Source organism: Salaquimonas pukyongi (assembly GCF_001953055.1).
Lineage (GTDB): Bacteria > Pseudomonadota > Alphaproteobacteria > Rhizobiales > Rhizobiaceae > Salaquimonas > Salaquimonas pukyongi.
Genome location: NZ_CP019044.1, coordinates 2780681 through 2836687, shown reverse-complemented (window position 1 = coordinate 2836687; position 56007 = coordinate 2780681). Strand labels below are relative to the sequence as shown.

55 protein-coding genes and 1 pseudogene (2 of these 56 only partly in view) are annotated in these 56007 nt (G+C 59.1%); 23 read left to right on the top strand and 33 right to left on the bottom strand.

The window, feature by feature from the left end:
* The 3 genes in view from BVL55_RS13640 to BVL55_RS13630 are tightly spaced (at most 14 nt apart) and all read right to left on the bottom strand, a layout consistent with a single transcriptional unit that may run on beyond the window.
* On the bottom strand, positions 1-2185 hold the 5' portion of the coding sequence (locus tag BVL55_RS13640; RefSeq protein ID WP_075997364.1) for a sarcosine oxidase subunit alpha. Its footprint begins 809 nt before the window's first position; 2185 of the gene's 2994 nt are visible here — the first part of the coding sequence; the start codon lies at positions 2183-2185; the stop codon falls past the left edge of the window.
* Entirely contained in the window at positions 2182-2553 is a 372-nt protein-coding gene (locus tag BVL55_RS13635; RefSeq protein ID WP_075997363.1) for a sarcosine oxidase subunit delta, read from the bottom strand. The genes BVL55_RS13640 and BVL55_RS13635 overlap by 4 nt, the downstream gene beginning before the upstream one ends.
* A 14-nt stretch (positions 2554-2567) precedes the next feature.
* The gene (locus BVL55_RS13630) at positions 2568-3821 is read right to left on the bottom strand and encodes a sarcosine oxidase subunit beta (RefSeq protein ID WP_075997362.1); all 1254 of its coding nucleotides are present in this window, start codon (positions 3819-3821) and stop codon (positions 2568-2570) included.
* A gap of 349 nt (positions 3822-4170) precedes the next feature.
* Here BVL55_RS13630 and ykgO point away from each other — a divergent pair, with 349 nt between their 5' ends.
* The 3 genes from ykgO (at position 4171) to BVL55_RS13615 (ending at position 5996) form a co-directional block, all read left to right on the top strand.
* The gene (ykgO, locus tag BVL55_RS13625) at positions 4171-4296 is read left to right on the top strand and encodes a type B 50S ribosomal protein L36 (RefSeq protein WP_075998168.1); all 126 of its coding nucleotides are present in this window, start codon (positions 4171-4173) and stop codon (positions 4294-4296) included.
* A 103-nt stretch (positions 4297-4399) separates the two neighbouring features.
* The gene (locus BVL55_RS13620) at positions 4400-4987 is read left to right on the top strand and encodes a tetratricopeptide repeat protein (RefSeq protein ID WP_244530517.1); all 588 of its coding nucleotides are present in this window, start codon (positions 4400-4402) and stop codon (positions 4985-4987) included.
* A 37-nt stretch (positions 4988-5024) separates the two neighbouring features.
* Positions 5025-5996 carry an alpha/beta fold hydrolase gene (locus BVL55_RS13615; RefSeq protein ID WP_075997360.1) on the top strand — a complete coding sequence of 324 codons (972 nt, stop codon included), beginning with the start codon at positions 5025-5027 and terminating at the stop codon, positions 5994-5996.
* Between the two features lie 15 nt (positions 5997-6011).
* Here BVL55_RS13615 and BVL55_RS13610 read toward each other — a convergent pair whose 3' ends face one another.
* The gene (locus BVL55_RS13610; RefSeq protein ID WP_428977262.1) at positions 6012-6452 is read right to left on the bottom strand and encodes a DUF1036 domain-containing protein; all 441 of its coding nucleotides are present in this window, start codon (positions 6450-6452) and stop codon (positions 6012-6014) included.
* 138 nt (positions 6453-6590) lie between these two features.
* The gene (locus tag BVL55_RS13605) at positions 6591-7487 is read right to left on the bottom strand and encodes a DMT family transporter (RefSeq protein ID WP_075997359.1); all 897 of its coding nucleotides are present in this window, start codon (positions 7485-7487) and stop codon (positions 6591-6593) included.
* A gap of 105 nt (positions 7488-7592) precedes the next feature.
* Between BVL55_RS13605 and BVL55_RS13600 the strand changes: the two genes are divergently transcribed.
* The 3 genes from BVL55_RS13600 to BVL55_RS13590 all read left to right on the top strand — a co-directional run bounded on the left by BVL55_RS13600 (position 7593) and on the right by BVL55_RS13590 (position 9062).
* Entirely contained in the window at positions 7593-8378 is a 786-nt protein-coding gene (locus BVL55_RS13600) for an N-formylglutamate amidohydrolase (protein WP_075997358.1), read from the top strand.
* A gap of 32 nt (positions 8379-8410) precedes the next feature.
* Positions 8411-8707: a DUF1244 domain-containing protein gene (locus tag BVL55_RS13595; RefSeq protein WP_075997357.1), complete on the top strand. Its 297-nt coding sequence runs from the start codon at positions 8411-8413 to the stop codon at positions 8705-8707.
* A 76-nt stretch (positions 8708-8783) separates the two neighbouring features.
* Complete coding sequence (locus BVL55_RS13590) at positions 8784-9062, top strand: DUF2312 domain-containing protein (protein ID WP_075997356.1); 279 nt, start codon at positions 8784-8786, stop codon at positions 9060-9062.
* Between the two features lie 7 nt (positions 9063-9069).
* On the opposite strand, the gene BVL55_RS13585 is transcribed toward BVL55_RS13590, so the two are convergent.
* The 3 genes from BVL55_RS13585 to BVL55_RS13575 form a co-directional block, all read right to left on the bottom strand.
* Positions 9070-9636: a hypothetical protein gene (locus BVL55_RS13585; RefSeq protein WP_156892555.1), complete on the bottom strand. Its 567-nt coding sequence runs from the start codon at positions 9634-9636 to the stop codon at positions 9070-9072.
* 173 nt (positions 9637-9809) lie between these two features.
* On the bottom strand, positions 9810-11072 hold the full coding sequence (locus BVL55_RS13580; RefSeq protein WP_075997354.1) for a peptidoglycan L,D-endopeptidase MepK: 1263 nt from the start codon (positions 11070-11072) through the stop codon (positions 9810-9812).
* Between the two features lie 258 nt (positions 11073-11330).
* Complete coding sequence (locus BVL55_RS13575) at positions 11331-12881, bottom strand: sigma-54-dependent transcriptional regulator (protein ID WP_075997353.1); 1551 nt, start codon at positions 12879-12881, stop codon at positions 11331-11333.
* A 205-nt stretch (positions 12882-13086) separates the two neighbouring features.
* Between BVL55_RS13575 and BVL55_RS13570 the strand changes: the two genes are divergently transcribed.
* The 3 genes from BVL55_RS13570 (at position 13087) to BVL55_RS13560 (ending at position 15852) form a co-directional block, all read left to right on the top strand.
* A complete protein-coding gene (locus BVL55_RS13570; protein ID WP_075997352.1) occupies positions 13087-14958 on the top strand; it encodes a M3 family oligoendopeptidase in 1872 nt (623 codons plus the stop codon).
* 58 nt (positions 14959-15016) lie between these two features.
* Positions 15017-15427, top strand: a complete 411-nt coding sequence (locus BVL55_RS13565; protein WP_075997351.1) for an Omp10 family outer membrane lipoprotein — start codon at positions 15017-15019, stop codon at positions 15425-15427.
* 173 nt (positions 15428-15600) lie between these two features.
* Complete coding sequence (locus tag BVL55_RS13560; RefSeq protein WP_075997350.1) at positions 15601-15852, top strand: aa3-type cytochrome c oxidase subunit IV; 252 nt, start codon at positions 15601-15603, stop codon at positions 15850-15852.
* 61 nt (positions 15853-15913) lie between these two features.
* On the opposite strand, the gene hutC is transcribed toward BVL55_RS13560, so the two are convergent.
* Positions 15914-16615, bottom strand: a complete 702-nt coding sequence (hutC, locus tag BVL55_RS13555) for a histidine utilization transcriptional repressor HutC (RefSeq protein ID WP_075997349.1) — start codon at positions 16613-16615, stop codon at positions 15914-15916.
* Positions 16612-17982 (bottom strand): formimidoylglutamate deiminase, encoded by a 1371-nt coding sequence (locus BVL55_RS13550; protein WP_075998166.1) that lies wholly within the window; start codon positions 17980-17982, stop codon positions 16612-16614. Before BVL55_RS13550 ends, hutC begins: the two co-directional genes overlap by 4 nt.
* Before the next feature lie 82 nt (positions 17983-18064).
* Between BVL55_RS13550 and hutI the strand changes: the two are divergent.
* The 7 genes and pseudogenes from hutI to BVL55_RS13515 all read left to right on the top strand — a co-directional run bounded on the left by hutI (position 18065) and on the right by BVL55_RS13515 (position 26528).
* Positions 18065-19257, top strand: a pseudogene (gene hutI / locus BVL55_RS13545) (imidazolonepropionase).
* Positions 19254-20795, top strand: coding sequence for a histidine ammonia-lyase (hutH, locus tag BVL55_RS13540; protein WP_075997348.1), 1542 nt, complete (start codon positions 19254-19256; stop codon positions 20793-20795). Before hutI ends, hutH begins: the two are co-directional and overlap by 4 nt.
* Positions 20792-21604, top strand: a complete 813-nt coding sequence (gene hutG, locus BVL55_RS13535; RefSeq protein WP_075997347.1) for an N-formylglutamate deformylase — start codon at positions 20792-20794, stop codon at positions 21602-21604. Before hutH ends, hutG begins: the two co-directional genes overlap by 4 nt.
* Positions 21605-21612: 8 nt before the next feature.
* Positions 21613-23295 (top strand): urocanate hydratase, encoded by a 1683-nt coding sequence (gene hutU, locus BVL55_RS13530; protein WP_075998165.1) that lies wholly within the window; start codon positions 21613-21615, stop codon positions 23293-23295.
* A gap of 31 nt (positions 23296-23326) precedes the next feature.
* Positions 23327-24418: a TRAP transporter substrate-binding protein gene (locus BVL55_RS13525; RefSeq protein WP_075997346.1), complete on the top strand. Its 1092-nt coding sequence runs from the start codon at positions 23327-23329 to the stop codon at positions 24416-24418.
* Positions 24419-24483: 65 nt separating this feature from the next.
* The gene (locus BVL55_RS13520; protein ID WP_075997345.1) at positions 24484-24981 is read left to right on the top strand and encodes a TRAP transporter small permease subunit; all 498 of its coding nucleotides are present in this window, start codon (positions 24484-24486) and stop codon (positions 24979-24981) included.
* The gene (locus tag BVL55_RS13515) at positions 24978-26528 is read left to right on the top strand and encodes a TRAP transporter large permease (protein ID WP_075997344.1); all 1551 of its coding nucleotides are present in this window, start codon (positions 24978-24980) and stop codon (positions 26526-26528) included. The genes BVL55_RS13520 and BVL55_RS13515 overlap by 4 nt, the downstream gene beginning before the upstream one ends.
* 17 nt (positions 26529-26545) lie before the next feature.
* Here the strand turns inward: BVL55_RS13515 and BVL55_RS13510 are convergent, their stop codons facing one another.
* The 16 genes from BVL55_RS13510 to BVL55_RS13440 form a co-directional block, all read right to left on the bottom strand.
* Positions 26546-27445, bottom strand: coding sequence for an HpcH/HpaI aldolase/citrate lyase family protein (locus BVL55_RS13510; protein ID WP_244530516.1), 900 nt, complete (start codon positions 27443-27445; stop codon positions 26546-26548).
* A gap of 2 nt (positions 27446-27447) precedes the next feature.
* Positions 27448-28413 (bottom strand): peptide ABC transporter ATP-binding protein, encoded by a 966-nt coding sequence (locus tag BVL55_RS13505; protein WP_075997342.1) that lies wholly within the window; start codon positions 28411-28413, stop codon positions 27448-27450.
* Positions 28410-29411, bottom strand: a complete 1002-nt coding sequence (locus BVL55_RS13500; protein ID WP_075997341.1) for an ABC transporter ATP-binding protein — start codon at positions 29409-29411, stop codon at positions 28410-28412. Before BVL55_RS13500 ends, BVL55_RS13505 begins: the two co-directional genes overlap by 4 nt.
* 3 nt (positions 29412-29414) lie before the next feature.
* The gene (locus BVL55_RS13495; protein WP_244530652.1) at positions 29415-30281 is read right to left on the bottom strand and encodes an ABC transporter permease subunit; all 867 of its coding nucleotides are present in this window, start codon (positions 30279-30281) and stop codon (positions 29415-29417) included.
* Positions 30282-30361: 80 nt separating this feature from the next.
* Positions 30362-31366: an ABC transporter permease subunit gene (locus BVL55_RS13490; RefSeq protein ID WP_075997339.1), complete on the bottom strand. Its 1005-nt coding sequence runs from the start codon at positions 31364-31366 to the stop codon at positions 30362-30364.
* 111 nt (positions 31367-31477) lie between these two features.
* Complete coding sequence (locus BVL55_RS13485) at positions 31478-33070, bottom strand: ABC transporter substrate-binding protein (RefSeq protein ID WP_075997338.1); 1593 nt, start codon at positions 33068-33070, stop codon at positions 31478-31480.
* Between the two features lie 213 nt (positions 33071-33283).
* A complete protein-coding gene (locus BVL55_RS13480; protein WP_244530515.1) occupies positions 33284-34618 on the bottom strand; it encodes a multicopper oxidase family protein in 1335 nt (444 codons plus the stop codon).
* 145 nt (positions 34619-34763) lie between these two features.
* Complete coding sequence (locus tag BVL55_RS17235) at positions 34764-34892, bottom strand: hypothetical protein (RefSeq protein WP_280161447.1); 129 nt, start codon at positions 34890-34892, stop codon at positions 34764-34766.
* A 15-nt stretch (positions 34893-34907) separates the two neighbouring features.
* A complete protein-coding gene (locus BVL55_RS13475) occupies positions 34908-36257 on the bottom strand; it encodes a c-type cytochrome (protein ID WP_083649542.1) in 1350 nt (449 codons plus the stop codon).
* Positions 36258-36332: 75 nt separating this feature from the next.
* Positions 36333-37562 carry a formate dehydrogenase subunit gamma gene (locus BVL55_RS13470; protein ID WP_075997336.1) on the bottom strand — a complete coding sequence of 410 codons (1230 nt, stop codon included), beginning with the start codon at positions 37560-37562 and terminating at the stop codon, positions 36333-36335.
* A 126-nt stretch (positions 37563-37688) separates the two neighbouring features.
* Positions 37689-38282, bottom strand: a complete 594-nt coding sequence (gene fdh3B / locus BVL55_RS13465) for a formate dehydrogenase FDH3 subunit beta (protein ID WP_075997335.1) — start codon at positions 38280-38282, stop codon at positions 37689-37691.
* Between the two features lie 12 nt (positions 38283-38294).
* Positions 38295-41189 (bottom strand): formate dehydrogenase subunit alpha, encoded by a 2895-nt coding sequence (locus BVL55_RS13460; protein WP_075997334.1) that lies wholly within the window; start codon positions 41187-41189, stop codon positions 38295-38297.
* A gap of 98 nt (positions 41190-41287) precedes the next feature.
* Positions 41288-41491 carry a twin-arginine translocation pathway signal protein gene (locus BVL55_RS13455; protein ID WP_075997333.1) on the bottom strand — a complete coding sequence of 68 codons (204 nt, stop codon included), beginning with the start codon at positions 41489-41491 and terminating at the stop codon, positions 41288-41290.
* Between the two features lie 59 nt (positions 41492-41550).
* Positions 41551-42159 carry a TorD/DmsD family molecular chaperone gene (locus tag BVL55_RS13450; protein ID WP_075997332.1) on the bottom strand — a complete coding sequence of 203 codons (609 nt, stop codon included), beginning with the start codon at positions 42157-42159 and terminating at the stop codon, positions 41551-41553.
* Between the two features lie 72 nt (positions 42160-42231).
* The gene (locus BVL55_RS13445; protein WP_075997331.1) at positions 42232-42900 is read right to left on the bottom strand and encodes a DUF3306 domain-containing protein; all 669 of its coding nucleotides are present in this window, start codon (positions 42898-42900) and stop codon (positions 42232-42234) included.
* Positions 42897-43469, bottom strand: a complete 573-nt coding sequence (locus BVL55_RS13440) for a DUF3305 domain-containing protein (RefSeq protein WP_205410806.1) — start codon at positions 43467-43469, stop codon at positions 42897-42899. The genes BVL55_RS13445 and BVL55_RS13440 overlap by 4 nt, the downstream gene beginning before the upstream one ends.
* A 174-nt stretch (positions 43470-43643) precedes the next feature.
* Between BVL55_RS13440 and BVL55_RS17125 the strand changes: the two genes are divergently transcribed.
* Positions 43644-44783, top strand: a complete 1140-nt coding sequence (locus BVL55_RS17125) for a 4Fe-4S binding protein (RefSeq protein ID WP_205410805.1) — start codon at positions 43644-43646, stop codon at positions 44781-44783.
* Between the two features lie 5 nt (positions 44784-44788).
* Entirely contained in the window at positions 44789-45607 is an 819-nt protein-coding gene (locus tag BVL55_RS17120; protein WP_205410804.1) for a 4Fe-4S binding protein, read from the top strand.
* A gap of 28 nt (positions 45608-45635) precedes the next feature.
* Here the strand turns inward: BVL55_RS17120 and BVL55_RS13430 are convergent, their stop codons facing one another.
* Positions 45636-46391: a c-type cytochrome gene (locus tag BVL55_RS13430; protein WP_075997330.1), complete on the bottom strand. Its 756-nt coding sequence runs from the start codon at positions 46389-46391 to the stop codon at positions 45636-45638.
* A gap of 92 nt (positions 46392-46483) precedes the next feature.
* Between BVL55_RS13430 and BVL55_RS13425 the strand changes: the two genes are divergently transcribed.
* Genes BVL55_RS13425 through BVL55_RS13405 form a run of 5 tightly spaced genes read left to right on the top strand, consistent with a single transcriptional unit; the run spans position 46484 to position 49834 of the window.
* Positions 46484-46678: a DUF6494 family protein gene (locus BVL55_RS13425; protein ID WP_075997329.1), complete on the top strand. Its 195-nt coding sequence runs from the start codon at positions 46484-46486 to the stop codon at positions 46676-46678.
* Complete coding sequence (locus BVL55_RS13420; RefSeq protein WP_205410803.1) at positions 46653-47765, top strand: Mrp/NBP35 family ATP-binding protein; 1113 nt, start codon at positions 46653-46655, stop codon at positions 47763-47765. The genes BVL55_RS13425 and BVL55_RS13420 overlap by 26 nt, the downstream gene beginning before the upstream one ends.
* On the top strand, positions 47762-48463 hold the full coding sequence (locus BVL55_RS13415) for a biotin/lipoate--protein ligase family protein (RefSeq protein ID WP_075997327.1): 702 nt from the start codon (positions 47762-47764) through the stop codon (positions 48461-48463). The genes BVL55_RS13420 and BVL55_RS13415 overlap by 4 nt, the downstream gene beginning before the upstream one ends.
* 3 nt (positions 48464-48466) lie before the next feature.
* A complete protein-coding gene (locus tag BVL55_RS13410; protein WP_075997326.1) occupies positions 48467-48946 on the top strand; it encodes a DUF6505 family protein in 480 nt (159 codons plus the stop codon).
* A gap of 3 nt (positions 48947-48949) precedes the next feature.
* Positions 48950-49834: a substrate-binding domain-containing protein gene (locus BVL55_RS13405; RefSeq protein ID WP_075997325.1), complete on the top strand. Its 885-nt coding sequence runs from the start codon at positions 48950-48952 to the stop codon at positions 49832-49834.
* Positions 49835-49840: 6 nt separating this feature from the next.
* Here BVL55_RS13405 and BVL55_RS13400 read toward each other — a convergent pair whose 3' ends face one another.
* The 6 genes from BVL55_RS13400 to BVL55_RS13375 form a co-directional block, all read right to left on the bottom strand.
* Complete coding sequence (locus BVL55_RS13400) at positions 49841-50665, bottom strand: ABC transporter substrate-binding protein (protein ID WP_205410802.1); 825 nt, start codon at positions 50663-50665, stop codon at positions 49841-49843.
* A gap of 34 nt (positions 50666-50699) precedes the next feature.
* Entirely contained in the window at positions 50700-51443 is a 744-nt protein-coding gene (locus tag BVL55_RS13395; protein ID WP_244530514.1) for an ATP-binding cassette domain-containing protein, read from the bottom strand.
* Entirely contained in the window at positions 51436-52092 is a 657-nt protein-coding gene (locus BVL55_RS13390) for an ABC transporter permease (RefSeq protein WP_244530513.1), read from the bottom strand. The genes BVL55_RS13395 and BVL55_RS13390 overlap by 8 nt, the downstream gene beginning before the upstream one ends.
* 214 nt (positions 52093-52306) lie before the next feature.
* The gene (locus BVL55_RS13385) at positions 52307-53614 is read right to left on the bottom strand and encodes a lipopolysaccharide biosynthesis protein (RefSeq protein ID WP_075997323.1); all 1308 of its coding nucleotides are present in this window, start codon (positions 53612-53614) and stop codon (positions 52307-52309) included.
* Entirely contained in the window at positions 53599-54786 is a 1188-nt protein-coding gene (locus BVL55_RS13380; RefSeq protein WP_075997322.1) for a lipid II:glycine glycyltransferase FemX, read from the bottom strand. Before BVL55_RS13380 ends, BVL55_RS13385 begins: the two co-directional genes overlap by 16 nt.
* Positions 54783-56007 carry the 3' portion of an ATP-binding protein gene (locus BVL55_RS13375; RefSeq protein ID WP_075997321.1) on the bottom strand. Its footprint extends 32 nt past the window's final position, so the window shows 1225 of its 1257 coding nt (coding positions 33-1257); its start codon lies beyond the right edge, outside the window; its stop codon occupies positions 54783-54785. The genes BVL55_RS13380 and BVL55_RS13375 overlap by 4 nt, the downstream gene beginning before the upstream one ends.

Below are 56007 nucleotides of genomic sequence, written 5' to 3'. Positions count from 1 at the left end.
CGGTGGTCGTCGTCACATGGAAGCGGTCTTCAGCCAGCCGGCCGACAACGCCGTCGTCATAGATGAACCCGTCCTCACGGCACATGATCCCGTAGCGGCACATGCCGACGGCAAGCTTCTGCCAGGGATTGGTGTACATCAGTTCCATGAACTTGACGGCATCGGGGCCAACAACCTCGATTTTGCCAAGGGTTGATGCATCGAAAATGCCGGCGGCTTCACGGGTGGTCTTGCACTCGCGTGCAACGGCGGCATGCATGTCCTCACCGGCGCGGGGGAAATACCAGGCACGTTTCCAGTTGCCGACATCCTCAAACACCGCGCCGTGTTCTTCGGCCCAGCCATGCATTGGCGTACGGCGGGTAACGTCAAACAGATCGCCCTTGGAATGGTTGACGATGGCACCGAAGGTAACCGGCGTATAGGGCGCACGGAAGGTGGTAAGCCCGACGGCAGGAATTTCCTTGCCGAGGGCTTCTGCCGCAATCGCCAGGCCATGCATGTTCGACATCTTGCCCTGGTCGGTTGCCATGCCGGTTGTGGTGTAGCGTTTTACGTGCTCGATCGAATGCATGCCCTCGCGCACGGCAAGGCGGACATCCTTTGCGCAGACATCGTTCTGAAAATCGACAAACGCCATGACGTGATCGTCGGGTCCGGCTCCCTTTGCCGATCCGATCAGATGGCCGCGCATGGGGAAAAAGCCGGCCGTTTTGGGTGGTTTGACTTTTCGTCCGCCAACGGCGGCGGATGCCGCAGCAACGGCTTCAGCCAGCGCTTCGTCAATGTCATCGGTGCCATTGCAGGACCCGATGGAAACACAGTCCTCGACATGAATGTCCGGTATGAAGCGGCCGTTGTCAGCGTCGAATTTCAGCTTGCCGCGCGATTGCGAGAAGAGGTGGACGGAAGGCGTCCAGCCGCCGGAGACGAGCAGACAGTCGATTTCGAACTTTTCCGTCAGCGGATCGGCAATCGGTTCGACGGTCATCGACCGGATGCGCATTTTTCCGCTGGTTTTTGTTACAGCCGATGCAGTGCGCACTGGAATGCCCAGTTCGCGCGCTTTTTCGAGCAGGTCAGGATCGGGGGATGCCCGCATGTCGATGATGGCAGCGACTTTAACGCCGGCATTCTGCAGGTCGAAGGCGGCCTGCCAGGCCGAATCGCATGCGGTGTAGATGCCGACATTATGGCCGACGGCAACGCCATAATGGTTGAGATACATGCGCGCGGCGGATGCCAGCATGATGCCCGGCCGGTCATTGTCGGCGAATACCAGATGACGCTCGATGGCGCCGGTTGCCAGGATCACCTTTTTGGCGCGAACCTGCCAGAGGCGCTCACGCGGCAGGTCGGGATCAGGGCGCGACAGATGGTCGGTGACGCGCTCGGCGAGCGTTACCATGTTCTGGGTATAATAGCCGAACGCCGTGGTGCGGGGCAGCAGGGTGACATTTTCCATGGCCGCAAGGTCGGCAACCGTTGCAGCGACCCAGTCTGCGGCAAGCTTGCCGCCAATGGTTGCTTCGGCTTCGGCATTGAGCCAGCCGCCAAAGGCGGCGTTTTCATCGGCCAGAATGATCTTCTTGCCCGTTTTTGCCGCGGTTTTCGCAGCCAGGAGACCGGCAGCGCCACCACCGACAATCAGCAGGTCGCAATGGGCGAAGCGGTTGGCATAGTGGTCGGGGTCGGCCTCTTCCGGCGCATGGCCAAGGCCCGCCGCTTCCCGGATTACCGGCTCATACAGGCGTTTCCAGGCCTGTTTGGGCCACATGAAGGTCTTGTAGTAGAAACCGGCGGAGAAGAAGGGTGACAGCCAGTTGTTGACGGCGCCCACGTCAAACGTCAGCGAAGGATAGTGATTCTGGGTCTTTACGGTCATGCCGTCAAAGACTTCCTGCACGGTGGCGCGCACATTGGGCTGGCGGCGGGCATTGTCGCGGGCAATGTCCATCAATGCACTGGGCTCTTCAGCCCCCGCGCCGAGAATGCCTCTCGGGCGGTGATACTTGAAGGAGCGCCCGGCAAGGTGAATGCCGTTGGCCAGCATGGCGGATGCGAGCGTATCGCCTTCCATGGCATTGAGCTGCTTGCCGTCCAGCGTGAAGGTAACGGTTTTCGACGGGCTCAGACGGCCCTTGCCGGCAATGCGGTTGGCGCCCGTGTTGACGGAGAAACTCATTTCGCTCCTCCCTTTCCGTCGACCGTCCAAACCGGTTCGTTGGCGGGAGTGCCTTTGGCGGGTGGTTTGACCGCCTCGATCTGGGCCCTGGTCAGCTTCGGCTTGGGTTCGCCCGCCTTGTAGGTCTGAATGAACTTGTCGGACACCGAATGGCGCACGGCGTTGAAGAAGCGGCCGCAGCCATGGATGTGCCGCCAGCGCTCGAAGATGATGCCCTTGCCATTGTCGCGGATGAAAAAGAACCTCTCGAAATCCTCGTCGGAAATCTCTGCCATGTTAGCAGGCCGGGCAATATGGGCTTCACCCGCACCGGCAAATTCCAGTTCGGGGCGCTCTTCCTCGCAATAGGGGCAGTGGATCAGAAGCATCGTATTTCCCCTTTTTAGTGCGCGACGGCGGCGGCTGCCGCCTCGTCGATCAACCGGCCGGTCCTGAAACGCTCCAGGGTAAAGCCCTCATTGATCTTGTGCGGCGCGTCATTGGCGATGGTGTGGGCGAAGACATGGCCCGAACCGGGGGTTGCCTTGAAGCCGCCGGTGCCCCAGCCGCAATTGACGTAAAGCCCCTTGACCGGGGTTTTGGCCAGGATCGGCGAGCGGTCGGGCGTTACGTCGACAATGCCGCCCCAGGAGCGCAGCATCTTCATGCGCGAAAACATCGGGAACATTTCGCAGATGGCGTCCAGCGTGTGGTTGATGATGTGCAGGCCGCCGGTCTGGGAATAAGACGTGTATTGGTCGGTTCCCGCGCCGATCACCAGTTCGCCCTTGTCGGACTGGGAGATGTAGGCATGTACGGTGTTGGACATGACCACACAGGGGAAGCAAGGTTTGACCGGTTCGGAAACGAGTGCCTGCAGGGGATAGGATTCCAGCGGCATGCGGATGCCTGCCATTTGCATCAGCACCGTGGTATGGCCGGCGGCAACGACGCCGACCTTCTTTGCGCCAATGGTGCCGCGGGTCGTCTCAACGCCGGTTACCGCGCCATCGGCGCCGCGATTGATGCCGATCACCTCGCAGTTCTGGATGATGTGGACGCCCATGGCATGAGCCTTGCGCGCATAACCCCAGGCAACCGCATCGTGGCGCGCCGTGCCGCCCTTGCGCTGAAGGGCTGCGCCCATCACCGGATAGCGGGCGGATTTGGAGATGTTGAGCGGCGGGCAGAATTGCTTGGCTTCTTCCGGTGTCAGCCATGAATTGTCGACGCCGTTGAGCCGGTTGGCGTGGATGTGGCGCTTGAAGACCTGCACATCGTGTACGTTGTGGGCCAGCATCATGACCCCGCGCTGGGAGAACATGACGTTGTAGTTTAAATCCTGGGACAGGCCTTCCCACAGTTTGACGGCGTGATTGTAGATGCCGGCAGATTCGTCATAAAGATAGTTGGAGCGGATGATGGTGGTGTTGCGGCCAGTATTGCCGCCGCCGAGCCAGCCCTTTTCCAGCACAGCGATGTTGGTAATGCCGTGTTTCCTGGCAAGATAATAGGCGGTTGCAAGGCCATGGCCGCCAGCACCGACGATAATGACATCGTAGCTTGCTTTCGGTTCGGGGCTTACCCACTGCTTTTCCCACCCCTTGTGGTGGCGAAGGGCTTCGCGGGCAATGGCAAAGGCTGAAAATCGGCGCATGATGCTTGTTTCCTGCGTGGAAGGCGCTTTTTCGCCCGGGTTCTACCGGAAACCGGAGCCTGGCGCAAAGTGGCGCCAATAGGCGCTTTTTTTGTGAAAAGCTTGCGACTTTCTGCGACGGGCGGCATGTTGTTTGCGACAGCCGACAAGCCGATTGCCGCATCAAACTACGCTTGCTGGCTGCCTTGACATTTGAGCCTTTGCGCCTGTATATCCGCGCCAAGGTTGGCGTGCCCCCCGCAAACGGCATCGTAAACGGGTTGTGGCGCGCTTTGTTTTACCAGAAAGAACAGATGTTTTCTGCGGCCGGGACGCCGGCTATCAGACGTATCAGACACGGACCGGACCGATGAAAATCAAGAACTCGCTCAAGTCGCTTAAAGGCCGCCACCGGGCAAACCGCCTGGTTCGCCGCAAAGGCCGCGTTTACATCATCAACAAGCAGAACCCGCGCTTTAAAGCCCGCCAGGGCTGAAGCATGTGGCGTGATCACACGCTTTTGCATTTGACGTGACGCGTATCCGCTCTACCTTGCGGACATGCGCTGTTTGTTTTTTTCCATTCTGCTGACATTTGCCATGGCGGCATCATTCCAGCCGGCCGAGGCGCTGATGCGCGGATATCACCCTGAAGCAGGCGATTTGCCGGCCGTGCCGGCAGCGATGTTTTCGCGCAGTCAGCAGGAACAGGACACGCTTAACGAGCTGTTCGGCATCCTTGCCCGGGAAAGCGATCCCAAGAAAGCCCAGCGCACCAGCCGCCAGATTGTCCAGAAACTGACCGATTCGGGTTCCGATTCGATCAATCTTCTCATGGAACGGGCGCTGGAAGCCATGCGCAAGAATGAACACGGGGTGGCGCTGGACATTCTCGATCAGGTCATCACGCTTGCGCCTGACTACGCAGAAGGCTGGAACCGCCGGGCGACGCTGTATTTTGCCATGAAGGATTTCAGCCGCTCGATCGCTGATGTGGAGCGGGTGCTGGAACTGGAGCCCCGGCATTATGGGGCGTTATCAGGCCTGGCGGCGATGCTGCAATCGCTGGGCCGGGAAAAACGGGCGCTTGAAATCTGGTACAAGGTACTGGAAATCTATCCCGCCAACGAACAGGCGCAATCGGCGGTCATCACCCTTGAGGAAAAACTTGCCGGAAGCCCGACCTGATTTTCTTTTGTCATTCCTATCTTGAAGCCTGGTTGCGATGAAACTGCTGCTGCTTTTGTTCGTTGCCGCAATCGTGGTCCTCTACGGGACCAGCCAGTATCTTGCCCGGCAGGTGGCGGTCCAATATCCCCCCAAAGGCAGGTTTGCCGAAGTTGAAGGGGTTCGCCTGCACTACACCGACTATCCGGCGGGCGAGAATCCTGATTTTCTGCCGGTGGTCTTCATCCATGGCGCCAGCGGCAATCTGCGCGACCAGGAGGGCATCATCCTTGAACGGTTGAAGGGCCGCGGCCGGCTGATTTTTCTCGACAGGCCAGGACACGGTCATTCCAGCCGAGGCAATGCGCGTGATATTCATCTTCCCGGCGGACAGGCGCGAATTCTCTCCGGTTTGTTGTCTTCCATCGGTGTTGAGAAGGCGATTGTGGTCGGACACTCCTTTGGCGGGGCCGTTGCCGCGGCATTTGCCGTAAACCATCCCGGTCAGCTTGCAGGCATTGTCTTTGTCGCGCCCGCTACCCATCCCTGGCCGGGGGGCGGGGTTGCCTGGTACTATCAACTGACGCGAATGCCGGTGATCGGCTGGCTTTTTTCCGAACTTCTGGCCGTGCCGGGCGGGCACCTTCGTTATCACGATGGCGTTGCCGGGGTCTTCGCGCCTCAAAAAATACCAAAAGCCTATGAAGAAAGATCCGGCACGAGGCTGGTGCTGCGGCCCAAGACCTTCCGCAACAATGCGATGGATGTAACAAGCCTTTACGATGCGGTTTCCTCGCTCTCCCGGCGATATGGGGAAATAAATGTACCGGTTTCGATCATCACCGGGAACAGCGATGATGTCGTGCTGGCGGAAGTTCACTCCAAGGGGCTTGAGCGCGACATCAAGGGTGCAAGGCTTGTCTGGCTTCCCGGAGAGGGGCATGCACCGGCCTGGAGCAATCCACAGGCCGTTATCAGCGAAATCGAGCGGGTGAGTGCTGCGGCCAAGGCACGAATGAAAAGCGAATAGATTGCGGTGTGCCGTTTACTGCGGCGTGCTGCTGGACTGGCCGGATTCGGCCAGCCGCACCATCCAGGAATCACGGTTGTCGGTGTCGATCTCGAAGAAGCCTGTCTTCTGATAGCCTCGTTCGAAGCACTCCTCGACCCCTTCAATCCTGAATTCCTGATTGGCGGTGCACATGAAGATATCGCCCCGCCACTGGCCGCCACGATCGGCATCCTCGGCATAGATGTAGTAGTAGCGGGAGTCCAATTCCCCCTCCAGAATGGAGGCACAGGTTTCGCCCGGCACCTGCCACCACCCCTCGGTGAGCCAGCGGCCTTTTTCCGAGTACCCAAGGGCTACTCCGACAAGGCTTTTGGTATCGTTGCAGACGCGAAAATCCGCCCGGGCAGTGCTGCCCGATGCGAAATAGACGCAGGCCAGCAAAACGCCCGCTATTGCCAATGGTCCGGTTTTCAAGTCAATTTCCGCGCTTGCGGCCCCACCAAATCCATCCGTCTCTCCGCTTTTCGCCAAGCTTTCACGCCAAGTCAACGGCTGGCGTGTACACGCCGTGACCTAGCGCCAACTCTTGGCCGCAAGATGGCGCCAACACGATCAGGTCTTTGGCCGCGCAACCCAGATGCCGGTAAGGATCATGGCGGCACCTGCAAACTGCATGGGTGAGAGTGTTTCGCCAAAGACAGCCCAGCCGAAGAAGGCGGCGGCCAGCGCCTCCACGAAAATCACCAGAGAGGAAAACGCTGCAGAGAGCGAACCCAGCGCAATGGCGAGCAGGCCCTGACCGCCGGCATGGCTGAATGTTCCAAGTGCAATGAGCGAAGCAACCCCCTGGGCGGTGTCGGGCAGCATTTTCTGGCCGGAAATGATGGCAGTTCCAAAAAGAATCACCGTGGTGACGATGGTGGAAAGTAGGGTGACTTCCCCACTCTTGTGGTTTCTCCTTGCCACGCGAACGGCAAGAAAATACAGACCGAAAAACAGGGATGTGATAACCCCGTAAAGATCGCCGACAATGCGTTCGGGTGCAAGTTGATAGCTGGAGCCGATCAACAGGGCAGCCCCCATCAGGCAAAGGGCAAGGCCCAGCCAGGTCCGGCGAGGGACCGGCTCGCCAATGAAAGTGCCCGAAAACAGCGCGACCCACACCGGGGCAAGCGTTGCCATCAAGGTGGCGTTTGCCATGGTTGTCTTGTGGATGGCCAGATGCCAGAAAATCAGGTCTCCGGCGAAAAACAGCCCGGTCAGCAGGATTGCCCTGTCCATATCCCATGTCAGCTGCCGTCCGGCACGGCGTGCTTCGAAACAGGCCCAGGCAAAAAGAACTGGCAGGCTCAAAAAGACGCGCCAGAAAGCACTTGAAAACGGGCCGACTTCGCTGAACCGTACGAAAACCGGTGAAACGCCCATGGCGATCGCGCCCATTACAAGCAGCGCGAAGGCGAGCGCAAAGGACAGTTCAGGTTGTTTGTGCAGCACTTTTTCGCCAGACATCGGGTAGTTCCTGCCGCTGCGGCTTGAAATTGGCGGGCAGCTGTGGAATTTCAGCCTCCCTACCGCACGTGTTTCATCCCGAAACACCATGACGGAAATCACCTGATGCCGCAGGAATTCGTACCGTATGAAGTTGTCCCGGGGGAGTATTCCAAAGGGCTGATACTCCTTTGCGACCATGCACGCAATACGATACCCCAGCCGTACGGGACTTTGGGCCTGCCGGCCTGTGAGCTTGAGCGCCACATCGCCTATGATATCGGTGCGGAAACGGTGATGCGGGGACTGGCGGCAAAGCTGGGGGTGCCCGGCGTTCTTGCGACCTATTCAAGGCTTCTGATCGATCCCAACCGCGGTGAAGACGACCCGACGCTGATCCGCCAGATTTATGACGGCACGATCATCCCCGGCAATTATCCGCTTTCTGACGGAGAGCGCAAAAGGCGGCGGGATGCCTTTTATCGCCCTTATCACGAGCAGGTCAGCGGCATGATCGATGACTTTCTTGCTCAGGATATCATCCCCGCGGTTATTGCGATTCATTCCATGACCGACCGCTGGAACGGTCTGGCGCGGCCCTGGCACCTCTCGGTGCTGTGGGACAGCGATCCCAGACTGGCCGGCCCGCTGCTGACGGCATTCAGAGCGCTGCCAGACATCACGGTAGGCGAAAACGAGCCTTATGACGGTGCGCTTGCCGGTGACACCATGCACCGGCATTGCACTTCACGGGGGCTGTCCCATGCTTTGATCGAAATCCGGCAGGATCTTGTAAGAGAGGAAAAGGATGCCATGAGATGGGTGGATACCCTGTCGCCGATCATTGAAAAGGTTAGCGCTCTTCCCCATAACCATGTGATGCTGCATCATGGCAGCCGGACCGGCCGATAGGTGCAAAACCCAACCAAGCGACGGAAACTGACATGGACGAGAAAACCAGAGTTGAACTGGAGGCCGCGGCTTTCCGCCGGCTGAGGGACCATCTTCGCGAACGGACCGATGTGCAGAACATCGATCTGATGAATCTGGCCGGCTTCTGCCGCAACTGCCTTTCAAACTGGTATCAGGAGGCTGCAGCGGACAATGGTGTTGAAATCGACAAATCATCCGCGCGTGAACTGATTTACGGAATGCCTTACGAGGAGTGGAAGGCGCGTCACCAGAGCGAAGCTACCCAAGAGCAGAAAGAAAAGTTCAAAAAGTCCCATCCCGGGCACTGAGCTGACAGACAGGCAAACGCCAGCCGCCGCTGCAAATTTTGGCGGATGCGAAATCTAATTCATTTGGAGAAATGTCATGGCCGACAACATGGTTGCCAAGGAACAATTGCGCACGATCGTCGAGCGAATCGAGCGTCTGGAAGAAGAAAAGAAGGCCATCGCCGACGACATTCGCGATGTCTACGCCGAGGCAAAGGGCAACGGGTTTGACACCAAGGTCCTTCGCCAGGTCATCGGACTTAGAAAGAAGGACAGCACCGAACGCCAGGAACAGGAAGCCATCCGCGACCTGTATATGGGCGCGCTGGGCATGATTCCCGACTTTGAAAGGGCCGGGGAAGAAGCGGCGGAATAATCGGTGTTTACTGCAGGCGGGCGAACTTCATCGCCTTGACGGCCTTGCCGTTGAAGCGGTTCTGGCCGGGGCCGAATGCCTGAAGATTGAACTGCTGAACAATCACGGCGTTGGGAACCTGACGGATCAGGTTACGGCCATAGGCGGGCGCCTGAACGTCAGCCAGGTCATTGATCGTGGTGGTTGCCGAAAGCGCCCATTTGCCGATTACGTTTGAGTTTTCTTGTGGTGCGGACAGGCTGTCGAGGGAAACAGGTCTCTGCTGCAGGTCAGGCGAGGGCGCCACTTCAGGCGCTTCTTCGGCTTTGCCTGCATCCAGTGCTGCGGTCATCATGACAGCATCGTTGGCTTCGGCGGCCGGTTCTGCGGCTCGCGGGCGTGGTGCCGGCTCGGGAACCGGCAGGGCAGCCGCCAGAATTCCTTCTTCAGCGGCACCTTCCGGCTGAGCGTTGCTTTCAGCAGCGTCAGAGACTGCAGGATTGCGCCCGGGAATGGCGACCGCACCGGTGCTCTCGACGCCGGGTTCGATCGGCAGCGCCGCCAGTTCGATGGTTTCCGGCTGTGTTTCTTGCACTGGCGGTTCTGCTGCCTGAGGGGTTTCAACGGGTTCGCTCTGCGCCAGCACCACAGGCTGCGGATCGGCCTCGGGAAGCGGCTGCCGCTCAACAATGGCAGGCGCTGGCGGTGCTACAGGTTCCGCCGGTTCCGGCGTATTTCCGACGGAAGTGGCCGGTACAGGTCTGTCGTTTATTGCAGAAAGCGCCGGGGACTGGGTGGTTTGCGGACGCACGACTTTGCGCAGCGCCTCAATTTCAGCTGGTGAAAGCGGCTGGGCACTTTGTTCTGCCGCCGGAGATTCGGCAGGCGGCAACATGGCCAGTTCAGCCGTTGCGACTGATGGAGATGCTTGGGGATTGCAGCCGTCATGGCTATGACAGGATTGACCTCAGGCCGTTTTTCGGGAACCGGAGCGCCTGCTTCGGCAAAGACGGTTGCTGTCTCCGCTTCCTGCTCGGGAGATGGCGTTTCAGCTTCGGCCGGTTCTTCAAGCGGTGTCTGTTCAGCTTGTGGCAACGGGGTTTGCGCTACGACCGGCGTGCCGGTTGAAATCGCACTCTGGCGGGGGGCGACAACCGGAACCGGAATGGCAGATGGCAGTGCAGCAAATTGCGGCTGTTCGGGCTCGGTTGGCGCCGGTGCGGGTGGTTGAGGCTGCGCGGCGGGCTTGGTGGTCGTCACCGGACGCGGTGCCGGTGCTGCCACGTCCTTGTCATCGGCCTCATCTTCGCGTGTTGCCCTGGCAAGGCGCTGGAAGAAGTTAAGCTCCTTGACCGTGGGCTTTGATTGGGGGACCAGCTTGCCCTTGGCTGCGCGGCGCTTGTATTCGGCGACAGCCTGCTTGTAGCGGGCAAGCGGTTTGCCATCGGAGGGCACATGCATGGTCTTGCCATCAGGGAAGACGCGGGCAAGCTGTGAGCGGCTCATGCGCGGCCAGTGGCGTACATTGCCGGTATCCATGTGGACGAAGGGGGAGCCGGATTTGGGGTAATAACCCACGCCGCCAACCTGCATTTTCAGGCCGATTTCGCGAAGCTTGGAGAGCTTTACGCCGGGAATGAAGAAATCCAGCGCCCGGCCTCTGGTATGCTGACTGTTCTTGGCAACGCCCCGTCCGCGTTTGCGCAACAATTCGTTGGAAGCGGGTGCACGGTAACCGGAGATGACGTGAATGTGCTTTCTGGAGCCCGTCTTGCGGTAGACTTCCCAGATCAGGTCAAGAAGATTGGGGTCCATCTTGGTCGGTTCGTTGCGCCGCCAGTCGCGCAGGAACCAGTTGATCTTCTTCAGTCCGGCCTTGTCGAACCTGCCGTTGCGCTTGAAAACGATTTCGGCTTTCTCACCGGTATGCAGATAATACAGTTTGAGCGCCTTGGTTTGCGCGGCGGCAAGCGAGGGCAGGGCAAGCAATATCAGCAAAGCGGCCAATGCGGCTTTGGTGGCCTGAGCCAACGATACCGTTTTTCGCCGGAAGCGGCGCAAGATATCCTGATCAAGATTTGAGGATGACGACCCCACCGAAAGCCCTGTCAAATTCGTTTACCGTGAGGACTGTTTAAGCCCTACGTCTATCTAAACAAAGATGGTTAACAACTCATAATGTCGCATGTGCTGCCCCGTCCGAAACGGAAAATTATACAACAAGTTGTGACAAAATAAGGCAGGGTGGCGGCAAGGCCGCCAATGGTTAGCAGTCCGTTAAGACCGTTCTCAGGCGGCTTCGTCGCTGATGCCCAGCTCTTTCAGCTTGCGGTAAAGCGTCGAGCGGCCAATGCCAAGCCGCCGTGCCACTTCCGACATGCGGCCATTGTAGATTTCGATGGCAAAATGGATGGCATCGGCTTCCAGGTCGGCCAGTGATCTGCATTCGCCATCCGGCCCGATAAGCGATGCCATGCCGTAATTTCCGGCAGCTGCCGGTCCGGTAACTGCCGCAGGTACTGCCGTATCCGGGGCTGCAGCGGTGGCATGATCGCCAGGTGTTTGTATTGCCGGTGTGTGGGATGCATCAAACTGCGGCAAGGCTGCTGCGGCGCCGTCTTGTTCGGCTGCCGATGCCGCCGGCAGTTTGAAGTCGGGCATCTGGGTGCGAATCTGGGGAAACTCGGCCAGGGAAAGTGTTTCCGTGTCGCACAAGATGATGGCGCGGAAGATCGCGTTTTCCAGCTCCCGGATGTTGCCGGGCCAGTCATGGGCTGTCATCGCTGCAAAAACCCCGGGATCAACGGAAGCGACGTTCTGCCGGTTCTGTTCCCGGGCGATCTTCTTGATGAAATGAAAGACCAGCGGCTCGATATCCTCAAGGCGCTCGCGAAGCGGCGGCAGGGTTATCGGCAGCACGGAGAGGCGGTAGTAAAGGTCTTCCCGGAACTTGCCTTCCGAGACTTCCTCAAACAGGTTCCGGTTGGTGGCTGAAATCAGTCTGACATCCACTTTCACCGGTCTTTTTGCGCCGATGGGATCGATTTCGCCCTCCTGGATGGCACGCAGCAGTTTTACCTGAAGGTCGAGGGGCAGTTCGCCGATCTCGTCGAGAAAGAGCGTGCCTCCATTGGCTTCCTCAAATTTGCCGATGTGTTTTTCCGTGGCGCCGGTAAAGGCTCCCTTTTCGTGTCCGAAAAGCAGGCTTTCGACCAGGTTTTCCGGCAGAGCGCCGCAGTTGACGGTCACCAGTTTGCCCGAAGCCCGGTCCGAACTGCCATGCATGGCCCGTGCGATGAGTTCCTTGCCGGTACCCGATTCGCCTTCAATGAGGACCGGAATGTTCGATCCTGCGGCTTTTTTGGCAATGCCAAGAACCGGTTGCATGGCTTCGCTGCGGGTGATGATGTCTTTGAAGGTGAAGGATCCGGAAGGCTTTTTACGGGCGGTTTCGGCAGATTTGGTTAGGCCCTTGTAGCGGATGGCCGCTTCCACCGTTTTTTGCAGTTTTTCAGGGGCGAACGGTTTGACGGCAAAATCGAATGCGCCTTTGCGCATCGCCTGAACGACCACATCGATACCACCCTGTGCGGTTTGCACGATGATCGGGGTCCGGCTGCCGCGGTCGGCCAGTCTTTCCATAACCTCCATGCCGCCAAGCCCGGGCATGACAAGGTCCAGCACAATGGCGGCAAACGCGTCAGGCTCATTGTCAAACAGTTCAAGCGCCTGTTCTCCCGACTCCGCCGCGATTACCGCGTGACCGCCCTTTGCCAGGGCAGATTCCAGCAGACGGCGCTGCACGGGTTCGTCATCAACGATCAGGATCTTGTCGGCCATTGGCAGGCTCCGTTTGCAAGGCCCGTACTTGCGGCAGGTTTACTACCGAAGAATGGACATCTGTCTCATTTATGGACGTTGGTACCAGAGCTGCCTAAATTCCCCATTAAACACAGTGGTTAATCTAGTCTCACCAGGTCTGTTCAATTTTTTACAGCATGCGTTTTTGCTTGAGCGCATTGCTGGCGGCAGTTAAGGCAGAGCCATGAACACGACCTCTTTCAGTATTCTACATTCGCCTGGTGCCGTTCGCGTTAGCGCACCGGATGCACAAGGGGGCGCAGCCGAAAACGGGCTTGGCGACCTGCCCGAATGGCAGCTTGAAGACCTTTATCCGGCAATGGACAGCCCTGCCTTTGCCGAGGACATGGCCCGGGTGAAATCCGACGCGGAGGCATTTCAAAGAGCCCATGCGGGCCAGCTTGAGCGCCTGGCCCGGGAAGCACCGGAAAAACTGGGTGCTGCAATTGGCGAGTATGAAGCGATTGAGGAGCGCATGGGCCGCATCATGTCCTATGCTGCGCTTGTCTATACCGGTGAGACGACCAATCCGAAAAAGGCGAAATTCTATGGCGATGCCCAGGAGCAGATTACCGACGCCAGTACGCCGCTTCTTTTCTTTACGCTGGAGTTTAACCGGATTGGTGATGATATTCTGCAAGCCGCCATCAAGGCAGATGAAACGCTGGCCCATTATCGCCCGTGGATCGATGATCTGCGCAAGGACAAGCCGTATCAGCTCGAGGACAGGGTAGAGGAGCTGTTTCACGAGAAGGCGGTTACCGGCCGCAATGCGTGGAACCGTCTTTTTGACGAGACAATGGCTTCGCTGCGTTTTCAGATTGACGGTGAGCCACTGACCTCTGAACCGGCTTTCAACCTGCTGCAACATGCCGATCGTGCAAAGCGGGAGGCGGCAGCGAAAGAAATTGGCCGTGTGCTGGCTGACAACAGCAGAATTTTCACCCTGATCACCAACACGCTGGCGAAGGACAAGGAAATCTCCGATCGCTGGCGTGGTTTTTCAGATGTTGCGCACTCGCGCCATCTGGCAAACCGGATCGAACCGGAAGTGGTCGATGCGCTGGTTAGCGCGGTGGAGCGTTCCTTCCCCGCGATTTCGCACCGTTATTATGGCATGAAGGCGAGATGGCTTGGGGTCGGCCAGCTTCAGCACTGGGACCGGAATGCACCCCTGCCAGCGGTTGCTGAAGCGGTCTATGACTGGGATTCTGCACGCAAGATCGTGCTTGATGCCTATCACGGCTTTTCGCCTGAAATGGCCGAGATTGCCGGCCGGTTTTTTGACAGGGGCTGGATCGATGCGCCGGTGCGGCCGGGCAAGTCGCCCGGTGCCTTTGCCCATCCAACGGTGCCTTCCGTTCATCCCTATGTGATGCTGAACTATCTCGGCAAGCCGCGCGATGTCATGACGCTTGCCCATGAACTGGGCCATGGCGTGCATCAGGTGCTGGCCGCAGATCAGGGCCTGCTCATGGCGCAGACTCCCCTGACCCTTGCCGAAACGGCCAGCGTGTTCGGTGAGATGCTGACCTTCCGTGCGCTGCTCGCCCGTGCCAAAAACCCGGCCGAACGCAAAGTCATGCTGGCGCGCAAGATTGAGGACATGATCAATACGGTGGTGCGGCAAATCGCGTTTTACCTGTTTGAGCGGAAGGTTCACACGGCGCGTGCCGGCGGTGAAATAACCAGCGAACAACTGGGCGAGATGTGGCTTGAAGTGCAATATGAGAGCCTGGGACCCGTGTTCACCTTTGATGAGGGTTACCGGCACTACTGGAGCTACATTCCGCATTTCGTGCATTCACCCTTTTATGTTTACGCCTATGCGTTTGGCGATTGTCTGGTGAACTCGCTTTACGCAGTATACGAGAATTCCGAGGAAGGCTTTCAGCGGCGATATTTCGACATGCTCAAGGCTGGCGGAACGAGGCACCACAGCGAATTGCTCAAGCCGTTTGGTCTTGATGCCGGCGATCCCGGCTTCTGGGACCGCGGCTTGTCGATGATCACCGGGCTGATCGATGAGCTTGAGACGTTGGAAGCGGCAAGTTAAGCTATCCGGTGTCTGGGTTTCTGACCCTATATCCAGAAAGCGTAACGGGGAGAGTGTGATGCGTTTTTCAAGCCGTTTGAGGAAAGACCTGCCGGCAGCCGGACTGGTGCGGCCTGCAGGAGTGTTTGCGGTGCTTGTGGCCGCAATTGCGATTGCCGGTTGCGATACGCCAGGCAAGAAGGCCAATCCGCTGGCCGGAGGCGGCGGTCTTGCCGGGCAGTGGATCTCATCTGATTCTGTGTTTACCGCCGAGTTTCGGGACGGCAGCTTTGTCTCAACGGCAAACGATACCGGGGAAACCCTTTCCACGGGCAGCTATATTGTTCTTTCCGTCAATGAAGTGCGCCTTAACTGGACAGGCAATCTCAGCCGTCAACAGAATACTGCGACCTGCCAGCGCCCGTCTGTTGATGTTCTCAATTGCACCGACCAGGCTGGCCGGACCTTCAGCCTGCGCAAAACCAGCTAGATGTGGAACCTCAGCAGGTTGACACTGGTGCCCTGCTTTGCCGGGAGAGCACCATCATTGCAGCCCGGACAGCATTACATATTGCGATTTCCGCAGGCTTTGTGTACTTCAAACTCCGGAATTGAGTGCTTGTAATCAAGCATGCACCTGACAACAGGGGTTCGGGGAGCAAAATGGCAAAAGTTGCGAAGAAGACCACCAGCAAACGCAAGACTTCGGTGAAACGGTCCGAGCCGGTATCGGCCATGGATTACTCCGAACACGAGAAGACTTACGATCTGTTTTTGTGGCTTTCCCGGTGGACCGTTGTGGCCTGCGTGGCGCTTTTGCTCGCCATGATGTTCGGCTTTTTCGGCGGGGGCGGCCTGATCGGCGGCACACTGGCGTTTGTCGTCCTGATGATTGCAGCGTTCTTCGTCTTATAACTGGCCTCGCTTCTCACGGTGCGCCTTGGCGGGCCGCGTAAGCGTACCGTTAGCAGTCAATCTAAAGACCGGTGTGGAGGCGATAGCCCGGTGCGCAGGAAAGGCGCACCGTTGTGATGATGCCTTGCTCATTCCATGTGTTGCGCTCGATGATAAACAGGGCATCGCCCTTGCCACAGCCAAGAATTTCGGCCTCCTGGCGGCTTGCTTCGACGGCTGAAAAAGCGATGTCTCCGCCGTGAAACGGCACATTCAGAACCAGCCACTCATTCGGGCTGATTTGAGTGAAATCCGTCTTTGAGGCCTCCTGGACCACCTTCGGGTTTATCCAGCGATCCTCGAATATGTGCGGGCGGGCGTTGGCCAGATGCAATCCCTGCACGTGCAACAGCCTGTCTTTCCCGGAAAGCTGCATTTTGGCCACGATATCGGCCGGCGCTTCCCGCAACTGTTTCGACAACAGGGAATAGCGGTATATCTGGCCCCTGCCTTCGACCTCGTGGCGGATGATGGAGATATCCAGTGTCGCCTTTCTTACCGGATGCAGCGCAACGCGCGTTCCCGCCTTGCGCCTGCGGTCAAGCAGGCCGGATTCGGCAAGCCCCCGCAGGGCGCGATTGACCGTCGCCCGGGCACAACCGAATTCACGGGAGAGTTCTTCTTCATTGGGAATGAGTTCGCCGGGCTTCCACTCGCGGGCATTGATGCGCCGCAAGACCTCTTTTTGAACGGATTGCCAGGTGTTGAACTCTGCCGCCGTCAAATCGCCCCTCCGATCTCCTCCATGGTGTGAAGATAGCGGCGGACGATCGCGCCGCGGTTAACGTGCTGCCCGGCCTGAACCATGTGCCGCCCTGCGGACCACACATCGCTGATCATGCGATCGTCACCGGCGAAGATGAAGCTGTCCAGGATTGCATCCCCCTGGCGTCCGGCAAGGTGGATCGATTTGGCGTCGAGGGCAAAAAGATCGGCAAGCATGCCCTTGGCGATTGCTCCGCAATTGCGGCCGGCTGCCGTTGCTCCACCGGTATTCATCGCTTCCAGAAGATGCCGGCCGGTGGATTTTTCCGGTGTTGCCAGAGCGGCGCGGGAGTGGTCGCGCAGCCGCTGGGAGTATTCGAGGGTGCGCAATTCCTCGCTGAGCGAGATGCGAATGTTCGAATCAGAGCCGATGGCGATGCTGCCGGCGTTTTCAAACCAGCGAACGCCGTCGAAGACGCCGTCGCCGAGGCTCGATTCGGTAATCGGGCACAGGCCGGCAACCGCGCCGGAACGGGCAAGTCCTGCAGTCTCATCGGGTTTCATCCGGGTGCAATGGATGAAGCAGCATCTTTCATCGGGCGCGCCATGGCGCAGAACCCATTCAACCGGACGCAGCCCGTGCGCGGCCTCGACCTCCGCCACTTCCGCCTTCTGTTCAGCAAGATGCATGTGCAGCGGACCGTTGCCGCGCAATTGCATGTGACGGGCGAAATCTTCCGCAGCGATTGCCCTCAGGCTGTGGGGCGCTGTGCCGATGGCGCTGTCGGCAGGCAAGTTGCGCAGGATCTCTTTGGTAGCTGCATGAAGGTTTTCAAAACGGTTCATATCGTTGCCGAACCGGATTTGCCCGCTGCCCAGCGGGCGCTGGTCGCAACCGCCATATTGATAATGAACCGGCAGCAGCGTCAGGCCGATACCGGTCTGTTCTGCAGCAGCGCCAATGCGCTCTGCCATCTCCGCCAGATTATCATAGGGCATGCCGTCCGGCTGATGATGCAGATAGTGAAATTCGACATTGGTGGCGTAGCCGGCTTCCAGCATTTCCATCTGCACCAGTGCCGCGATTGTCTCGACGTGGTCAGGTGTGAGCCTTTCGAGGAAGCGGTACATGAGTTGCCGCCAGGTCCAGAAGGAATCGCGGGCGTCCGGACCGCGCATTTCGGTCAGCCCGGCCATGGCCCGCTGAAAGGCGTGGCTGTGTGCATTGGCAGGGGCCGGCAGCAATATGCCGGTGCTGTAAGCATCGTCCGGTTTGGGCCTGTCTGTGGCCAGTGATTTTATCGTTCCGCCGGCACCGATTTCGACCAACACACCTTTGCGCCAGCCATCCTGCAGCAAAGCCTGCTCTGCCCAAATTCTCGTCATGCGCATCGTCCCTTGACAGGATATTATGTATATACTTATAAAAAAATACAATGCACATAACAAGAGGGCAGGCAGACAAATGATGCTGCTCAGCAATGGGGTTCTGGCGACGCTGGAGGATGGTTCAGCCTATGGGCTGATCGAAGACGGCGCCGTTGTGATGGATGGCGAGTACATCGCCTGGGCTGGTCACGGCGATGTATTGCCCGACGAATACCGCGACCTTCCCGTGACCGATCTGGAGGGCCGGCTGGTCACGCCGGGTCTGATCGACTGTCACACCCACATCGTGCATGGCGGCAACCGCGCCAAGGAGTTTGAACTGCGCCTTGAAGGCGCCAGCTACGAGGAAATCGCGCGGGCAGGTGGTGGCATCGTATCCACCGTTTCAGCTACCCGCCAAGCAAGCGAAGATGCGCTGCTTGAAGATGCGCTGCGCCGCACCGATGTGCTGATAGCCGAAGGTGTGTGTACGCTGGAGATCAAGTCAGGCTACGGTCTGGACATCGAAACCGAGTTGAAAATGTTGCGGGTGGCCCGGGCGATCGAGCGCGAACGTCCGCTCCGCGTAAAAACCAGCTTTCTTGGCGCCCATGCGGTGCCTGCCGAATACAAGAACAACCCAGACGGTTATATCGATGAAATCTGCCTGCCGGCGCTGGCGGAAGCGCACGCCAAAGGCCTGGTGGATGCGGTGGACGGGTTTTGCGAGGGGATCGCGTTTGATCCACAGCAGATTGAGCGGGTTTTTGAAAAGGCTGCCGCACTGGGCCTTCCGGTCAAGCTGCATGCCGAGCAACTTTCCAATCTTGGCGGGGCAAAGCTGGCGGCGCGGTTTGGTGGGCTATCGGCCGACCATCTGGAATATGCGGACGAAAGCGATGCGGCCGCCATGGCCGAAGCGGGCATGGTTGCTGTCATGCTTCCCGGTGCCTTCTACACATTGCGGGAATCGCAATTGCCGCCAATAGAAGCATTCCGTGCAAATGGCGTTGCGATGGCGGTGGCGACGGACTGTAATCCGGGTTCATCCCCCTTGCCTCCCTGTTGCTGACGATGAACATGGCCTGCACCCTGTTTCGCATGACGCCGCAGGAGGCCTTGGCGGGAGCCACCAAACATGCGGCGAAAGCGCTTGGTCTTGCAGATGCGGGAACCCTTGCGGCAGGCATGCGCGCCGATCTGGCCATTTGGGACGTGCATCATCCTGCGGAGCTTTCCTACCGGATCGGATTCAATCCACTTTGGAAGCGTGTTTTTGGAGGCCGGTTATGACCGTCGTTCTTATCCCGGGCGAAGCCAGCCTTGCCCAGTTGGAGACCATTTGGCGCGAAGGAAGCGCTGTGCGCCTTGACAAGGGTGCGCGGCCTGCGGTCGAAGCCGCGGCAGCGCTGGTACAGGAAGCTGCCAATGGCGGAGAAGCCATTTACGGGGTCAATACCGGTTTCGGCAAGCTGGCAAGCGTGCGCATCAAACCGGAAGATACCGAACAATTGCAGCGCAATCTGGTGCTCTCGCACTGCTGCGGTGTCGGCGAACCGCTGGACGTCGATACGACGCGGCTGATGCTGGCTTTGAAACTGCTTTCCATCGGCAGGGGGGCGTCGGGCATCCGCTGGCAGACCGTTCAATTGCTGGAAGCATTGCTTGATAAAAACGTGATGCCGGTCGTTCCCTCCCAGGGTTCGGTCGGTGCTTCCGGCGACCTGGCGCCGCTCGCCCATATGGCAGCAACGCTCATTGGAGAAGGCGATGCCTGGTTTGAAGGAGCAAGGCTGCCTTCTGCAGAAGCGCTCAAGAAAGCGGGACTATCGCCTGTCACTCTCGGGCCGAAGGAAGGGCTGGGACTGATCAACGGCACCCAGTTTTCCACCGCATGTGCGCTGGCAGGTTATTTCAACGCCATGGGCAATGTGAAGGCGGCTATTGTTTCCTCCTGTCTTTCGACCGATGCGATCATGGGATCGACGGCTCCGTTGCGTGAGGGCATTCACGCCTTGCGCGGCCACAAAGGCCAGATCGATGTGGGCCATGCCATGCGGACGGTCATGGAGGGTTCTGAAATTCGCGAAAGCCACCGTGAGGGCGATACAAGGGTGCAGGATCCCTACTGCATCCGGTGTCAGCCGCAGGTGACGGGTGCCGCACTCGATCTGCTCCGTTTTGCCGGCCAAACGCTTGAAACCGAGGCCAATGCGGTTTCCGACAATCCCCTGGTGCTGGTCGAGGAGAAGTTGATTGTTTCCGGCGGCAATTTCCACGCCGAACCGGTGGCCTTTGCCGCTGACCAGATCGCCCTAGCCATTGCCGAGACCGGTGCCATTGCCCAGCGCCGGGTAGCGCTGATGGTCGATCCCACCCTTTCCCACGATCTGCCGCCGTTTCTCACCCCGGAGCCTGGGCTTAATTCGGGTTTCATGATCGCCGAGGTAACCACTGCCGCGCTGATGAGCGAGAACAAGCATCTGGCCAATCCCTGTTCGACGGATTCAACCCCGACCTCCGCCAATCAGGAAGACCATGTCTCCATGGCAGCGCATGGCGCACGGCGTCTTGAGCGGATGAACCGCAATCTCAGCGTCATTCTGGCCGTCGAGGCCATGTGTGCTGCACAGGGGATCGAGTTCAGGGCGCCGCTGAAGACAAGTTTGATCCTGCAAAATGTCGTCAATACCTTGCGGAAAGCCGTGCCTGCTGTTGGTGCTGACCGGTTCATGGCTGACGACATACAGCGCGTTGCTGAACTCGTTTCAAACGGGGCACTGGCCTCTGCCGGAAAGGTGTCGAGCCTGCTCAGCGGAGAAACATCGTGAAGCCGGTTGATGTCATACAGGGCAGCGGCCCGCTTGTTCTCGGAATGCCCCATTGCGGAACCCATGTGCCTGAGGACATTTTCAACCGGTTGACGCCACTTGGCCAAACGCTTGGCGATACCGACTGGCATGTCGATCGCCTTTATGCAGGACTGCTCGACAACGTGACCATCGTGCGGGCAAACTTTCACCGCTACGTCATCGATGCAAACCGGGATCCGTCGGGAGTCAGCCTTTATCCGGGCCAGAATACAACCGGGCTGGTGCCGCTGACCAACTTCGATGGCGAACCGCTTTGGATGAATGAGCCCGAAGAGGAAGAAATCGAGGCGCGCCGGAAAGCCTGGCATGAGCCGTATCACGCGGCGCTGGCAGGTGAACTTGAGCGTGTACGCCATCTCAATGGGGCGGCGATCCTCTATGATTGCCATTCCATCCGTTCGGTCATTCCTTTTCTGTTTGAGGGCGTTCTGCCTGATTTCAACATCGGCACGAATGGGGGAATAACCTGTGCACCACAGATTGAGCACGCAGTGACGGAAATCTGCGGTGCTGCAAGTGGATATACGAGCATCGTCAACGGACGTTTCAAGGGTGGTTGGACCACCCGACATTACGGCAGGCCCGAACAGGGCATCCACGCCATTCAGATGGAGCTTGTGCAAAAGACCCATTTGGCCACGGAAGCCGTGCCGTTCGACTATGACGAGGAAAAGGCCAAAAGGCTGCGCGTTCACCTGGCTGCCATTCTTGAAAAACTCGCTGGCCTGGCGCCGACGCTGAGCGAAAACACCGGAGCGAACCAATGAACAAATCAATCAGTAATGCAAGGCACAACACGCGCGACATCTACCCGCCGACCGGAACGGAGATCACCGCCAAGAGCTGGCTTACCGAAGCGCCGATGCGCATGCTGATGAACAATCTGCATCCCGATGTGGCGGAGAACCCCCACGAACTGGTGGTCTATGGCGGCATCGGGCGCGCGGCGCGCACATGGAACGATTTCGACCGGATCGTCGACAGCCTGAAATCCCTTGACGAAGACGAGACCCTGGTGGTGCAGTCCGGCAAACCGATAGCGGTGGTGCGCACCCATGCCGATGCGCCGCGGGTGCTGATCGCCAACTCCAATCTGGTTCCTCATTGGGCAACATGGGAGCATTTCAATGAACTCGACCGCAAGGGGCTGGCCATGTATGGCCAGATGACGGCCGGCTCGTGGATTTATATCGGCACCCAGGGCATCGTGCAGGGCACCTATGAAACTTTCGCCGAGGCAGGCCGTCAGCACTATGAAGGCGATCTTACCGGCAAGTGGATTTTGACCGGCGGCCTTGGCGGGATGGGCGGAGCCCAGCCGCTTGCGGCGGTCTTCGCCGGTGCATGCTGTCTTGCGGTCGAATGCGACGAGAGCCGCATCGATTTCCGCCTGCGGACAAAATATGTCGACGAGAAAGCCAAGACGCTCGATGAGGCCCTGGGCATGATCGAAAAATGGACCAAGGCAGGCGAGGCGAAGTCGGTTGGCCTGCTCGGCAATGCGGCGGAGATATTCCCCGAGCTGGTCGAGCGCATGAAGGCGGGTGGTATCCGGCCTGATATCGTTACCGACCAGACCAGTGCCCATGATCCACTGCATGGCTATCTGCCGGAAGGCTGGAGCGTGGCCGAGTGGCGCGAAAAGCAGGAAAGCGATCCCAAGTCGGTTGAAAAGGCTGCCCGCGAAAGCATGAAGAAGCATGTGGCGGCAATGGTCGACTTCTGGAATGCAGGTGTTCCCACCCTCGATTACGGCAACAACATCCGCCAGGTCGCCAAGGAAGAAGGGCTTGAAAACGCCTTCGCCTTTCCCGGCTTTGTGCCGGCCTATATCCGGCCGCTGTTCTGCCGCGGTATCGGCCCGTTCCGCTGGTGTGCGTTGTCGGGGGATCCGGAGGATATCTACAAGACCGACGCCAAGATGAAGGAACTGTTTCCCGACAATGCCCATCTTCACAACTGGCTCGACATGGCACGCGACCGCATTGCCTTCCAGGGGCTTCCCGCGCGCATCTGCTGGATCGGGCTGGGCGAGCGTCACAAGGCCGGTCTTGCCTTCAACGAGATGGTGGCTTCGGGCGAACTGAAAGCACCCATCGTTATCGGCCGCGACCATCTGGATTCAGGCTCGGTTGCCTCGCCCAACCGCGAGACAGAGTCCATGAAGGACGGTTCGGATGCCGTCAGCGACTGGCCCCTGCTCAATGCGCTGGTCAACACGGCGTCCGGCGCTACCTGGGTATCGCTCCATCATGGTGGGGGTGTCGGCATGGGATTTTCCCAGCATGCCGGTGTCGTCATCGTGGCTGACGGCACCGATGCGGCAGCCAGGCGGCTGGAACGGGTCCTGTGGAACGATCCGGCCTCCGGTGTGTGGCGGCATGCCGATGCTGGCTATGACATCGCGCTCGACTGTGCGCGGGAACACGGGCTCAACCTGCCCGGGATACTTGATTGAACTCTCATCCAACCCACAAGGAGGAAAGACGATGAAAAGAAGACAGTTTCTGACCGGCAGTGTTGCCGGCGCGGCAGTAGCCGGCACTGCCCTTGCAACGCCTGCTATTGCCCAGGACGTGAAGCAGTGGAAAATGGTCACCGCGTGGCCGAAAAACCTGCCGGGACCGGGCGTGGCAGCGCAGATGCTGGCCGACCGTATCACCGCGCTTTCAGGCGGGCGTATCGAGGTCAAGCTGTTTGCTGCCGGTGAACTGGTGCCTGGCCGCGGCGTGTTCGATGCGGTGTCCGAGGGTACCGCCGAACTCTACCATGCGGTTCCTGCCTATTGGGGATCGAAATCCAAGGGCATTCTTCTGTTCGGATCGCAGCCCTTTGGCCTACGCGCCGACGAGCAGTTCGGCTGGTTGCAGCATGGCGGCGGCCAGGCATTGTATGATGAAATGTATGGCCGCTTTGGCATCAAACCGTTCCTTTGCGGCAATTCCGGGCCACAGATGGCCGGGTGGTTCCGCACCGAGATCAATTCTGTGGAGGACCTTAAGGGACTTAAATTCCGCACCACGGGTCTTGCATCGGAGATGGCCAACAAGCTTGGCATGGCGGCCCAGGCAATGGGCGGCAAGGACATGTTCCAGGCGCTCCAGACCGGTGCGCTGGATGCCGGCGAGTTCATCGGTCCGTGGACGGATTCGGCACTCGGCTTTTATCAGGTCGCCAAGAACTACTACTGGCCTGGTGTCGGCGAACCGTCCTCGGCGGAAGAGTGCGGCGTCAATGCTGAGGCATTTGGCGATCTGCCGGACGATCTCAAACAGGCTGTCTCTCTTGCCTGCGAAAGCCTCTACAATCCCGTCTGGACGGAGTACACGACCAAGCACGCCCAGTCGCTGAAGGCGCTTGTTGCCGAGCATGGCGTTCAGGTCAAGAAACTGCCTGACGACGTAATCGCAGCCATGGGCAAAGCGGCGGCGGAGGTCATCGACGAACTGCGCCAGGATGATGACGAACTCGTCAAGCGCATTGCCGAGAGCTTTGTCAGCTATCGCGATCTCGTGGGTGGCTACATGACCTATGCCGATAACGGGCAGATGAATGCCCGGGCATCCGTCATGGGGTATTGATCATCCTGCCGGTGCGTGGAAAGCTGCGCACCGGCATCTTTCAAAATAGCCACTGCGGGGAATGAATGGGCAAGCTGGCCGACATGTTGGATGCCGTCAGCAGGCTGACAGCCAGCCTTGTGCGGTGGCTCGCGCTTGCCATGGTGCTTGTGCAGTTCGCCATTGTTGTCGGCCGGTACGTTTTCGGCTTCAACTCGATCGCCGCTCAGGAAAGCGTGCTCTACATGCATTCCACCCTGTTCATGCTGGGGGCTGCTTACACGCTGCTGGTCGACAAGCATGTCCGGGTTGATGTTTTCTATGCCGCATGGGATGAAGAGGGGAAGCGCCGGCTCAATGTGTTTGGCCATCTCGTTCTGCTGTTTCCTTCCATGCTTGTACTGCTTTACTGGTCGTGGCCATCGGTCGCCAGTTCATGGCGCATTCTTGAAGGCCCGATTTCGGTTGGCGGCATCAAGGCCGTATTTCTCTTGAAAACGCTGATCCCGGCCTTCTGCATCCTGTTGATGTTGCAGTCTCTTTCCCTGCTGATCCGCCTTACGCTCGTGCGGGACGAAACATGAGCCAGTATCTCGATCTGCTCATGTTCGCCTCCCTGATGGGCGCCATATTGCTGGGCTTTCCCGTTGCCTTTTCCATTGCCGGTGTTGCGGTGATCTTTGCCTATCTGGGGTGGGTGCTGGGGGTTATGGACATTTCCCTGCTCGGGGCGGTGGGACCGCGGGTGTTCGGGCTGTTGAGCAATCAGGTGCTGATCGCCATTCCCCTTTTCGTTCTGATGGGGGCGGTGCTTGAAAAAAGCCGGATTGCAGAGGAATTGCTCGATACGGCAGCACGCGTTTTCGGCCAGTTGCGCGGCGGGCTTGGAATTTCGGTTGTGCTGGTGGGCACGCTGCTTGCCGCCTCCACCGGAATTGTCGGGGCAACGGTTGTCGCCATGGGACTGATTGCCCTGCCCACCATGTTGAGAGCAGGCTACAACCCGCGGATCGCATCGGGCATCGTATGTACCGCTGGCACGCTGGGCCAGATCATTCCGCCTTCCACGCTGCTGATCATTCTTGCAGATGTGATGTCGAACGCCTTTCAGCAAGCACAATACGAGCAAGGCAAGTTTGCCGTCGAAGCGCTTTCGGTCGGACAGTTTTTTGCCGCAGCGCTAATTCCCGGCCTCGTTCTGGTTGCGGTTTATCTTCTATACATCGTGGGGCGGGGCATTGTGCGGCCTGATGACATGCCGCCGGCCGATCTTGAAGAAGGCCGGCCTGAACTGAGCAAGGTGCTTTCTGCCATGATGCCGCCCATTCTGCTTATCGTGGCGGTTCTGGGGGCAATTCTTGGGGGTGTTGCGACACCGACGGAAGCAGCATCCGTCGGTGCGGTGGGAGCAATCCTGATGGCGGGGATTCGCACCGGTTTCAGCCCCCGGCTTATCCTGACCGGCACCATCGCGCTATTGGTGCTTGCCATCTGTGTCGGCTTTTTCCCGGTCCGGCTTCAGCGCAGCGATCTTGGCATCGGCTCCTATCTTGCCGGCGGATTTTACATCGTGCTGACGCTGTCAGGGGCCATCGCGATCCTTCTGGCGCTGTATGTGCTGTGGAAAAGGCGTGTGCTGCACGGGGTTGCCGATGCGACCTTGACCATGACATCGATGATTTTCGCTACCATTCTTGCTGCCGGGATGTTCTCCCTGGTTTTTATCGGCCTTGGCGGAGAAGAGCGGGTTGCCGAAATCCTGCAGTCGATGCCGGGCGGTGCGACCGGTGCATTGCTGTTTTCCATGGCGTTCATCTTCATTCTCGGCTTTTTCCTCGATTTCGTCGAGATATCGGTAATTGTGCTTCCACTGGTGGCGCCCACACTGATCCTGATGGGACACGATCCGCTTTGGCTCGGAATTTTGCTGGCAATCAACCTGCAGACAAGCTTTCTGACGCCGCCCTTCGGCTTTTCACTGTTTTATCTGCGTGGCGCTGCGCCGAAGGAAGTCACCACAGGCCACATCTATGCCGGGGTCGCGCCGTTCATCGTGCTGCAGGTGGTGGGCATGCTGCTGGTCTGGATGCTGCCGGCGGTTTCAACCTGGCTGCCGAACGCACTGTTCTGAGTCCGGCACGCCCTGTCTTATTCAAACTCTCGAAATGCCTCGGCACGCTCCAGCAGCCGACGGGCTGCCGTGTAGGTGGGGACTTCCAGCAGGGAACCATCCAGTTCAACGTTCACCCCGCCTTCAGCCCTTGCCGTCTCGAACGCAGCTACAATGCGTTTGGCCTCCACGATTTCGCGCTCGCCGGGGGTGAGTACGGTGTTGATCAACGGTGCATGCTCAAGGCAAACAGCGCTCTTTGCACGATAACCCCAACGGCGGGCCCGCCTCGTATCTGCGGTAACCCCATCATTGTCGGACCAGGTAAAGGGGCAGTCGATGGCGAGAACATTGGCAGCGCGGCATTCGATCAAAAAGCGCTGGCGTGCGTAGTCGAGTTCGCTGCCGTCGGGCAGCCTTTCCGCGCCCAGATCGGCAGCAAGGTCTTCCGACGCCAGCAGGCATCCAACGACCCGTTTGCTGGCCGTGGCTATGGCAAGGGTGTTCACCAGTCCTTCCGCAGATTCCACATTGGGAAGCAGTTTGGTCGTGCCGGGTTTCAGGCCGAGCCGTGTTTCATGAGAGGTGACGGCTTCGTCCAGTTCCAGGACATGAGCGGCATGGCGCACCTTGGGCAGGGCAACAATGTCGGGTGCCCCGTCCATGACCGCGGCAAGGTCAGAGGCACCGTCTGTGGCCATGGGGTTGATGCGCACTGCGGCAAGGGCACCGCCTGCCCGCCAGGCATCAAGGGTATCTTTGGCAAGCGTGCGGGCGGTGTTGCGCTTTTCAGGTGGCGTGAAGTCCTCCAGCTCCTGGATGAGCACATCCGCGCCACAGTGGGCTGCCTTGTGAAGCAGCGCTTCATCGGCGCCTGGAACAAACATCCAGGAGCGGCAGAGCGCATATGGCCGCCGGGATGCCCTTTCAGCAGGCACGGCTATCCATCGGTGCCGTCCATCTGGTTGAAGCAGGCGACCTTGTGATCTCCGCTGCCTTCCAGTTCGGGCTCCACCTGGCGGCATTCATCCAGAACACGCCAGCAACGCGGGTTGAACGGACAGCCGGGAGGCGGATTTAGGGGAGAGGGCAATTCGCCTTCCAGCTTAATGCGCTGCTTTTCACCGGCCGGATCGGCCGATGGTGTCGCCGAGAGCAGGGCGGCGGTGTAGGGATGGCGCGGATTGGCGAAGACCGTTTCGGCGGGACCGGTTTCGACCGGTTTGCCAAGATACATGACCATGATGTCGTCCGCGATGTGGCGGACGACGGAAAGGTCATGGCTGATGAAGATGTAGGCAAGCCCCATCTCCTGCTGCAAATCCATCAGAATGTTGAGGACTTGCGCCTGAATGGAAACATCGAGCGCGGAAACCGGCTCGTCGAGCACGAGGATTTTCGGATTGAGCATCAGCGCGCGGGCGATGGCGATGCGCTGGCGCTGGCCGCCGGAAAACATGTGCGGATAACGCTCATAGTGTTCGGGCCGCAGTCCGACGCGTTCCATCATCGCAAATGCCTTTTGGCGTCTGGTGGCCGCATCGTCGCTGGTATTGATCTTGAGCGGCTCTTCCAGGATCGCTCCGACCTTCTGGCGCGGGTTGAGCGAGCCATAAGGATTTTGAAACACGATCTGGATTTTGCGGCGCAGTTCCGCATCCCCCAGCCGGACAGGTTCGCCATCGATGATGAGCTTACCGTCAGTAGGCTCCTCAATCATCGTAATCAGCCGGGCAAGGGTCGACTTGCCGCAGCCGGATTCTCCGACCACGGCAAGTGTCTTGCCGGCTTCAAGCGTGAACGAGGCGCCGTTGAGTGCCTTTACGGTGGCCTGATCACGGAACATGCCCTGATTGACGGTGTAATACCGTTTGAGGTTTTCAGCTTCGGCAACCACCTTGCTCATGCCGTAACCTCCTCATGCCCGGGATGGTTTTTCGGTTTGCCCTTTACAAGGGGATAGTTGCAGAGGGCGAAACCGAGTTTGGCGCCCTGCCGTTTCACTTGCCTGTCGCATTGCGCGGTTGCATAGCTGCAGCGCGGCGCGAACAGGCAGCCTGGAGGCCGGTCGTCCTGGCCCGGCACGACACCGGGAATGGAGGGCAGGCGGCCGCGGCGCAATGCCCGTTCGGGCAGAGCGGAAAGAAGCGCTGATGTGTAGGGATGATGGGGATCGGAAAACAGGCCCTTGACCGGCTGCTCCTCGACCTTCTGGCCGGCATATTGCACCTGTACCCGTTCGGCAGTCTCTGCAACGACGCCCATGTCATGGGTGATGAGAATAAGGCCCATGCCCTTGTCGCGCTGAAGGGAGACAAGAAGATCCAGGATCTGTGCCTGAATGGTGACGTCGAGTGCGGTGGTGGGCTCATCGGCAATCAGCAGTTTGGGATTGCATGAGAGCGCCATGGCGATCATGACGCGCTGGCTCATGCCGCCCGAAAGCTGATGAGGAAACTGGGAAAGCCGGTCTTCGGGTGCGGGAATGCCAACCAGATTTAACAATTCGATGGTGCGCTCGCGGCGGGCGGCGCGGTCCATGCCCAGATGCAGGCGCAGCATTTCGCCGATCTGGAAGCCGACGGTAAAGCACGGGTTAAGGCTCGACATGGGCTCCTGGAATATCATCGAAATGTCTCTTCCGATGATCTTGCGCCGCTGGCGGGCGCTTAGCGCCAGCATCTCGCGGCCGTCGAACTGCATGCGATCGGCGGTGACGGTAGCGGTCCAGGGCAGCAGGCCCATCAGCGCCAGCATGGAAACGGATTTTCCGGACCCGGACTCACCGACGATTGAAAGAATTTCGCTTTCATCGCAGGTGAGCGACACACCATCCACGGCCTTGAACGGACCGGTGGAGGTCTTGAAGCTGACGGTCAGATTTTCAATCTCTAGCAAGGCCATGGTTCAACTCTGCTTCAATTTGGGGTCGAGCGCATCGCGCAGCCCGTCGCCCATCAGGTTGATCGCAAGTACCGTTGTGAGGATTGCAAGGCCGGGGAAGGTCACCACCCACCAGGCGCGCAGGATGAATTCACGTGCTTCAGCCAGCATGGTGCCCCATTCGGGGGTTGGTGGCTGCGCCCCCATGCCCAGAAAGCCAAGAGCGGCGGCATCGAGAATGGCGGTAGAGAATGACAAGGTTGCCTGAACGATCAGCGGTGCCAGGCAGTTGGGCAGGATGGTGATGAACATCAAACGCGCAATGCCGGCACCGGCGACCCGTGAGGCTATGACGTATTCGCGTTCGCGTTCACTCAGCACTGCGGCACGGGTAAGGCGAACGAAATGCGGCTGCAGGATGAGGGCAATGGCGATCATCGCATTCATCAGGCCGGGCCCCAGAATGGCAACCAATACCAGGGCGAGCAAAAGGGAAGGAAAGGCGAGGATGACGTCCATCAGGCGCATGATCGCGGTATCGACCCAGCCGCGGAAGAAGCCGGCGACAAGGCCGACAAAAACGCCGACCGATACTGAAAGGGTAACCACAACAAGACCGATGAACAGTGAAAAGCGGGCACCGTAGATCAGCCTGGAAAGCATGTCGCGGCCTACGGCATCGGTTCCCAGCGGATAGGAAGTGCTGCCGCCTTCCTGCCAGAAAGGAGGTAGAAGCAGGGCGCCGCGGTTCTGCAGCGTGGGACTGTGCGGAGCGATAAGCGGTGCTGCAAGGGCTATCAGCACGATCAGCGCGAAGACCGCCAGGCCGATTACCGCGCCCTTGTTCTGGGAAAAGTAAAACCAGAACTCCTTCAGCATCGCGCGCCGCATGGCCCCTGCGGTGACCGGAGCGCCGGTGGCGGTTGGGCTGGAAGGCTGGCTGTTGGTTGCTGTCATTGTTCGCCGTCTTCCTATCGCCGTATCCGCGGGTTGATGAGCCCGTAGAGCATGTCAACCAGCAGGTTGACGATCATGATGATCGCCGCGATCAGCAGCAGGCCACCCTGCACCACCGAGTAGTCGCGCTTGAAGACGGAATCCACCATCCATTTGCCGATGCCCGGCCAGGAAAAGATCGTCTCGGTCAAAATGGCGCCGGCGAGAAGTACTCCGACCTGAAGGCCGATGGTGGTGACGACCGGGATCAATGCGTTGCGCAGGGCATGTATGCCGATGACGCGAAACGGCGAAAGTCCCTTGGAGCGGGCAGTGCGCACATAGTCTTCACCGAGCACCTCAAGCATGGCAGAGCGCGTCTGGCGGGCGATGACGGCCAGAGGGATCGTTGCCAGCACGATCGTAGGCAAGACAAGATGGCTGAGCGCTGATGTGAAGGCGCCTTTCTGGCCGGACAGAAGGCTGTCGATCAGCATGAACCCGGTTACCGGTTCGAAATAGTAAAGCAGCGAGATGCGGCCCGAAACAGGGGTCAGTTGCAGCATGCCGGAAAAGAAGATGATCAGCAGCAGGCCCCACCAGAAGATCGGCATGGAATACCCGACCAGGGCTGCGCCCATGATGGACTGATCAAGCCAGGAGCCGCGCTTTACCGCAGCGATGATGCCGGCGGGAATGCCGATGGCGGTGGCGACGATGATGGCGCAAAGCGACAGTTCGATCGTCGCCGGGAAAAGCGTGAAAAACTCCTCGAGCACCGGCCGTTTGGTGACGATGGAGGTGCCGAAGTCACCCGACAGGATGTCGGCGGCATAGTTGAAATACTGAACGAAAATGGGCTGGTCGAAACCATAGAGCGTTTGCAGTTGTTGATAGCGCTCTTCGGTCATGCCGCGTTCTCCGGCCAGAAGCAGGATCGGATCCCCCGGCAGCATGCGAATGAAGGCAAAGGCAACAATCGATACTCCGATGAAGGTCGGGATCAGCAGTGCCAGCCGGTATAGAAAAAAACGAAACATCCGGTTTTCAGTCCCCAGCCACCGGCGCCACCTGTGCAGTCAAGGCTGCCGGCATTGGCAAACCGGGGCGGAATTTCTTCCGCCCCGGTTCGAAGGGTTTGGTTTTGCCGATTACTCGGCGAGGTCCACGCCGTCGAACCAGTGGCCGCCCAGCGGGTCCATCACATAACCGGTAACCTTCTTGCTCATCGGCATGAAGACGACCGAATGGGCAATGGTTGCCCATGGGGCTTCCCGCTTGAAGACGACCTGAGCTTCTTCATAGAGTTTGGTGCGTTCTTCCTGCGAGCCTGACTTTGCCTTCTTGATCAGGCCGTCAAACTCCTCATTGCACCACTGTGCACGGTTGGAGCCGCCCACGGCGTCACAACCCAGCAGGACAGCCAGGAAGTTGTCCGGGTCGCCATTGTCGCCGGTCCAGCCAAGCAGGACGGCGCCATCGCGGTCTTCCGCTTTCGAGCGCTGCAGATACTCGCCCCATTCATAGGACACGATTTCCACGGTCACGCCGATCTTGGCGAAGTCTTCCTGGATCAGCTCGGCCATGCGGCGGGCATTCGGGTTGTAGGGACGCTGCACCGGCATTGCCCATACTTTCATGGAAAGATCGCTGACGCCTGCCTCTTCCAGCATCGCCTTGGCGCCTTCCGGATCGTATGGGTCATCCTCGATGGCATCGTTGTATGACCACATGGTCGGCGGGATCGGGTTCTTGGCCGCCTGGCCTGCTCCCTGGAATACCGCGTCGAGAATGGCCTGCTTGTTGATGGCCATGTTCAGCGCCTTGCGCACCTTGGCATTGTCAAACGGCGCAACCTTGGTGTTGTAGGCAAGATAGCCAACGTTTAGGCCCTGCTGTTCCATCATCTGCAGATCGGCATTGCCCTTCAGCGCTTCAATGTCGGCAGGGTTCGGATAGGGCATGACATGGCATTCGCCGCTGGTCAGCTTCTGCTGGCGCACCGAGGCATCGGTGGTGATGGCGAAGACCAGATCGTCGATCGGCTGCTTGCCGTCCCAGTAGTCGGCAAATGCCTTGTAGCGGATGACCGCGTCAGGCTGATAGGCGACGAACTGGAACGGGCCCGTGCCCACCGGCTTCTGGTTCATGTCTGACTTGTTGTCCTCTCCGGCCAGCTTGTCGGCGTATTCCTTCGAAACGATCGAAGCGAAGTCCATGGCAAGGTTGGCGATGAACGGAGCTTCCGGGCGGGTCAGCACGAACTTGACCGTCATGTCGTCGACCTTTTCGATCGACTTGATGAGATCGGGCATCGACATGCCGTTGAAGTATTCCCAGCTCGCGCCGTCCACATAGGTGTGATACGGATTGTCCTTGCTGAGCTGACGTTCGAAGGAGAATACCACGTCGTCCGCATTGAATTCGCGCGACGGGGTGAAGTAGTCGGTGGTGTGGAATTTTACGCCCGAGCGCAGTTTGAAGGTATATTCGGTGCCATCGTCGGAAACTTCCCAGCTTTCAGCCAGGCCAGGCTTCACCTGCGTGGTGCCGCGTTCGAACTCAACCAGTCGGTTGTAGATCGGCTTGGAAGAAGCATCGAATGTCGTGCCGGCCGTATACAGAGCCGTATCGAAGCCTTCCGGCGAGCCTTCCGAGCAATAGACAAGCGTTTTTGCGCTTGCACCCGTCGCCAATCCCGTAGCGAGAATGGTGGTGGCAAGCAGTGTCTTGATCTTAGTCATGTTGATAGGTTCTCCCAGTGAGAATTACTTTTTTGATTGTTACACACCGCCTGGAAAAGGCAGCGGGTTGCGACGTTTGTCGTGCAACATTGGTTGAAAGAAAGCCCATTCCACGGACAAAAGCAACAGGCTTTGTGGAATATGCAATATAGGCGGGCAGTTTGAGGGAGCTCTCTTATAACGAGAAATACAGGTAGAAAAAGTCTTTTAAAATCAGGAAATTACGTTCACCCAACTCATCATGCCAGCCGCCTGGTGAGACAGCATGTGGCAGTGAAACATCCACTTTCCGGGATTGTCGGCGACAAAGACAATTTCGCGTTTTTCCTGCGGCATTACCAAAATCGTGTCGCGCAAGGGACCGGGCGTTTTGTCTTTCACTTCCTGAAAATGGTGGCCGTGCAGATGCATGGCATGCGGCCATGCGGTCTGGTTTGACAAGAGCATGCGGACCTCTTCCCCGAGGTCAAGATCGGCAAGGGGCCGGTCGGGCATTCCCGCCACGCCGTTGAACGCCCAGGCCATGCCCTGACCGATCAGTTCGCGCATGGAACGGGTCTTTCCGTCAGCTGTTCTGGCAGCTGCCATCCGGCCCATTGCACCACCTTCCATGACCAGTTCAAGGGTTCTGGCGTTCTTGAGCGATGGCACGGCAACCGGATTGGGGGGCAGGGATTGAGGAGCAGGGCGAAGGGTTGTTCCGTCCCTGCCGCTAACGGAAAAGGCGGCGAGCGAAAAAGTGCCCTGACGTTCGATGGACGTCAGGTGAGCCGTTTCCCCGGGTTCTGCAGCAATGTCGGCGAACAGGTCAGCGCGCTGAGCCGGTGCCAATACTATTTCGGTAAGGGCTTCGGGCTTTTGTAGCGGCATGCCGTCCAGCGCCACCACGTATCCCGTCAAGCCCTTTGCACCCAGACGCAGAATGCGGTCCGAGGCGGCGTTGATGATGCGCAGCCGCAAGCGCTGACCGGTTTTTGCCGGCGTCCTGAATTCGGGAAGACCGTTGACCGTCAGGTGATTTCCGATCCGGCCGGCATGGGCCATGTCATGCATGTTGGCAAAATCCGCTACGATCTGCGCTTCTTGATCGAGCCGCCAATCCTGAATCAGCAAGGTCAGGTCTTCATCGACATCCGGCGCTTCGTGTTCTTCCACGATGAGCGGACCGGACAGCCCGCGCGCCACCTGTTCCAGCGAGTTGCGATGGGGATGATACCAATAGGTTCCGGCATCCTTTGCCACGAAGTCATATGAAAACTGCCCGCCGGGTGCCACCGCTTCCTGGGTAAGGCCGGCTGCGCCATCCATCGCGTTTTCCAGCCGGATGCCGTGCCAGTGGATTGTGGTCGGCTGATCCAGCCGGTTTACGAGAACCCGTCGCAGCCTTTCTCCCTGCTGAAGCCGCAAGGGGGTGCCCGGTACCATGCCGTCATAGGCCCACACACCGGTTTGCCCATATTCGGCAGGAACCAGCTGGGCCGTCGACGGCTTTGCTTCTATGGTGATATCCTGCGCAAATGCCGCCTGCGGAAACGTTGGTACCGCCATGCCCGCCGCCGCGCCTGCAATGAATTTCCGGCGGGTTATCATGGATGGGGACTTGCCTGCTGATGACATGCTCGACCTTCAAAAACGCCGTTGCTCTGCCACACCAGGGCTGAAAGCAATTCCTGCCGTCATGGGGTGCAGGCCCCTAATTGCCTAACCGTACAGAGGCGCTGGTGCTGTTCTCAGCGCTTGAAAAACCCATGCCGTCGAGAATCAGGTTTGCCCCAACGGCAATGACGAAAATCGCAACAAAGGCAAAAAACATGGCTTTCATGTGAGCCCTCCCGGGTCATCTGGTTGCTTCCTTCAGGAAATCCACAAGGTCTTTTCTGTCCTGTGGTCCTGTTATGCGCTGCATGGGCATCTTGCTGCCCGGAACATAGACGTCCGGCCCCTCGGCAAACAGCAGGTCGACGGTGGTTTCGTTCCATACCACTTTTGAGTTCACAAGGGTATCGGAGTAATTGTAGCCGGGCAGCGTGCCGGCCTTTCTGCCAAAAAGCCGATGCAGGCTTGGCCCGGCTTTCCGCGCGCTGCCGCCGGTCAGGGAATGGCAGATCGAACACTTGCGCGCGAACTGCCGTTCGCCATTGTCCATTTCCCGCGGAGAACGCAAAAAACTCGGCGTGCTTGCCGCCATCGGCTGATGTTCCGAGAGGCTTTCGATTGGCCAGGCATAAACGATGTTCTCGATCCCTCCTGCAAGAATCGTACTGCCATCCGGGCTGAAGGCAAGCGCCCAGATAGGGCCCCTGAGTGCTGCCTTGAAATCGCGTTCGATGCGCCAGTTCCGTGTTTCGAAAACGGTGATATAGCCATGCCCGTCCCCGGTTGCGAGCCGTTTCCCATCGGCGTTGAGCGCCATTGAGAGGATGGGCCTGCGATCAAGGGTAAAATCCTGGATCTCCCTGCCGCTGCCAAGGTCGATGATGCGGGTGATACCATCGACCGTGCCATAGGCAATCCACCGTTCCTTGCCGGCATCATCCTGCCCGCCAAGTGCAATCACGTTGATGCCGAAACCGTTCTGGACCAGGATCTGTTTTGCGCTTTTCGTGGTGAGGTCCCAAAGACGGATGGTGCCGTCAACAGAGGCGGAATAGAGCGTTCTGCCATCTGAAGAGAATGCGAGTGCGTTGACGCCGGCGGTATGGCCCTGGAGAAAGACCGGTGTGTTGGCGCCTTCTTCCTCATCTGGCTGATCGAGCGGCCATAAGCCAATGCTGCCGTCCCAGCTTGCCGAAGCAAGCAGGCGTTTGTCCGGCGAAACGGCAAGGTCAATGACCTTGCCCTTGTGGCCTGCCAGGCGCTGATGGCTGCCGGTAGCCAAATCCCAGATGACAATGGAGAAGTCGTCACCACCCGATGCCAGTTTGTCCGGGCCGATGATTTCGACCACGTTGACGGCGGCTTCATGGCCTTCCAGCCATTTCGGATTGCGCTGGCGCCAGAGACCGACGGAATTGTCGAAGCTGGCCGAGGCGACATCTCCGGTATGGGCCGAAACGGCGACGTCCATTACCGGACCGCCATGGCCTTTCAAGGTGTAGAAGTCGGCAGCTTGTGCCTTGCCCATAACAAGGAACAGCGAAAGGATTGCCGCAATGGCGGAAAACACACCGTGAGGGGGCACTGCCATGTCCAAGAAAACGCCGCTTGGCTCCCTTTCTGTGTATTCAGCCGTGCAGCCTTGTGGCCCGGCTCGCAATGCCTGCTATTCGGCCGGAGCAGGTTTTCCGGCAGCTGCCTTGCGTCCCTTGGCTGATTTTACTTCATCCACCCACAGGCTGTGGTGTTCGCGGGCCCACTGTTCTTCCACCTCGCCGGAGCCCATGGCGTCAAATGCGCCTTCCATGCCGACCGAGCCGATGTAAATGTGGGCGATCACAATGGCCATCATCAGAAACGCGATGATGGCGTGCCAAAGCTGGGCATATTGCATCTCTTCATGGGGAGCCAGCTCGGAGCGCAACTCGCCCAGGCCGATCAGCTGCGGAACGCCGGTCGCATTCAACGTGTCGAACGTTGCTGCAAACATCGGCAATTCAAAGGGAAAGAGCAGCGAAAGACCGGATGCCGACACTGACACGCCAAGCAGGATCACCGACCAGAAAATCAGCTTCTGCCCGGCATTGAATTTCTTTGCCGGAGGGTGAACGCCCTTCTTGAACAGGCCGCCGCCCTTGGCCAGCCAGTTCAGGTCCGTGCGGTCGGGCAGGTTGTGCACAATCCACATGACGAACACCATTATCAGGGCAAGCATGAAGGCCCAGGACACGTTGTTGTGTATCCATTTGGAACCGATGGCGAGGGTAGCGAATGCATCCTTGCCGATCAGCGGAATGAGCGCAGAGCGGCCGAACAGGGTGATCAGGCCGGTAATGCCGAGCAGAATGAACGAGCCCGCCAGCAGCCAGTGTCCAAAGCGCTCAACTGTTTCAAACCGGGTGATCGTGCGTCCGGTCTTCTTGCCGTCGATACGAATGCGGCCACGGATCAGGTAGAACAGGATGAGGAGGGCAAGCGTTGCAAGCAGCAGATAACCGCCCCACTTTGCCAGCGGGCCCTGGCGCCAGTTGAGCCAGCGCATACCGCCATCCTGCATCAGGACCGTTGCCACTTCACCGCCGCTGGAGACGGTGATGTCTGCAGAACCGTAGCGCAGCGCCCGCCACAATTCTGGATCCGATGCACCGCCCAGCGTGCCCAGTTGAGAAGCGATGCCCGCCGCAGTGTCCGGATCGCCGGTTGCGCTGCGGCGGAACGAATCGTCGATCATTTCGCCGCGCTGGCGCTTGAGGATGTCTTCAAGTGTCTGCGCACCACCGGTCGATGACCGGTCGGCGCTTTCACCATTGCCCGTTTCCTGGGCCATCGCCTGGAAAAACAGGGCCTGGAAAAACAGGCCGATCACAAAGACAAAGGCAAGTGTGAGCCGAGCCATGTCCGGTCCCCTTATGCTCATCATTCGGTATGGTTCGCTATGGTACGGGCGGAGCGGCCGGCAAGGCCGTTCCGCGTTTGTGCCATGGCTGCCCGAGGCAATGGTGGTTGCGCGGCGCCGGTGTGGTCAGCCGCCCTTCTGGCCATAGGCCGTACCCCATCCCCAGGCGCCGGAACCAAAGCCGCGGGCGACGACACGCTCACGGTAAATGCCCGAGACAACGTCGCCGTCGCCGGCAAGCAGTGCCTTTGTCGAGCACATCTCCGCACAGATCGGCAGTTTGCCTTCTGCAATACGGTTGCGGCCGTATTTCTGGAATTCCGCCTGGGAATTGTTCTCTTCCGGACCGCCGGCGCAGAAAGTGCATTTGTCCATCTTTCCGCGCGAGCCGAAATTGCCGGCCTGGGGATATTGCGGCGCGCCGAAGGGGCACGCATAGAAGCAATAGCCGCAGCCGATGCAAAGATCCTTGGAGTGGAGCACCACGCCGTCATCGGTCTGGTAGAAGCAATCCACCGGACAGACCGCCATACACGGCGCATCCGAACAATGCATGCAGGCCACGGAGATCGACCGTTCACCGGGCTTGCCATCGTTGATGGTAACCACCCGGCGGCGGTTGATGCCCCATGGCACTTCATGCTCGTTCTTGCACGCTGTGACACAGGCATTGCACTCGATGCAGCGTTCGGCGTCACAAAGGAATTTAGCTCTAGCCATCGTGATCTCTCCTTATGCTGCGGTGATTTTGCAGAGAGTCGCTTTCGTCTCCTGCATCTGGGTTACCGAATCATAGCCGTAGGTTTGAGCTGTGTTGCTGCTCTCGCCCAGGACATAGGGGTCGGCGCCGTCGGGGTACTTGTCCCTGAGGTCCTTGCCCTCGAAATGGCCGCCGAAGTGGAACGGCATGAAGGCAACGCCTTCACCGACCCTTTCGGTAACCATGGCCATGACCTTGACCTTGGCGCCTTCGGCCCCCTCGACCCAAACCTGCGAACCGTCGCGCAGACCCAGATTGTTGGCATCGCGCGGATTGATCTCGACGAACATATCCTGCTGCAATTCAGCCAGCCACGGGTTGGAGCGGCTTTCCTCGCCACCGCCCTCGTACTCGACGAGCCGCCCCGAAGTCAGAATGATCGGATAGTCTTTCGAGAAATCCTTTTTCTGGATCGAAGCGTAGAGGGTCGGCAAGCGGTAGAACTTGCGGTCCTCATAGGTCGGATAGTCGGCAACGAGATCGCGCCTTGGCGTGTAGAGCGGCTCACGATGCAACGGCACCGGATCGGGGAAGGTCCAGACCACGGCGCGCGCCTTGGCGTTGCCGAAGGGAGCGCAGCCATGCTTGATGGCAACGCGCTGTATACCGCCCGACAAGTCGGTCTTCCAGTTCGTTTTCGGTCCGGCAACGGCATCGATCGCAGTCCTCTCATCATCGGTGAGATCGCCATCCCATCCCAGGTCCATCAGCATCTGCATCGTGAACTCGGGATAACCGTCCTGGATTTCAGCACCCGGATTGTAAACGCCTTCGGCAAGCAGGTTGTCGCCGTCGCGTTCCACGCCGAAGCGGGCGCGGAAACAAAGGCCGCCTTCGCCTACCGGTTTCGACATGTCGTAGAGGTTCGGTGTTCCCGGATGCTTCATTTCCGGCGTCCCCCAGCAAGGCCAGGGCATGCCGTAATACTCGCCATCATTGGGACCGCCAATCGCCTGCAAGGTTGTCCTGTCGAAGGTATGCTGGTTGGCCATGTGCGACTTGATACGCTCTGGCGACTGGCCGGTATAGCCGATGGTCCAAAGCCCGCGGTTGAACTCGCGGGTGATGTCCTCGATGTTCGGCTCGTCGTTTTCTCCCATTTCGATGTTGCGGAGGAAGCGGTCTGCCCAGCCGAATTTCTTGGCGAACTTGGCCATGATCGTGTGATCGGGCAGGCTTTCGAAAACCGGATCGACCACCTTGTCCCGCCACTGCAGCGAGCGGTTGGACGCGGTTACCGAACCATAGGTCTCGAACTGGGTAGAGGCCGGCAGGAGATACACCCCGTCAGTGCGGTCGTGAAGCACGGCGGAAACGGTCGGATACGGGTCGACGACGACCAGCATGTCGAGCTTTTCCATCGCGGTTTTCATTTCCTTGCCGCGCGTCTGGGAATTGGGGGCGTGGCCCCAAAGCACCATGGCCCGAACGTTGTTCGGCTGATCCATGTTGTCCGGCTCTTCCAGGACACCATCGATCCAGCGGCTGACCGGAATGCCGGTCAGGTTCATGAGGTTCTTGTCCTTGCCATCGGCGCCTTTCACCGTGGCAAACTGACCCTTGAGCCAGTCCGGATCTTCCTCCCAAACCCGTGCCCAGTGGCCCCAGGCACCTGCTGACAGGCCGTAATAGCCCGGCAGGGTGTGGCTCAGGACTCCAAGGTCCGTTGCGCCCTGCACGTTGTCATGGCCGCGGAAGATGTTGGTACCGCCGCCGGAAACGCCCATATTGCCAAGCGCCAGCTGCAGAATGCAGTAGGCGCGGGTGTTGTTGTTGCCATTGGTGTGCTGGGTGCCGCCCATGCACCAGATCACGGTGCCCGGACGGTTGTTGGCCAGGGTGCGCGCAACGCGCTTCAACTGGCTGCCCGGCGTGCCGGTAACGCGTTCGGTTTCTTCCGGCGTCCACTTGGCGACTTCGGCGCGGATCTGATCCATGCCCCACACGCGGGTGCGGATGAACTCCTTGTCCTCCCAGCCATTGTCGAAGATGTGCCACAAAATGCCCCAGACCAGGGCGACGTCGGTTCCCGGCCGGAAACGGACGAATTCATCGGCATGGGCGGCGGTGCGCGTAAAACGCGGGTCGCAGACAATGAGCGGTGCATTGTTCTGCTCCTTGGCCCGCAGCACGTGCAGCAGCGAAACCGGATGGGCTTCGGCCGGATTGCCGCCGATGATGAAAATGGCTTTCGAATTGTGGATGTCGTTGTAGGAGTTGGTCATGGCGCCGTAGCCCCATGTGTTCGCAACGCCTGCAACGGTGGTGGAGTGACAAATGCGGGCCTGGTGATCGACGTTGTTCGTGCCCCAATAGGCAGCAAACTTGCGGAACAGATAGGCCTGCTCATTGCTGTGCTTGGCCGAACCGAGCCAGTAAACGCTGTCGGGACCGCTCTCGTCGCGGATTTTCATCATGCCATCGCCGATTTCGTTGATGGCTTCTTCCCAGCTGATGCGCTTCCACTCGCCGCCTTCCTTCTTCATCGGATATTTCAGGCGGCGTTCGCCATGGGCGTGTTCGCGTACCGAGGCACCCTTGGCGCAGTGAGCGCCCAGGTTGAACGGGCTGTCCCAGCCGGGCTCCTGCCCGACCCAAACGCCGTTGGAAACTTCGGCAATGACGGTACATCCCACCGAACAGTGGGTGCAGACGGATTTTACGGTTTCCACAGCACCGCTCTCGGCATTTTGTGCCTGAGCTTTTGTAACCGAACCACCGGTTGCGGTAATCGCGGCCAAGCCGCCTACCGCAATTCCCGAACCCTTCAGAAAGGCCCGGCGGTCAACCGGTTTGCTGACCGTTTCGTGCAGGATACTTGCACCCTGGGGGCGTCGCGCAACCCCATTGGTCTTTTTCCTAAGCATGGTTTCCTCCTGTAACGGCAATCAAGCGCCGTGGAGCCTGTTTTGATCCGGCCACCGGGCGTCACGCAACCATCGGCCGGGGTTAGCAGGGTCCGGTTCTAGAACCGGGCACTGTCGTAATAGGCGCGGGTATGCTCGGTGTCCTGGATCGTTTCCGATGCAGGGTCGGGCACCGCAGCCCGGGCTTCAGCGCCCATGGTGCCGGCGGCAGCAACCGCGGCAGGCGCAGACAAGGCAGCCATTTTAAGGAAGTCGCGGCGTCCCTTGCCCTTCTCGGAAATCGCCTCGCTGGATTTGCTCATAGAGGATAACCCTCCCTTCTTTTTCTGGCGGTTGCCCGCCGATCAGCGATAAACACAACTCAACGCGTCAGCATCCGGAATGCTTCCTCCTCGATTTCCATGAATTGCCGGCCGATTGTGCCAACCGCTGCATAGAAAACCGAGGATTTGGAAGCCTCCAAATCGGTATAAAAGTGCACGGCCCAAGGGGCGATATGGGCATCGAAAAACTGTTTTTGATCCTCAAGCGGCGTTACCGTGCCGTAACGGCCGACAATCATTCCGCCCATCATTTCCATTAACGAGGCCATGCCGTCCTCCGGTTCGTGCTTGCCCTGCGCCCGGGCAATGCCGCGCCCTGCCATGTCGCCACGCAATTTGGCGAGCGGCTTTTCGTTCAGGAAACCGGTGAGATAATAACTGGCAAAGGGCAGCAGTTCGCCCCGGCCAAGACCAATGAAAAGGGTGTTGTATTCGCGTTCAGCCGTTTCGGCTGTCGTCACCCCCGCAAGCCGGGACAGGGTGTCCATCGATTTGCCAAGCGGTGTAGGGCTGCTCTTGAGAGCTGCTATCTGATTGAGGAGAGAGGCATCAGCAGGTTTTGCCAGAAGCAGGCCGAGGAAATCATACAGATCGGCGCGTGCCTGATCTTCAGGATCGACAAAGTGCAGCTTTTCAACTGCCGACATTCAGCCTGCTCCTCCCATCGCATCGTGGTGGCCACAGGCTTACGGCTTTGTAATTCTACCAGTTTGAGTGTGTTACGAGTATGTGAACCGCATTCTTCGTCTCGGGTTCACCCGTTCTTCACTGTCTTTTTCGCCTGCTGCTGACCGTGCTTGTTCTTTTGCGGGTGCGACATTTTCGCCTGATTCAGTTTGCAATGGAAGGTCTGAACCGGTCAATAGGTCATTTCCTGTTTCTTTTCCGGGACTTTCCGCAGCGTCAGGCGTTGATTGCTGCACCATGTTTTCCTTCGAGCCGTCGCCTTCTTCGTCTGTTTCCTCGGCTCGCTTTTCCTCTGCCAGCTTCATGACGTGTTCGAGCATTCCCTTGCCAACCTGATAGGTGGTCTGAAGGTTATCGATGACGTTTGCCTTGTCCGTGTAGTCCTCGCCATAATCGATCAGGCCATCGAGATTGGCGAGTGTGGGGTTAACCGCCCAAAGCCGGCGCAGGGCGCGGCGGCGCAGGCGCTGTGGTACGGCGGTTGCCAGAAAGGCAGAAAAATCGTCGCCTTTCTCAAGTTCGTCGGGGTTTGGAAGCCCCAGTTCCTCCAGAATCTGTGCTTCGGACTTTTCCTCCGTCTGCGTCTGCCGTTTTGCTCCGGCTTCAGCTTCGATGCTCTGCTTTTCTTCTTTTTCGGCTTTGCGCACTGCTGCCTTGCGGCGGCTCCAGAAATCGCTCCCTGTCTTTCCCGGCCTGCTCATTGCAACCTCTTGCCCCGTCTTGACCCGGGTGTGCGGTAGACATCGGTCAATTGGCGGATGCGTGCGTCGCCGACGCCGTCCTCTATCTTGCCGGTGTTCGCCTTGTCGCGGCGCCGTTTGATAAACCGTTCGTCTTCATGGTGCTGACGGACGAATTTATCGATCCAGGCAATGACCCCCGGTGGCATCGGTACTTTCTCGACGATTTCCTCGCCGGTATCGGCGTAGTCCTGGCCTTCGTAGGGAGAAGCGGTGACCAGCAGGACTTCCATGGGCCGGGCCGGGGAGTCGCTTTCGCGCAGGACGACATAAAGCGAGGGTGTCTTTTCGGACAAGGCGGTGCGGTAGGCTTCCGTGTCGGTGCGGTGAAGTTCAAGCGGCAGGGTCGCTGCGTGGTATTCGACGGCATTTTCTTCCTGCCGCAATATCTGCCATTCCGCTTCGCCTGCGCCGGGCAGCACGGAGACGGGTTTCCATACCCATTTTGCCCAGCGGGTAACGCCCGGCAGGCGGCGGATTACGATGCCCATCGGCATGGATTGGGATTTCGAGGTCTCCAATTGCACCACTTTGCGTGTCCTGTGCGGCCGCATCCGCGCAGCCGGTGTTATTTCAATCTGCTAGGAATTGGCACCGATTGTAAAGACTTGACACGGACCGCCTGACGCAACCTAGATGGCGGGCATGTGTTTTAATGCGGCAAGGGCAGAGTTGCCTCTTCCCGCTCAACTGGAAGGCCGGACATGGCGGAGCGAAAGCTCATTTTGTGCAATTGCCTGGAAAGCCAGACGATTGATCCGGGAAAACTGGAGGAAGCGACCGGGATCGCCTGTTCGCGCGTTCATCATGCGTTGTGCATGGAGCAATCCTTGCTTGCGGCAAAGGCAATAAAGGCGGGCGGAGCGATCATCGCCTGCCAGCAGGAACGGCATTTTTTCGAGGAACTGGCAGACGAGCTCGATGCTGAAATGCCCGATTTCGTCGATTTGCGCGATCGTGCCGGCTGGTCGCAGGATGAACGCCCCGTTGCGCCCAAAATGGCGGCTCTGGTCGCCGATGCGATGCTGGAAATTCCCCCAACCAAGGTGAGGGATGTTGAATCTGCCGGCTTGTGCCTGATCCTTGGCGACACCGCTGTGGCGCTGGGTGCTGCCCGGCAATTGTGCGATGTGCTCAACGTCACCGTACTGCTGGAGCCGGGCGCCGAGGCGGATAATGGCGATGATCGCCGCTTTGACGTGGTTCACGGCAGGCTCGCTGGTGCCAGTGGCGCGTTTGGAGATTTCCAGGTCAGGATCGATGCCTTTCAGGAACGCATTCGCGGCGGCCGGGGCGAACCTGTGCTGACCTCTCCGAAAGATGGCGCGCAATCGGTCTGCGACATCATTCTCGATCTTTCCGGCGGAACGCCGCTTTTTTCTGCACATGAAAAGCGGGAGGGCTATCTGCGCGCCGATCCCAAACGCGCGGAAGCGCGCCTTGAAGCAATCGTGGAAGCCTCCCAGCTTGTGGGCACGTTTGAAAAGCCGCTTTATGTGCGGCTGGACCAGCCGCTCTGCGCCCATTCGCGGGCACAAAAGACCGGGTGCACGCGCTGCCTCGACCTTTGTCCTGCCGGCGCGATTTCGCCGGCGGGCGACCATGTTGATGTCGACGCGATGGTTTGTGCTGGCTGCGGCGCGTGTTCGGCTGTCTGCCCGTCGGGGGCGATCTCCTATGACGCACCACCGGTTGAAGCCGTGTTCAAGCGCCTTGAGGTATTGGCAGGCACTTGGCGCAGCCTTTCCAAAGACGCACCACGGCTGCTCGTTCACGATGCCGGTTTCGGGGCGGAAGCCATCCGGCTCAGCGCACGTTATGGCAGGGGCTTCCAGCAGATGTAGTTCCAATGGAAACATCCTCGCTGGCAGCATTCGGCCATGCGGAAATGCTGGCGGCACTGGCAAGCGGTTTTTCAACCGTGACGCTGCTGATATCGCCAACGACCGAGGGAGAGGGGCTTTCCTATGAGGCCGGTTTGGCCAACGCCATTGCCGGTGGCGAGCGGGCGGCGCTGATTGAGCCGGCGGAGCCCGATGCGCTTGAAAACCTGCTTTGGGCCGAGGCCGTGCCGGATGTGACCTGTGAGCCGGTTCTGCCGATCGGCACCCGGCGACAGGTCACCCGGCTTTCGGCCAAGGCGCTTACCGGGGAAGATGCCGTTATCGCCCTGCCGGAAAGGGCGCCCTACGGTTCGCTGGATGTCGATACCGAAGCCTGCACGCTTTGCCTTTCCTGTGTATCGCTTTGCCCATCGGGCGCACTTGCCGACAATCCCGACTTGCCGCAATTGCGCTTTCAGGAGGATGCCTGCCTGCAATGCGGCATCTGTGCAAATGTCTGCCCCGAAAATGCGATTTCACTCACACCGCAACTGAATCTTTCAAGCGAGGCGCTGTCGCATCGGGTCGTGCACGAGGAAGAACCGTTTGCCTGTATCGAATGCGGCGCGCCGTTCGGCGTTCGCTCCACGGTGATGCGGATTACCGAAAAGCTTGCCGGAAAGCACTCGATGTTTGCCAGCCAGGATGCGATCCGAATGATCCAGATGTGCGATGATTGCCGGGTCAATGCGGCCTATCACTCAAAGAACAATCCGTTTGCCGCCGGGGAGCGGCCAAGGGTACGGACGACGGAAGACTACCCGTCCAAGCGGCGCGATCACTGAATTCCGGAATCTTGTGTGCAGACGCCGGCTATTGAACTTTCAGGGGCGAGCCCAGTTCGGCCGGCTCGATGGTCTGTACAAAGGCGAGGATCGCCTCAATGTCCTTCAGCGACAGTTCCAGCGGTGCTATCGGCGGCGGGCGCGTTTCACCGAACGGCTCGGTGATATTCTCAACCAGGGTGAAGGATGGGTGCGGGTTGAGGGAGTAGAACGCTTCGAAACGGCTGGACCAGTCGGCAAAGCCGCGCATCAGGGCAAAGGAGGGCGTCGAGCCGATCGTGGTCATCCGGGTTTTTTCATTGACCATGTGGCAGCGCCCGCAATGGCGTTCGGCAAGGCTTTCACCCAGAACGGCATCGCCGGTGAGGGCTGTAACCGCCGCCTGTTTTTTGCGGGCAGCGGCAGGATTGAACATCTGCTGGCCTTCAACGGCAAAGGAGGCAACCGTTCGCCGCCCGATTTCGCCGAACAGCCAGTCTTCAAACCTGGTTGCTGTCTTGTCGCCCCGCGAGATCTCCAGATACCAGTCGTTGCGCGGACCGGAAAAGGCCAGCCTCCCCCTGCCGTCGGAGTTAAGGTGAATGGATGCCGGTTCGCCTTCGCCGGCCAGCTTCATCCTGATGCCGGTTTTCAGAGAAAATCTGGGAATGAGGTAGTTCAGCAGCCCGGTTTCGGTCAGGCTTGCAGGGGCGCTGAACCGCAGGATGCCGTCTTCGGCCAGTAATTGCGGCACGCTCCATGTCTGCATTGCAAGCGCCAGCATGGCTACCGCGCCGCTGCGCATGGCACTTCCTCCCATGCTGCTGGTAATGTCCGAACCCTAAGGTTATATGAGCCTTTCCGTCAACTTGGCGCAAAAAACGACAGGAGATACCGGTGAGCGAAGACTTCAACATGTCCATGCGCAAATTCCTGAAACAGGTGGGTGTGACCTCCCAGCAGGCGATCGAGGAAGCCATGCGGAAGGCCGGCGACACGTCCGGAAAAACCTACCAGGCCAAAATGGTATTGACGATAGAAGCCCTTGACCTGAAGCATGAGGTTAATGGCGAAATCGAGGGACAGGCCTGAGGTGGCGCTGGGACGTGATGCCGTCCTTGAAAGGCTGAAAACGGTTCTCGACCCGGCAACGGGCGAGGACATCGTTTCTGCGGGCATGGTGCGTGCCTTGCAGGTCAGTGCTGACTCTGTCCGCTTCGTTTTGGAAGTTCCGCCGGACCGGGCCGATGAAATGATTTCAGTGCGCGATGGCGCCGAGACTGCGCTTTCGGGGCTGGAGGGCTGCAGCTCGGTGCAGATAGTGATGACGGCCCATTCGGCAACACCCAAGGTGGAAGCAAAGCCGGAGCCGGAGCCCATTCGCCCCGAACCGGGACCTGCGCCATCGGGCCCGCAGGCAGTGCCGGGGGTAAAGCGCATTCTTGCAATCGCCTCCGGCAAGGGCGGTGTCGGCAAGTCGACGGTTGCCGCCAATCTTGCCTGTGCGCTTGCTGCAGAAGGGCGCAAGACCGGCCTGCTGGACGCCGATGTGTACGGCCCGTCCCAGCCGCGCATGCTCGGTATTACCGGACGGCCATCCTCGCCCGATGGCAAGACCATATTGCCGCTGCGCAATCATGGCGTGACGATGATCTCGATCGGGCTGATGACCGACGGAGACAGGGCGGTTGCCTGGCGCGGGCCGATGCTGATGGGCGCATTGCAGCAGATGATGAGCCAGGTGCAGTGGGGTGCGCTCGATGTTCTGCTGGTCGATCTTCCGCCTGGTACCGGCGATGTGCAGATGACATTGGGCCAGAAATTCAAGGTGGATGGCGCCATCATTGTTTCCACGCCGCAGGACATTGCCCTTCTGGATGCCCGCAAGGGGATCGACATGTTTCAGCAGATGGGCATTCCCATTGCCGGCATGGTCGAAAACATGTCGACCCATGTCTGTTCCCAATGCGGTCACGAAGAACATCTCTTCGGTCATGGCGGGGTCGCGGCAGAGGCGGAGAAGCTGGGCGCTCCGCTGCTGGCGGAAATTCCGCTGCATCTTGACATCAGAACCGCCGGGGATGGTGGCGCGCCGGTGGTGGTAACACATCCCGGTTCGCGGGAGGCGGAAGTCTTTACCTCAATGGCCCGCAGTCTGGTAAAGGACGGTTACGCATGAGCGAACCAACCTTCCCCCCATTGTTTGCCGGAGAGGCGCTGGCTGGCCGTGCCGACCCGTTTGAGCGGGCAAGGGCACAGGCCATTGCCGGGTGCGATCCCGGCACGGTGATCTACAATATCTCCGATCAGGCGCTTCATGCCGCCCTCATTCTAGGTCCGGAAGTGGCGCTCGAGGACGCGATGGCGATGATGCCAGCCTGTGGGGTGGGATTTCAGAACGCATTGGGTTCGCTGGCCCCGCCGGAGGTGGCGGTGCATCTGGAGTGGGACGGCAAGATCCGCGTCAACGGCGCGCAGTGCGGGATGCTGAAAGCCTGCGCGTCCACACAGGAAGGAGCGGCCATACCGGACTGGCTGGTGATCGGTTTGCAGCTTGACCTGTTGTTTGAAAGCGATGCTCCCGGCGAAGACCCGGACCGCACTGCGCTGTATGAGGAAGGATGCGCTGATGTGGAGGCCACCCAATTGCTGGAAGCCTGGGTACGCCACACGCTCTACTGGATCAGCCGGTGGAGCGAAGAGGGCGTTCGGCCCCTTCATGTGGCCTGGCGGGAACTGGCTCACGAAATGGGCGAACCTGCCGAATTCTGCGGGGTTTCGGGGGTGTTTGTCGGTGTGGACGAACAATTCGGTGCCTTGCTAAGGGATGGGGAAACAACCCATCTTGTTGCCCTCAGCCGTTTGCTGGAGAATTGAGCGATGAAGCTCGCCCGTGCCATCCATCTCGATGAAAGCGACCGGAATGTTTTCTACTCACCGGCACAAACCGGGGAATGGTGTATTGCCGGCGGGTTCGAGTTTTCTGATTGGATGCAGGCCGATCTCGTTGGCAAGGCCCGGCAGGCGTTTTCCAATGGCTGGCTGGGGCTGGAGACCTTTGGCAGAGTGACCTTTGTTGCCGTGACCCCGGTTGAGGCGGGCGAACTCGATGTGCTGGCAGAAAGGCTGGCCCAGCATTTCGTGGATGTTTATGGCGCGCCGGATACCGAAACGGCAAAACCGGCGGCACTGGAAGAGTTGAACTTCATGGCAGAGCTTTGCGAAGAACATCCCGTCAACACGCTGCTGACGGTACAGCGCGAACTTGCTGACGAGGGGGTCCGCGAGAGCTTTCGTGCCATTGAGCCACAGGCAGCCGAACTCGAACAGGTCGCTGTTCACGGCTCACTTGATGAATAGGCCATGACGGAATTCCTGACCACCAAGGAGGTTGCCGACCTGCTGCGCATCAAGGAGCGCAAGGTTTACGATCTTGCCTCAACCGGCTCACTTCCCTGCACGCGGGCCATCGGAAAACTGCTTTTCCCGCGTGACAAGATCGAGGCATGGCTTGCCAGCAATTCCGAAATGCCTGCTGTGCCTTTGCAAGCCTCAACTACCATTCGGCCGGACGTATTCCTGGGCAGTCACGATCCCCTGCTTGAGTGGGCGATCCGGGAATCGCGCTGCGGGCTTGCCATGCTGTTCGACAGCAGCCGCGACGGGATCGAACGCTTTGCCGATGGTGGCGGCATTGCTGCCGGTATTCACCTTCCCGGTGGGAAAAAAGGCGAATGGAATACAGGCGAAGCCGGGGCCCGTTTTGCTGCCAGCCCGGTGGTTCTGGTCGAGTGGGCCAAACGCCAGCGGGGACTGGTGCTGCGCCGCGATCTTTCGCCGGTGCCGGAGACGCTCGCGCAGATCAGGGGATTGCGGCTTGTTGCGCGTCAGGCGAAAGCGGGCTCGCAGATGTTTTTTGAGCAACTGCTTGCCGAAGCTGGCCTAGCCTCGTCCGATGTGGCGTTCTGCCGCGAAGTCCTGAGCGAGCAGGATGTGGTGCAATCCGTTGCGGCGGGCAGGGCCGATGCGGGGTTTGCACTGGCAAGCCTTGCCAGCAGTTTCCAATTGCCTTTTGTGCCGCTGGGCGAGGAACGGTTCGACCTGCTGGTTGATCGGCGCGCCTGGTTCGAAGCACCGTTTCAAACGTTGCTGGCATTCTGCAGATCAGCGTCTTTTCGCGATAAGGCGGATGAGCTGGGCGGTTATGATGTTTCAGGCTTTGGCAGTGTCCATTTCAACGGGGCGTGAAAAGCATTAACCTGCCGCAGAATCTGCACTGGGAAAGAAGAGCTGCTGCCCGTCCACACGATAGGCACGGATTGCATCCTGGCCCTCCGGTGACAGCAGCCAGTCGATGAATGCCTGGCCTTCTGCCTGTTTTACCTCAGGGCATTTTTCCGGATTGACCAGCATGACGCCATAGGGGTTGAACATTGCCTTGTCGCCCTCAACGAGGATTTCATGTTCGCCCTTGTTGCCAAAGCTGATCCAGGTGGCGCGATCGGTCATGACATAGGCTCCCATGCCGATACCGGTGTTCAGCGTTGCCCCCATGCCGGAACCGGTGGAACGGTACCATTCGCCGGCCGGTTCCAAGCCGGCAGCCTTCCACAGTGAGACTTCCTTTTTGTGGGTGCCGGAATCATCGCCGCGCGAGGCAAAGGGGGATTCGGCTTCGGCAATCCGGTTCAGCGCCGCGGTGACATCTTTCATTCCCTTTAGGCCAGCTGGGTCTGCCGCGGGGCCGACGATGACGAAATCATTGTACATCAGGTCGAAACGCTGAACCCCGTAACCGTCCTCAACGAACTTCTCTTCGGCTGCCCTGGCGTGGACGAGCAGCACATCTGCATCGCAGTTGCGGGCATTTTTGATCGCCTGCCCGGTGCCGACAGCAACCACATGGACCGTGATGTTCGATTTGCCGGTAAACAGGGGAAGCAGATGGTCATAGAGACCGGAGTTGGCTGTCGAGGTGGTCGACTGTACCAGGATCGATTTTTCCTGGGCTGAGGCAGCACCGGACAGGGTCAGGGAAAAGGCGGTGGCCAGGACAAGTTTATGGATATTGCGCATCATGTTCTCCTGTGGTGTGCGGCAAATGGCACCGGTTTCATGGCAGGCGGCCTTCCAGATAGGCAGCTGCCGGGCGGGTTTTCGGGTTTGCAAAAAAGGCAGCGGCCGGTGCCTGTTCAAGCACACGGCCGTGATGAAGAAAGACGATCTCATCGGAAAGGCGGCGGGCCTGGCCGACATCGTGGGTGACCATGATAATCTTGGTGCCCTCGGCACTGGCAGCCAGAACGGTCTGCTCGATGGTGGCGACGGATGCGGGATCGAGACTGGCCGTTGCCTCGTCCAGAAGCAGCACATCCGGCTGACAGGCAATTGCCTGGCAGAGCGCAAGGCGTTGCTTTTCACCACCCGACAGCAGACGGGCAGGGCGCTGTTCCAGGCCGGAAAGCCCGACACGCGCCAGCGCTTCCATTGCCTGGTTCTTGCTGTGAATGCCCCGGCTTGCCAGCGCAAATCGAAGATTGTCGAATACCGTGCGGCGCAAAACAACGGGCTTTTGGAACACCATTGCCTGGCGGCGGCGCGTTTCGGCGGACAGCGGAATGCCATCCCACAACACGTTTCCGCCGGAGGGTTCCAGCAATCCGTGCAGCAGGCGCAGAAGGAGGCTTTTCCCGGCGCCGTTATAGCCGGCAATGGTGGTAATGCCGCCGGGAAGAAATTCAAGATCGATTGCGTCAATCAACCTGCGCTCACCTGCCCGGTAAACCAGCCCCTTGCAGGAAAGCGCGTGCTTTCGGGTGTTTGCCGCATCTCCCACCATACCGACCCGCTCAAGCATAGCCGAGCCTTGAGGCAGACAGCCTGAGGCTTGCCACCATGGCGTTTACCGCCAATGCGATCACCAGCAGCACGATGCCGAGTGCTATGGCCAGTGACAGATTGCCCTTGGAAGTTTCAAGCGCGATCGCCGTGGTCATGACGCGGGTCAGATGTTCGATATTGCCGCCTACGATGATCACGGCGCCCACCTCTGCCACCGAGCGCCCGAAGGCGGCCAGTGCCACGGTAATCAGGGAATAGCGCCCGTCCCAAAGCACTGCGCGGGTTTGTGCCGGCATGCCAAGACCGAGGGAGGCGAAGTGATCGCGGTATTCCTCATGCAAATCCTCCAGCACCTGACGGGAAAGGGCGGCAACGATGGGTGTGATGAGAATGGTCTGGGCGATGATCATTGCCGTGGGCGTGTAGAGCAGGCCAAGCCAGCCGAACGGTCCGGCACGAGACAGGTTTAGATAGACGAACAGGCCGACGACGACCGGTGGCAGGCCCATCAGGGCATTAATCAGGATGATGCATCCCTGGCGGCCGCGAAACTCCGAAACAGCCAGAAAGGCGCCAAGGGCAAGGCCGAACACGCAGGACAGGGCCGTGGCCGAAAGGCTGACACGCAGGGAAAGGCCGATGATTTCGATGAACCCGGAGTCCATCGTAAGGATCTGCGCCAATGCGTCTCTGATTTCTGATGCAAAATCCTGCATAATTTCCCAAGTGCGTTCATTTTTCGGAAATTATGCAATTAGTGACATGAAGCCGAGGGGGCTTGCAAGCACGAAGTGGCCATTCTGCGTGGTTTTGAAAGATAGCGATGGTGATTGTGTTGGCGAGACGCCGTCTGCATGAAACGCAAACGGTTGCCAGCCTCTATTTTGCAGAGGCGAAGATCGAACTGTCTATTCCGGTCTTCTTGCGGGCGTAAATCCAAAGGCAGGCTGATACGCAGAAATTGGCGGCGCTATAGCCGATTGCCGCCGCCATGATGCCATGGGCGGGATAGAATATCCAAAGCCACAAGGCAGCGAAGAGGAAGCCGCAAAAACTCACCGCGAGCGTCGCGAGATGGGAATTGTGGACAGCGAGAATGAGCGGCGCCGGGCCGAATGTGGCGCGAATGACCATGGTGAGCGAGATGACCAGCAGGATCGGCAGGCCCTCGCCTGCATCCAGCGAAAAGAGATCGAACAACCATCTGCCGAGAACAACAAAGCCGATCAGCACAAGCAGGCTGTAGCCGAGCGAGGCAAAGTTGGCCTGGCGGATTTTGCGGCGCATCATGGTTTTGTTGTTGTTGGCGCTGTTTTCGGTGATTTCCGGCATGAACAGGGTATGGATGGTGCGCATGCCGAAGCCCGCAAGCACGCGGTAGCGGAATGCGACATGCAGCATCGCCAGTTCCACTGCGCCGGCAAACAGGCTGGTAATCAGAAGAACCAGATCAATCATGTAATCCCAAAGCAGGGACGTGCCCATCCAGGGCAGGGCGGCTCGGTGCCATCTTGCGGTTTCCGTGCGGGTGGCGACCTTTTGATAGCCGCGCAGGAAATCAGCATCGATGACGAATACCGACAGAAGTGCCAGCCATACGGCGATGCAGGCCATGCCGTAGATAGCGGAAACGTCGCCGGCCAACTGGCCGAACAGAAGTGCTGCGGTTCCCGCCAGCATGATGACCGGCCGGACCAGTGTATCTGGAAGCAGACCGGTAGCGGGGCGTTTTAAGCCTACCTGTATGGCGCCGTTGAGACCCAGGGCGGCGGCGCCGGCGGCGGTCAGAAGTACGATGCCGGAATGGGCGAGGGTTTGGTTGGTTACGAGATCCGCTGCAAAGGCCCAGACAGCAAAAAGCCCAAGCGTCAAAACCAGGGAAGCAAGCAGGCCGTTGCGGATTGCACTGACCGCAAAGCCCTTCAGCAGATCGGGATTGCCGGTTGCCTGATACCGGGAGGCGAATATGGATGCGACGGAATTGAAACCAAGAAAAAGGCAGATCGCCAGCACGCTTACCATGGAGGTAAAGACGGCATAGCCGGCGAGCGCTTCTGTGCCCAGATACCGGACGATAAGAAGGTTGACGGCAAACAGAGCCAGCGCGCCGAGCACACGGCCTGCCAGCAGAACCGAAAAGCGGCCCAGATAGGCTGCGAAGGTCTTTCGTTCTACTTCCGCAGCCATTGTTTCAGCTTGTGCTGTGTGCGGCTGGCGGCAGCCTTTGCATCCCGAAGTTTGAAGATGGAGTCGCCGAGTATTTTCGCCGCCGGCTTGCTGGCATAGTGAAAGCGCGGGGGAGCCTGCAGAATGTGACCCGATTTGCCTACCATGCCCTTTTTGAACTGGTGCAGTCCGGCGTCAAGATCGTTGCCGCCAAGATCGTACCATTTCACATGGTCCTGGCTGCAAAGGTGCTCGCAGATCCACCAATGCAAGGCGTAGCCTGCCTTCAGCCGCAGCGCGCGGTCGTCGGTAGCACCGAACATGTAGCTTGCCATTTCACCGGCGGTGAAGAAGACGCCGCCTGCCGTAATGCTTCCCTGATGGGAAACCAGGACTATGGAAGGCCGGGTGGCTGCCGGACTGTTGCGGACGAAATCTTCCAGTGAACCGATTGCCGAGGAATCCAGAAATCCCTTGCGGGACATCATCTTCTCATAAAGATCCATAAAGGCAGTCAGGCCATCCTCGCCGTCGGCAAAGCCGATTTCAAAATCGTTTTTGCGGGCCTTGCGCAGATTGTAACGCCATTTCTGGTCGAAACTCGCCATAAGGGTTTCAGTGTCCTGATGGGTGTTGACGATATAGCGCTCGGGTGCTGCAAGATTGCTGCCCTCTTTAAAGCCCATTTCTGCAAGCGCATGGCTCATGCGCTCGTCATGTTCGGGTACAGATGGGGGCATGATAGTCAGATGGAACCCGCGGCGGCTACAATATTCGGAAATCAGCTCTGCAATGACGGATTTGTAGGTGGCGATGTCATGGCTGTTATCCTGGGTGTCCTCGGCCCTGCGCCAGAGCGGGCCCCATTTGACAACTGCGACGCCAGTCGACGTAAAGGGCACGCCGCGCACAATGATCGCGCCGCCGCCAATAAGCTGGTCCCGGCGGAAAAACAGCAGGCATTCGATCTTTTCCCCGCCCCAGTGGCCGACGTTGAACATGCCGGTCTGTTCGGGAATGACGTCGGCAAAACCGGCTGCTACCGTGTCCCATTCGGCGGACGGCACGATTTTGAGTTCGACATCACCGGCAACGCCCGCAGAGCGTGCTGCAGCGGGGCGGGCAGGTACAAACATGCCGGTATTGCCCGGCGTTTCCAGGCGTTTTCCGATGCGCATGGTTTCGGTGTTCATTTTCCTGCTCCGGTGTTGTCGCCGTAGATGGTGCTTTGCTGGTTCTGGAGGGCTGGCCGCCGCCATCTGGCAATGCGCGGAACCATATCCCACAAGGTGTTAAGGGCGGGTTTCGGATCGTTCTTTTCATAGACCATGTGCACATGGGACCTGAGTGCGCAGACAACGGCGCGTAAGCACCATGCCAGCGCTGAAGAAGCTCCGATTTGCCCGCGAAGATAGGCGCCCTTGGCACCGGCAAGATCACCGGTCAGCCAGCAATAGCGGATGCCCGCGCGGCCAAGAACGGGCTTGTGATCAAGCCGGTTGCCAAGCGCCAGATCAAGCATGAAGGCACCAAGACAAAGGCCGGCATATTCCGGCAAGGCATGGTTGCCGGCAATGCGTGGATTGATCTCCAGGAAGGAGGTAGCGCCGGTCTGTTCATCAACGAGAAACTGGGCGCAGCCAATCCCCGTATAGCCGAGCGCTGCGAGAAGACGGGCCGTCTGGTTCACCAAAGGACCCTCAGCGGGAAGGGTATGCCCTTCGACCGCCAGACCGGTTCCGTCCGGATTGTCGGTGCGGTCGATGACGGCATGCAGGCAGCGAAGCACCTTTCCTTTGTCAGCCGCGAAATAGATGTTGTGCCGCTTTCCGGCGAACTTCTTCTGGAGTAGCAGATCGCGGGTATCCAGTTTGAATTCGGCGGTGGCTTTCGACAGCGCTTCGGGGGTTTCAACCGTTACGGCTTTTTTGCCGGAGAGGCGCCGGGTGGAATCTGCCGGACGAATGATTACGGGAAAACCCGTGTGCTGCACGGCCTGTCCAAGTTCATCGGCGTTGGCGCTCGTGGCAAATGGGGCCGTGGGCACGCCATTTTCTTCCGCCAGTTGCATCATGAAGGGCTTGTCGAGGCATTTACGGACCAGTTCACGGGCCATGGTGGCGACAGGCGGCAGACCTTTGAATGCACTCTTGTGCTCGGCAAAGAGGCGTACATACTCCTCGGCGACCGGAAAGATTGCGGTGAGCTTTGGCGTTGCATTGCAAAAACTGCGCAATTCGGAAGCGAACCGCTCAACGTTCAGGGTGAGCGGGCTGTGCTCCCAGATTTGGGAAACCGCACTGGAATGCTGGCAGGCTCTTTCGCAGCCATGCGAACCGACCACAACCTTGTAACCGCTCTTTTTCAGCGTACGGGCCAGGGTAAGCGCTGGCCGGTAATTTCCCAGCAGCAGG

What these genes read in the sequence shown, in the direction of transcription:
- BVL55_RS13525 (WP_075997346.1), top strand. Translation starts at nt 23,327, where the DNA reads ATGAAAAGAAGACAGTTTCTGACCGGCAGTGTTGCCGGCGCGGCAGTA.
- BVL55_RS13415 (WP_075997327.1), top strand. Translation starts at nt 47,762, where the DNA reads ATGAGCGAACCAACCTTCCCCCCATTGTTTGCCGGAGAGGCGCTGGCT.
- BVL55_RS13410 (WP_075997326.1), top strand. Translation starts at nt 48,467, where the DNA reads ATGAAGCTCGCCCGTGCCATCCATCTCGATGAAAGCGACCGGAATGTT.
- BVL55_RS13605 (WP_075997359.1), bottom strand. Translation starts at nt 7,487, where the DNA reads ATGTCTGGCGAAAAAGTGCTGCACAAACAACCTGAACTGTCCTTTGCG.
- BVL55_RS13405 (WP_075997325.1), top strand. Translation starts at nt 48,950, where the DNA reads ATGACGGAATTCCTGACCACCAAGGAGGTTGCCGACCTGCTGCGCATC.
- BVL55_RS13430 (WP_075997330.1), bottom strand. Translation starts at nt 46,391, where the DNA reads ATGCGCAGCGGCGCGGTAGCCATGCTGGCGCTTGCAATGCAGACATGG.
- BVL55_RS13635 (WP_075997363.1), bottom strand. Translation starts at nt 2,553, where the DNA reads ATGCTTCTGATCCACTGCCCCTATTGCGAGGAAGAGCGCCCCGAACTG.
- hutH (WP_075997348.1), top strand. Translation starts at nt 19,254, where the DNA reads ATGACCGTCGTTCTTATCCCGGGCGAAGCCAGCCTTGCCCAGTTGGAG.
- BVL55_RS13505 (WP_075997342.1), bottom strand. Translation starts at nt 28,413, where the DNA reads ATGAGCAAGGTGGTTGCCGAAGCTGAAAACCTCAAACGGTATTACACC.
- BVL55_RS13460 (WP_075997334.1), bottom strand. Translation starts at nt 41,189, where the DNA reads ATGCTTAGGAAAAAGACCAATGGGGTTGCGCGACGCCCCCAGGGTGCA.
- BVL55_RS13420 (WP_205410803.1), top strand. Translation starts at nt 46,653, where the DNA reads ATGGCGAAATCGAGGGACAGGCCTGAGGTGGCGCTGGGACGTGATGCC.
- BVL55_RS17120 (WP_205410804.1), top strand. Translation starts at nt 44,789, where the DNA reads ATGGAAACATCCTCGCTGGCAGCATTCGGCCATGCGGAAATGCTGGCG.
- BVL55_RS13380 (WP_075997322.1), bottom strand. Translation starts at nt 54,786, where the DNA reads ATGAACACCGAAACCATGCGCATCGGAAAACGCCTGGAAACGCCGGGC.
- BVL55_RS13515 (WP_075997344.1), top strand. Translation starts at nt 24,978, where the DNA reads ATGAGCCAGTATCTCGATCTGCTCATGTTCGCCTCCCTGATGGGCGCC.
- BVL55_RS13480 (WP_244530515.1), bottom strand. Translation starts at nt 34,618, where the DNA reads ATGGCGGTACCAACGTTTCCGCAGGCGGCATTTGCGCAGGATATCACC.
- BVL55_RS13520 (WP_075997345.1), top strand. Translation starts at nt 24,484, where the DNA reads ATGGGCAAGCTGGCCGACATGTTGGATGCCGTCAGCAGGCTGACAGCC.
- BVL55_RS13575 (WP_075997353.1), bottom strand. Translation starts at nt 12,881, where the DNA reads ATGGCCGACAAGATCCTGATCGTTGATGACGAACCCGTGCAGCGCCGT.
- BVL55_RS13490 (WP_075997339.1), bottom strand. Translation starts at nt 31,366, where the DNA reads ATGTTTCGTTTTTTTCTATACCGGCTGGCACTGCTGATCCCGACCTTC.
- BVL55_RS13495 (WP_244530652.1), bottom strand. Translation starts at nt 30,281, where the DNA reads ATGCGGCGCGCGATGCTGAAGGAGTTCTGGTTTTACTTTTCCCAGAAC.
- BVL55_RS13395 (WP_244530514.1), bottom strand. Translation starts at nt 51,443, where the DNA reads ATGCTTGAGCGGGTCGGTATGGTGGGAGATGCGGCAAACACCCGAAAG.
- BVL55_RS13450 (WP_075997332.1), bottom strand. Translation starts at nt 42,159, where the DNA reads ATGTCGGCAGTTGAAAAGCTGCACTTTGTCGATCCTGAAGATCAGGCA.
- BVL55_RS17125 (WP_205410805.1), top strand. Translation starts at nt 43,644, where the DNA reads ATGGCGGAGCGAAAGCTCATTTTGTGCAATTGCCTGGAAAGCCAGACG.
- ykgO (WP_075998168.1), top strand. Translation starts at nt 4,171, where the DNA reads ATGAAAATCAAGAACTCGCTCAAGTCGCTTAAAGGCCGCCACCGGGCA.
- BVL55_RS13455 (WP_075997333.1), bottom strand. Translation starts at nt 41,491, where the DNA reads ATGAGCAAATCCAGCGAGGCGATTTCCGAGAAGGGCAAGGGACGCCGC.
- BVL55_RS13565 (WP_075997351.1), top strand. Translation starts at nt 15,017, where the DNA reads ATGCGTTTTTCAAGCCGTTTGAGGAAAGACCTGCCGGCAGCCGGACTG.
- BVL55_RS13620 (WP_244530517.1), top strand. Translation starts at nt 4,400, where the DNA reads ATGGCGGCATCATTCCAGCCGGCCGAGGCGCTGATGCGCGGATATCAC.
- BVL55_RS13385 (WP_075997323.1), bottom strand. Translation starts at nt 53,614, where the DNA reads ATGGCTGCGGAAGTAGAACGAAAGACCTTCGCAGCCTATCTGGGCCGC.
- BVL55_RS13500 (WP_075997341.1), bottom strand. Translation starts at nt 29,411, where the DNA reads ATGGCCTTGCTAGAGATTGAAAATCTGACCGTCAGCTTCAAGACCTCC.
- BVL55_RS13390 (WP_244530513.1), bottom strand. Translation starts at nt 52,092, where the DNA reads ATGGACTCCGGGTTCATCGAAATCATCGGCCTTTCCCTGCGTGTCAGC.
- BVL55_RS13470 (WP_075997336.1), bottom strand. Translation starts at nt 37,562, where the DNA reads ATGGCTCGGCTCACACTTGCCTTTGTCTTTGTGATCGGCCTGTTTTTC.
- BVL55_RS13595 (WP_075997357.1), top strand. Translation starts at nt 8,411, where the DNA reads ATGGACGAGAAAACCAGAGTTGAACTGGAGGCCGCGGCTTTCCGCCGG.
- BVL55_RS13475 (WP_083649542.1), bottom strand. Translation starts at nt 36,257, where the DNA reads ATGGCAGTGCCCCCTCACGGTGTGTTTTCCGCCATTGCGGCAATCCTT.
- BVL55_RS13560 (WP_075997350.1), top strand. Translation starts at nt 15,601, where the DNA reads ATGGCAAAAGTTGCGAAGAAGACCACCAGCAAACGCAAGACTTCGGTG.
- BVL55_RS13630 (WP_075997362.1), bottom strand. Translation starts at nt 3,821, where the DNA reads ATGCGCCGATTTTCAGCCTTTGCCATTGCCCGCGAAGCCCTTCGCCAC.
- BVL55_RS13590 (WP_075997356.1), top strand. Translation starts at nt 8,784, where the DNA reads ATGGCCGACAACATGGTTGCCAAGGAACAATTGCGCACGATCGTCGAG.
- BVL55_RS13600 (WP_075997358.1), top strand. Translation starts at nt 7,593, where the DNA reads ATGCCGCAGGAATTCGTACCGTATGAAGTTGTCCCGGGGGAGTATTCC.
- BVL55_RS13570 (WP_075997352.1), top strand. Translation starts at nt 13,087, where the DNA reads ATGAACACGACCTCTTTCAGTATTCTACATTCGCCTGGTGCCGTTCGC.
- BVL55_RS13615 (WP_075997360.1), top strand. Translation starts at nt 5,025, where the DNA reads ATGAAACTGCTGCTGCTTTTGTTCGTTGCCGCAATCGTGGTCCTCTAC.
- BVL55_RS13445 (WP_075997331.1), bottom strand. Translation starts at nt 42,900, where the DNA reads ATGAGCAGGCCGGGAAAGACAGGGAGCGATTTCTGGAGCCGCCGCAAG.
- fdh3B (WP_075997335.1), bottom strand. Translation starts at nt 38,282, where the DNA reads ATGGCTAGAGCTAAATTCCTTTGTGACGCCGAACGCTGCATCGAGTGC.
- BVL55_RS17235 (WP_280161447.1), bottom strand. Translation starts at nt 34,892, where the DNA reads ATGAAAGCCATGTTTTTTGCCTTTGTTGCGATTTTCGTCATTGCCGTT.
- BVL55_RS13400 (WP_205410802.1), bottom strand. Translation starts at nt 50,665, where the DNA reads ATGATGCGCAATATCCATAAACTTGTCCTGGCCACCGCCTTTTCCCTG.
- BVL55_RS13550 (WP_075998166.1), bottom strand. Translation starts at nt 17,982, where the DNA reads ATGACGAGAATTTGGGCAGAGCAGGCTTTGCTGCAGGATGGCTGGCGC.
- BVL55_RS13485 (WP_075997338.1), bottom strand. Translation starts at nt 33,070, where the DNA reads ATGACTAAGATCAAGACACTGCTTGCCACCACCATTCTCGCTACGGGA.